We start from the raw sequence: 57,671 nt of genomic DNA, 5'->3' as shown, positions 1-57,671 counted from the left end.
ATCTACTTTTCGGCCGAGGTGAAGAAGGACATTCTGTTGCGCATCCATGGGACGCTAAAGCGGGGCGGTTATCTGTTCCTCGGTGCTTCCGAAGCACTGAACGGTCTGCCGGATCATTACCAGATGGTGCAGTGCAGCCCGGGGATCATTTACCAGGCCAAGTGATGGTTGTTCGCACTCAAAACGGGAGCCCCGTAAAGGGCTCCCGTTTTTTATGGGCGCACGTAATCAGTGTCGCTTCGCCAGCAGTACTCAGGGCTCTTCTGTCATGCTGATGTTATCCAGGTACAGGCTATGAACCCCGTTGGGCACCGCTTCATTGAAAATACCTAAATGTACAGTGCCCGTAATGGGCGCTGTGAACGTCCCTGAGCCCAATAGCAGGAAGTCCGGGGCTACCGGAGAAGTGCGACCAATGGGGTTGCCATTCATCGTCATACGCAGGCGTGAACCGTCTGCAGTGAGCAGGTCTGTACCCGCTAAATAGCCGCAACGATATGTACGCCCTGCAACTACCGGCACTGCGATGCTCATGATGTGTGAGCTGCCGGCCTTGCTGTTGGTCAAGTCCACGACCACGCGCTGGCTGATAACCTTCAGCACCCCGCCGATATAACTTCCCTGGGGTACCCACCCTTGACGGGTGCCATCGTTGAAATCCCATGTAATACCCGGAGGGGGCACAACAATCACGCCCTGATCAATATTGACAATTACGCTCGGCGCCACGGATATCACCTTTTGCCGCGTGATGCGCAGCTGCAATAGCACCGCCTTGCCTGAGTTGGCCTTAACAAACTTTTTTGGAATGAATACCTGGAGTGAAGCGCTATCTGCGTTCACTTCAAAGCTTTGGTTGAACTGGCCACCGATAACGCCAGGCACGGTGCTGCTCATGGTCGCCACCACAAAGTCCTCCTTCTGGAGGGCGACACTGGAAACCAACTCCGTAAATTCGCCGGGCACCAGGCTCGTGTCCAGGTTCGGGGTCGGCACTGCCGAGTCTTGTTGCAGAAATCTGAGGGCTGGGACGGTGATCATGATTAGCCTCTACCTGGCGCATGGGGATGTCTGTCCATTAAGGCATCCGGGCGGGCATTGGCCGCAACTGTCAGAATTGACAGTGCAGACCGACGGTCGCCGACCTGGGCCCCGACATTGCCGCCCATCCGGTAAAGCGGCAATCACCGTTGCCGCTTTACTGGCGCCACGCGGAAGCGCATTGCCGCTTTTCTGGCATTGCCGCCGCTCAACTCCCCCAAAACCCTTGATTTAAGGGCCTCAAGAGACCTGGCATGCGCCTTGCTATGACCTTGTTACGAAAAGCAGGTCAGCCTAAAGGTTTCCGCCATGAGCATCAGCTTCGATAAAGCGCTCGGTATCCATGAACAAGCCCTGGGCTTTCGCGCCCAGCGTGCCGAAGTCCTGGCCAACAACATTGCCAACGCCGATACCCCGAACTACAAGGCTCGGGACCTGGATTTCTCCGCCGTGCTCGCCGCACAGCAGGACAAGACCAAAAACGGCACCTTCGCCTTGAACATGACCAACAGCCGTCATATCGAAGCGCAAGGCCTGAGCAGTGGTGACGAGTCGCTGCTGTATCGCACGCCGATGCAGCCGTCGATCGACCAGAACACCGTCGACGCCCAGCTGGAGCAATCGGCCTACGCCGAGAACTCGGTGAACTTTCAGGCCAGCTTCACCCTGCTCAACAGCAAATTCAAAGGGCTGATGTCAGCCCTGCGTGGAGAGTAAGCCATGTCTTTAGCCAGTGTTTTCAATATTGCCGGCAGTGGCATGAGCGCGCAGACCACGCGCCTGAACACCGTCGCCAGTAACATCGCCAACGCCGAGACCGTGTCGTCGAGCATTGACCAGACCTACCGCGCCCGTCACCCGGTGTTCGCCACCATGTTCCAGGGCGGCCAGAGCGGCGGCAGCGATTCGCTGTTCCAGAACCAGGACGCCGCAGGCCAGGGCGTGCAAGTGCTCGGTGTGGTTGAAGACCAGAGCAACCTCGAAGCGCGCTACGAGCCTAACCACCCGGCGGCGAACGAAAAGGGCTACGTGTACTACCCGAACGTCAACGTGGTCGAGGAAATGGCTGACATGATCTCCGCCAGCCGCTCGTTCCAGACCAACGCGGAAATGATGAATACCGCCAAAACCATGATGCAGAAGGTCCTGACCCTGGGTCAGTGATAAGGGGCGCCAAATAATGGCCATTGTTGATACCACGTCTACCAACACTGCGGTTCAGGACCTTTTCAACGCCAAGGTCAAGGACAGTTCAAACAACGTGTCGAGCATTGCCGATGCCGCCACCGGCAACCAGGCAATGGGCAAGGATGCGTTCCTGCAACTGCTGGTCACCCAGTTGAAGAACCAGGACCCGCTGTCGCCACAGGACAACGGTGCATTCGTCGCCCAGTTGGCCCAGTTCAGTAGCCTTGAGGGCATCAATAACCTCAACGATACCGTCAAGTCCATCTCCACCAACGTGACGTCTTCGCAAGCGCTGCAAGCATCGTCGCTGGTGGGGCGTTCGGTGATCACGCAGACCGACAAGACGGTGGTTGACACCAGCAAGAGCATGACCGGTTCCGTGGCAGTGACATCGGCGGTGGGCAACGTCTCCGTCAAGATCACTGACAAGGATGGCAACACGGTGCGCACGATTGATATGGGCGCGCAGAGTGCGGGTAACGCCAGCTTTATCTGGGACGGCAAGAACAGCAGTGGTGAGGTGGCCCCGGCCGGGACCTACACCTTCACCGCCACTACCAAGAATGATGCGGGTGATTCGGTGGCCCTGGCCACGTCGCTGCCTTCGACGGTCGTCAGTGTCACCCTGAGCCAGACCGGCGGCGAAATGCTGCTCAACCTGTCCGGCGGCACCAGCATCAAGCAGTCGCAAATTCAGACTATCGGTACATAGAGCCGGCTAAATACGGCAGAAGGAGAGAAACATGTCTTTTAACATCGGCCTTAGCGGCCTCTATGCGGCCAACAAACAACTGGACGTGACCGGCAACAACATCGCCAACGTCGCGACCACGGGTTTCAAGTCGTCCCGTGCGGAGTTCTCGGACATCTACGCGGCGTCCAAGCTGGGCACCGGCCAGAACAGTGTCGGCAACGGTGTGAACCTGGCAGCCGTGTCCCAGCAGTTCACCCAAGGTGACGTGAACAACAGCGGCGGCATCCTGGACATGGCGATTCAGGGCGGCGGCTTCTTCGTGCAGAAGGGCTCCGACGGCTCGCTGGAATACACCCGCAGCGGTGCTTTCCGTGCCGACAAAGACGGCTATATCACCAACAATACCGGTACCTCGCGTCTGCAAGGTTATGCGGCGGACGACAACGGCAAGATCAACAAGGGCGGCCTGACCGACCTGCAATTGAACCTGTCGAACCTGCCGCCAAAGGCGTCCACCAAAGTCGACTCCACCAGTAACCTGAACTCTTCGGAGCCGGTGATCGACCAGACGGCCAAGCCGTTCGACCCGAACGACACCAGCACCTTCACCACCCAGTACAGCACCACCTTGTACGACAGCCAGGGCAACGCGCACCCGATGGTGCAGTACTTGGTGAAAACCGATGGCAACAAGTGGAACGCCTACACCCTGATCGACGGCCGCAACCCGGACGGTTCCGCTCCAACGGGTACGCCTTCGACGCCGCCTGTGGCGTCGACGCTGAGCTTTGATGGCTCCGGCAAACTCACCGGTATTGTCACCGGCGGCACCTCGAGCACCACCTTGAACCTGACCGGCTGGGTGCCGGGTACCGTGACCAATGGCGTGTGGAAAGCCAACGGCGCGAACGCCAACCCGACCGGTATCGCCATCAATATGGCCAACATCACCCAGTACAACTCAGCCACCTACCGCAACCCGCCGACCACCGACGGTTACGCCACCGGCCAGATCACCGGCCTGAAAATCGACGGTACCGGTGTACTCTTCGCCACGTTCAGCAACCAGCAGAGCAAGGCTATCGGCCAGATCTCCCTGGCCAGCTTCAACAACGAGCAGGGCCTGCAGCCTGCCGGTGGCACTACGTGGAAGGAAACTTTCGCTTCCGGCCAGCCAGGTTTTGACGCCCCGCAATCCGGTACCCTGGGGTCGATCGTGGCCAACTCCCTGGAGAACTCCAACGTCAACCTGACCAACGAACTCGTGGACCTGATCAAGGCCCAGAGCAACTACCAGGCGAACGCCAAGACCATCTCCACCCAGAGCACCATCATGCAGACCATCATCCAGATGACTTGATGGTTGCGCGCTCTACTAAAAAGCCCCTCGCATGAGGGGCTTTTTTATGGCTGTCAGTAACCGGCCGCCAGAAAGTCGGAAGTATGGAACTGCCTGCATCCACCTTGCCACTGATCGTGTCAGAGCCTTCATGGCTCGCCAATCAACGGTGAGGGCTGGGCATGTGGAATTCCGGGGTGTCAGGGCTGGGAAATGGCGGGGGGCAGTTTGATGCCATTCGAACCGAATCTGCGCCAGTCGCAGCGGTTACCGAGGTAGCTGCGGTCAAAAAGCTGCTCAATGAGTTGTTTGAGGCAGAGCAAGGCTCCAAAGCTCAAGCCATTCAAGGTGCACGAGACAAATTGCATGCCTTGCGCGAGCAGATGGGCGACGAGAAATTCAAGGGCATCCTGAACACGCTGGCCAATGAGTCATTTGAAAAGTTTCTCGATTTTCTCAAACGGCTGATCAAAGAGTGGTTTCCCGACGCAGATGACGCAGCGCCACCCGCTCCGCCGTTCAAGGGCGGTGGTGGTGGCGGCCGGGTTAACCCGAAAAATTTTGGCGGCAGTGAGCCGATGAGCAACAAGCCTTTTTCCGAAGGCGCTCGCCACTTTCACTACAAGCCCGACAACAGCGACCCTGGAAAAAAGCCGGGCATGGGCAGAGAGCCCGGCAATATCTGGAGCGGTTTCAAGCAGGGCCCGGACGGCAATTGCGTGACGGTTTCAGCCATCAAGGCGGCAATGATGCAATTTGGTCAAAAACCTACCGATGTCTTCAAAGAGGTCAAGGAGGCAGGTGATGGCTACGACGTGAAGATGAAGGACGGATTCGAGCTGCATTTATCCAGGGATGAGCTCAAGCAAGCAGCTAGATACGCTGAGTTCAAAGGTGATGATCCGGCCATGATGACCGATGCCAACTTCATGTACGCCGCCAGTGCCAAGCGCGCCCAGATGCTGGGGAATGGGTTTGATGACAATCCCAACGCGGCCAAACAGAGTTTTGCGCATGCCATGCAGAGTTTGAACAATGGCGAGATGGGCTGGGAGGCGTTGGACCGGCTCGGGTTGAAAGGGCTTTACCGTCAATCGTCGAGCGCCGAGCTGGCAAGCGGCAAGCTGGGCGTTGTGGATTATGGCGGCCACTCAATGGCGGTGATGGGCGGTCGTGTGGAGTTGTGGGGCGGGCGGGGTGGCGCGCCTCAGGCAGGCAACGCGTATACATTCACCTGACCGAAAACAAAAAAACCGATAAACCCCATGCATCAGGGTCTATCGGTTTTTTCAATCCCGGGCGTTCAGGCCCGGGACTGGCTCAGCTTATTGGCAAGCTTCGCAATCCGGCTCGTCAATGGCGCAAGCCTTTGGCACTGGCGCCGGGCCGGCAGGTGCCGCGAGAACCGAGTCATCACCGTGGTTGCCGCCGCTGGAAACAGCGTTCAGCTTGCCGGTGTTGATGGTCGACTTCTCGGTGCTGGTCGCGGCCAGGGCACGGAGGTAGTAAGTGGTTTTCAGGCCACGGTACCAAGCCATGCGGTAGGTCACGTCAAGCTTCTTGCCCGAAGCGCCGGCGATGTAGAGGTTCAGCGACTGAGCCTGGTCGATCCACTTCTGACGACGGCTGGCGGCGTCAACGATCCACTTGGTGTCCACTTCGAAGGCAGTCGCGTAGAGCTCTTTGAGTTCTTGCGGGATGCGCTCGATCTGCTGCACGGAACCGTCGTAGTACTTCAGGTCGTTGATCATGACCGAGTCCCACAGGCCGCGGGCTTTCAGGTCGCGAACCAGGTACGGGTTGATCACGGTGAATTCGCCCGACAGGTTCGATTTCACATACAGGTTCTGATAAGTCGGTTCGATCGACTGCGACACGCCAGTGATGTTGGCGATGGTCGCGGTCGGTGCGATGGCCATGATGTTGGAGTTACGAATGCCTTTCTGCACGCGGGCACGTACCGGCGCCCAGTCCAGGGATTCGTTCAGGTCAACGTCGATGTACTTCTGGCCACGTTGCTCGATCAGGATCTGTTGCGAATCCAGCGGCAGGATGCCTTTGGACCACAGCGAACCCTGGAACGTCTCGTAGGCGCCGCGCTCGTCGGCCAGGTCGCAGGAAGCCTGGATCGCGTAGTAGCTGACCGCTTCCATGGACTTGTCGGCGAACTCGACCGCAGCGTCCGAACCGTAAGGAATGTGCTGCAGGTACAAAGCGTCCTGGAAGCCCATGATGCCCAAGCCAACCGGACGGTGCTTGAAGTTGGAGTTCTGCGCCTGTGGCACCGAGTAGTAGTTGATGTCGATCACGTTATCGAGCATGCGCACTGCGGTGTTCACGGTACGTTCCAGCTTGGCGGTGTCCAGCTTGCCGTTGACGATGTGGTTCGGCAGGTTGATCGAGCCCAGGTTGCAAACGGCGATCTCGTCCTTGTTGGTGTTCAAGGTGATCTCGGTGCACAGGTTCGAGCTGTGGACCACGCCCACGTGCTGCTGCGGGCTGCGCAGGTTGCACGGGTCTTTGAAGGTCAGCCATGGGTGGCCGGTTTCAAACAGCATGGAGAGCATTTTGCGCCACAGGTCTTTGGCCTGGATGGTCTTGAACAGCTTGATCTTGCCTGGGTACTGAGCCAGGGCTTCGTAGTACTCGTAACGCTCTTCGAAGGCCTTGCCGGTCAGGTCGTGCAGGTCCGGCACTTCGGAAGGCGAGAACAGGGTCCACTGGCCATCATCGAAGACGCGCTTCATGAACAGGTCAGGGATCCAGTTGGCGGTGTTCATGTCGTGGGTACGACGACGGTCATCACCGGTGTTCTTGCGCAGCTCGATGAACTCTTCGATGTCCATGTGCCAGGTTTCCAGGTAGGCACATACAGCACCTTTGCGCTTGCCACCCTGGTTCACGGCTACAGCGGTGTCGTTCACGACTTTCAGGAACGGAACCACGCCTTGCGACTTGCCGTTGGTGCCCTTGATGTACGAGCCCAGTGCACGCACCGGGGTCCAGTCGTTGCCCAGGCCGCCGGCGAATTTGGACAACATGGCGTTGTCGTGGATCGCGTGGTAGATGCCCGACAGGTCATCCGGCACGGTGGTCAGGTAGCAGCTCGACAGCTGTGGACGCAGGGTGCCGGCGTTGAACAGGGTCGGGGTCGACGACATGTAGTCGAAGGACGACAACAGGTTGTAGAACTCGATGGCACGGTCTTCTTTCTGCTTCTCTTCAATCGCCAGGCCCATGGCCACGCGCATGAAGAACACTTGCGGCAGTTCGAAGCGAATACCGTCCTTGTGGATGAAGTAACGGTCGTACAGGGTTTGCAGGCCCAGGTAGGTGAACTGCTGGTCACGCTCGTGATTGATCGCCTTGCCGAGTTTTTCCAGGTCAAAGGTGGCCAGGATCGGGTTCAGCAATTCAAATTCGATACCCTTGGCGATGTAAGCCGGCAGGGCCTTGGCGTACAGGTCAGCCATTTCGTGGTGGGTGGCGCTGTCAGCGACGCCCAGGAAGCCCAGGCCTTCGGCACGCAGGGTGTCCATCAGCAGACGCGCGGTCACGAACGAGTAGTTCGGCTCACGTTCAACCAGGGTACGGGCGGTCATCACCAGGGCGGTGTTGACGTCGGTAAGGGCCACGCCGTCGTACAGGTTTTTCAGGGTTTCGCGCTGGATCAGGTCACCATCGACTTCTTCCAGGCCTTCGCAGGCCTCGGTGATGATGGTGTTCAGGCGGCCCAGGTCCAGCGGTGCAAACGTACCGTCGGCCAGGGTGATGCGGATCGATGGGTGAGCCTGTACCGCAGCTTCTTCAGCCGGGGAACGTACAGCGCGTTCCTTGGAACGGGCGTCACGGTAGATCACGTAGTCGCGCGCGACTTTCTGCTCGCCGGCACGCATCAGGGCCAGTTCGACCTGGTCCTGGATTTCTTCGATGTGGATGGTGCCGCCCGAAGGCATGCGACGCTTGAAGGTTGCGGTGACCTGTTCGGTCAGGCGGGCAACGGTGTCGTGGATGCGCGACGAGGCAGCAGCGGTGCCGCCTTCAACTGCAAGAAACGCTTTGGTGATGGCGACGGTGATTTTGTCATCGGTGTAAGGAACGACAGTGCCGTTACGCTTGATCACGCGCAATTGGCCAGGTGCGGTGGCGGACAGATCCAGGTTCGAATCGGCGGCCTGCGGCACGGAGCCTTGCGGGTTCTCGCGAGTTGTGTCGGTTTGCATGGGGGGTTGTCTCCACATTCTATATTTATTTGGGCACCATCACGGTGCCCACCGTTCCGTCCTGAAGCACTTACAACAGGCCAAGGGCCTGGCATAACAACTTCGGGACAGGAGGAAGGGAGCTCATCGCGCCGCTTCCATGCCGAAGTCTTCGGTGTGGGGGCATAAAAAGCCCTTCGCCGTATTCCTGGTGGGTGACAGTTGCCTGATGCAGGCACTGCAACACCCGTACCGTTTTGCGCCCTTGAGGCTGGAAAACGGTTGCCATCCGCTTGAGCGGTTTGGGCCTTCAAAAAATGCTGGGGTTAGACCAAACAGGCGCAAGAAATGGCTTGAATTTCTTGTCTGAAATGTGTTGGGTCTTTTCGCTCAAAACCCTACATGTAGGGTTTTTTTAGCGCCGAGGTACAAGATAATGCGTTTTTGGAGGCTTAGCAACGCAAGACCTGTGGATAACGCTGTGGGTAAAATGTGTATGAATCGTGGAACACCCGTGTAGGCCGCAGTGCTGCTGGATTGCGCCGTTTGTCACTGAATATTCCAAGCTGAAAACCGCCGGTTGGAATTTTGAGGGCGCGAACCCTATCACAAAAAAACGCGATCACCGAATCGATTTCCCGGCTTGTGCCAGAGGGCTGGCGCATGGCTACAATCGACCCTTGTTATGCCCTCAACACATGACAAACAGGGTATGGCCAGTGAAGATCAAAAATGTGGGAGCGGGCTTGCCCGCGATGGCGGTTTACCAGGCACCGCATCTATTCCTGGCCCACCGCCATCGCGGGCAAGCCCGCTCCCACAGTTGAAATATCGAAGTCCTGAAGATTTTCTTATAACAACGAGGACCACCCGTGGAGCAAGAAGCCTGGCAAGTATTGATCGTCGAAGACGACGAGCGATTGGCCGAACTGACCCGTGACTACCTGGAGAGCAATGGCTTGCGGGTGGCGGTGGAAGGCGACGGTGCCAAGGCAGCGGCGCGCATCATCGCCGAGCAACCGGACCTGGTCATCCTCGACCTCATGCTGCCCGGCGAAGACGGCCTGAGCATCTGCCGCAAGGTGCGCGAGCGCTACGACGGGGTGATCCTGATGCTCACCGCGCGCACCGATGACATGGATCAGGTGCAGGGCCTCGATATGGGCGCCGACGACTATGTGTGTAAACCGGTGCGCCCGCGCTTGCTGCTGGCGCGTATCCAGGCGCTGTTGCGGCGCAGCGAGCCGGCCGAACCTGCCATCGCCGAAAGCCAGCGCCGCCTGCAATTCGGCCCTTTGGTGGTAGACAACGCCTTGCGTGAGGCCTGGCTGAATGAGAGCGGCATCGAACTGACCAGCGCTGAATTCGACCTGTTATGGCTGCTGGTGGCCAATGCGGGGCGCATCCTGTCCCGCGAAGAAATCTTTATCGCCTTGCGCGGTTTCGGCTACGACGGCCAGGATCGCTCCATCGATGTGCGCATCTCACGTATTCGGCCGAAAATCGGCGACGATCCGATTCACCCGCGTCTGATCAAGACCATTCGCAGCAAAGGTTATCTGTTCGTCCCTGAAGCTGCCGCCGATATGCCGCTGTGAACTCGATTTTCCTGCGCATCTACGGCGGCATGTGCGCGGCGCTGATTCTGGTGGCGCTGCTCGGCGTGCTGGCCCTGCACCTGCTCAATGAAGTGCGCAGCGGCCAGTATCGTGAACGCTTGGCCCACGGCACCTTTGCGTTGATGGGTGACAACCTGCAACCCATGAGTGCCATCGAGCGCCAACGCGCCCTGGCAGTGTGGGAGCGCTTGCTGGGCATTCCGCTGGAATTGCGCACGCTGACCGATGCTAAATTGGATCTCGGCCAGCGCAACCGGCTGCAACGCGGCCAGGTATTGGTCGAGCAAACCGGCCCCCACGCTGCGCGCGTGCTGCGCTTGGTCAGCGAAAAGGAACAGCTCGTACTCACAGGCGAAGTGCAGCAGATCAGCGAACAATTGGCCCGCGCGACGATTTACCTGCTGGCTGACGAACTGGTGCGTTTCCCGGTGGCCGAGCAACCGCAACGGCTGGCCGACATAAAGGAAGCCAAGGGTTTTGGTTTTGAGATGCACCTGATGACCCTTGATCAGGCGGATATGGACGAAGATCAGCGCCGCCGCGTATCGGAAGGCGACACGGTGATGGCGCTGGGTAAGGGCGGCGATTCGATCCGCGTGTTTGCCGGCATGGTCGGCACGCCGTGGGTCCTTGAAATCGGCCCGCTGTACCAAATGAACCCTTACCCGCCGCAATGGTTGATCCTCATCGCATTGATCAGCCTGACCCTGATCGGCTTGATCGTCTATTTATTGGTGCGCCAGCTTGAGCGGCGCCTCAAAGGCCTGGAGGCGGCGGCCACGCGCATCGCCAAGGGCAACCTGGAAGTGCGCGTGCCGGCCCGCGGTGCCGATTCGGTAGGGCGCTTGGCGTCAGCCTTTAATGGCATGGCCGAGCACTTGCAGCAATTGCTGGCGATCCAGCGCGAACTGGTGCGCGCGGTGTCTCACGAGTTGCGCACGCCGGTGGCGCGCCTGCGCTTTGGCCTGGAGATGGTCGGCGATGCCACCACCCCCGAAGCCCGGCGCAAATACTTGGACGGCATGGACAGCGACATTCAGGACCTCGATGGTCTGGTCGACGAAATGCTTACCTACGCACGCCTGGAACAGGGGGCGCCGGAGTTGAGTTTCCAGCGTGTTGACCTCAGCGCGTTGCTCGATCAGGTGATCGGCGAATTATCGCCACTGCGTCCGCAGGTCACGGTGGCGCGCGGCATCTGCCTGTCATCGGCTCACCTGGATGACGCCTGGGTCGACGCTGAACCCCGTTACCTGCACCGCGCCCTGCAAAATCTGGTGAGCAACGCGATGCGTCATGCCCAGGGGCAGGTGCTGATCAGTTATCAGGTAGGGCAGGTGCGTTGCCGCATTGATGTGGAAGACGACGGGCCGGGGGTGCCGGAAAGCGCCTGGGAGCGCATTTTTACGCCGTTCCTGCGCCTGGACGACAGCCGCACGCGTGCCTCGGGCGGGCATGGGTTGGGGCTGTCGATTGTGCGGCGGATCATCTACTGGCACGGCGGGCGCGCGTTGATCGGCAAAAGCAATAACCTCGGTGGGGCGTGCTTCAGCCTGAGTTGGCCGAGGGATCAGGAGAAGGCTTGAGATTGCCATCGCAGGCAAGCCAGCTCCCACATTTGATAGGGTTTGCACATTCAAACTGTGGGAGCTGGCTTGCCTGCGATAGCAATGGATCAGGCGCTGATGGCCACCAGGCTCAACAACTGCTCCCCCTCCACCGCAAACTGCCCCTCCAGCTCCTTGCCATAACACCACTCTGCAGACAAATCGGTGAGCAACCGCAGCCGCACCCGGCCCGACTCGGACCACTCGACCACCTCGGCATGCTCAAAGTAGAAGCGCTTCTGCACGATCGGATAGAGCGCCTTGAACAGGCTCTCCTTGACCGAAAACGTCAGCGTCACCACTAAAGCAATCTGCTCACGCGGCACTAATGCCATACGCTGCAGTTCATCAGCCGTCAGAATCTCCCCGGCCAAGCGTTCCGCCCGCTCCAGCGACAGACTGTTTTCCAGGTCCATTCCCAACCCACGCCATTGCGCCTTGTGCCCGACGATCGCCGCCGCGTGCCCGGTGCTGTGCGTAATCGAACCACTGATATGCCCGGGCCACACCGGCGCACGGTCTTCGCCGATGGCGGGCACACAATCTAGGTGATCAAGCTGCTGCAGCGCTGCACGCGCGCACAAGCGGCCGGCCAGGAACTCGGCCTGACGCTTGGCCACCGAACGCTGGATGCTGGCCGGTGGTAGCACGGCGCTGCGCTGGAAATCACTGGCGTCCAATAAGGCAGGGTCAAACCGCGTGCTGAGAAACACCGTGCCCGGCAAGGGGTCGGGCAGCGGCCAATGGGCATCGAGTGGGGTACAGCAAGCGGGTAGAGGCGTCATGCGCGGTATTTTGCGTCAGTGGCACGCCAGTGAATAGCCCGTAATGGTTCAGGCTTGGTTCAGAGCCTGTTCAGGGGGAGTTCAGGGGCGCGTGCGTAGTCTGGCTCTACAGCCAAAACGCGTAGAGGTAAGCACCATGACTGCGATCAAAAAGCTGATGTTGGCGTTAACCATGCTCAGTGCCACCGCCGGCGTTCAAGCGGCCGATGGCCCTTTTGCAGCATTTGGCAACGAGAAAACCAAGAAAACCAGCACCCTGATCCAGCGTGTCAGCTTCGAAGACGCGGGCAGTCAGCCTGCGCCGTGGGGCCAGTCGCTGGGCTATACCGCGACTCAACCCGACTACCGTACCGGCTATGAACACCTGACGGGCCAATACAATGGCATTAAACTGCGCCCGCAAGACGTGCAGGGCCGCTATGATATCCCCCAGTCGGACAGTTGAATTGCCTTGGAGAGCCTTATGAAATTGCTGGTGGTTGAAGATGAGGCGTTGTTGCGCCATCACCTGCTGACCCGACTGACAGACAGCGGGCACGTGGTCGAATCCGTGGCCAATGCCGAAGAAGCCCTGTACCAGACCGGCCAGTTCAACCATGACCTGGCGATCATCGACCTGGGCCTGCCCGGCATGGGCGGCCTGGACCTGATCCGCCAACTGCGCACTCAGGCCAAGACCTTCCCGATCCTGATCCTGACCGCGCGCGGCAACTGGCAGGACAAGGTCGAAGGCTTGGCCGCCGGCGCCGACGATTACGTGGTCAAACCTTTCCAGTTCGAAGAGCTGGAAGCGCGGATGAACGCCTTGCTGCGCCGCTCCAGCGGGTTTACGCAGTCGACCATTGTTGCCGGGCCCTTGCTGCTGGACCTCAATCGAAAGCAGGCGTCCCTGGACGAGCAACCGCTGGCGCTGACGGCCTACGAGTACCGGATTCTCGAGTACCTGATGCGTCACCATCAGCAAGTGGTCGCCAAGGATCGCTTGATGGAGCAGCTCTACCCGGACGACGACGAGCGTGATCCGAACGTGATCGAAGTGCTGGTCGGGCGCCTGCGCCGCAAGCTGGAAGGCCCGGCCGGGTTCAAGCCGATCGATACCGTGCGTGGCCTGGGTTACCTGTTCAATGAGCGCTGCCGTTGATTCGCTCGTTACGTGTACGCCTGATGCTCGCGGCCACCACCCTGGCCGTGCTGTTTATGCTCGGCTTGTTACCCGCCATGCAAGGCGCGTTCAGCCTGGCGCTGCAGGATTCCATCGAGCAGCGCCTGGCGTCGGATGTCACGACGCTGATCTCTGCCGCACGGGTTGAAAACAATCGACTGTTGATGCCGGCGCAGTTGCCGGACGAGCGTTTCAACCTGACCGACAGCCGGCTGCTTGGCTATATCTATGACCGCGAAGGCCATCTGGTCTGGCGCTCGCGGGCCACTCAGGAAGAAAACATCAACTACAAACCGCGCTATGACGGGCGCGGTAACGAATTTGCGCGCATCCGCGAAGCCAATGGCCAGGAATTTTTCGTTTACGACGTTGAGGTCAAGCTGCTCGGCGGCAAGAGCGCGGCGTTCAGTATTGTCGCCCTGCAACCGGTGCGTGAGTATCAGCTGACTCTCGAAGGCCTGCAGGAAAACCTCTACCTGGGGTTCGGCGCGGCCTTGCTGGTGCTGCTGACCTTGCTGTGGCTGGGCCTGACCTGGGGTTTGAAAGCCTTGCGGCGTTTGAGCCAGGAGCTTGACGAGATTGAAGGCGGCACACGCGAAAGCCTTTCCGAAGAGCATCCGCGGGAGTTGCTGCGCCTCACCGGTTCCCTCAACCGTTTGTTGCACAGCGAACGCGAGCAGCGTGCGCGCTACCGCGATTCCCTCGACGACCTGGCCCACAGCTTGAAAACCCCGCTGGCGGTGTTGCAGGGCGTGAGCGAAGACATGGCGCAGCGCCCGGAAGACCGGGGGCAGGCTTGGGTATTGCAGTCGCAGATCGAGCGCATGAGCCAGCAGATCGGCTATCAGTTACAGCGCGCGAGCCTGCGTAAAAGCGGCCTGGTGCGCCACCAGGTGCGCCTGGAGCCTGTGCTGCAGAGCCTGTGCGACACGCTGGACAAGGTGTACCGCGACAAACGCGTGACGGTGACTTTCGACCTGCCGCCGGAATGTGATGTGCCCATCGAGAAGGGCGCCTTGCTTGAAATGCTCGGCAACCTGCTGGAAAACGCCTACCGCCTGTGTGTGCGTGAAGTACGTATCAGCCTGGTCGAGAGCCTTGAAGGCACCGAGTTGTGCATTGAGGACGACGGCCCGGGTGTTCCACCGGACCAGCGTGCGCGGATTCTGCAAAGGGGCGAGCGGCTGGACCGTCAGCACCCGGGGCAGGGCATCGGGCTGGCGGTGGTCAAGGACATCATTGAAAGCTACAGCGCGCGGCTGACCCTGGGTGATTCGCCTTTGGGCGGGGCGGCGTTCAAGATTCATTTTCCGGCAGTTTGATCTCTATTGCTGGTTCTGGCCTCATCGCAGGCAAGCCAGCTCCCACATTAGAATGTGTGAACCCAATCTACTGTGGGAGCTGGCTTGCCTGCGATGGCGTCGGCACCGACAACACACCTCTAACTCTCCTGCGCCCGATACGCCCCCGGCGTCAGCCCCGTCCACTTCTTGAACGCCCGATGAAACGCCGACGGTTCGGAAAACCCCAACTGCTCGGCAATCTCCTGCAACGACAAATCCGCCCGCCCCAAATGGTAGATGGCGATATCTCGCCGCAACTCATCCTTGAGCGCCTGAAAGCTGGTGCCTTCCTCGCGTAAATGCCGCCGCAGGGTTTGCGGGCTGATGTGCAGCTGCTGCGCGACGGCCTCCAGGTCGGGCCAGGGCGTGCGGTCGCGGCTAAGCAAGCGGCGCAACTGGCTGCTCAGGCTATCGCCTTCGTCCGGTCGGGACAGCAGGTCGGCGGGCGAGCGTTCCAGGAAATGCTTGAGCGTGCGCTCATCCTGCAACAAGTGCAGGCTCAGGTAGCGCGCAGGAAATACCAGGCTGCTGTTCGGCGCGCCGAACGCCAGGGGGCAGGGAAATAACAGGTCATATTCGCCCGCATGGGCCGGCATCGGGTAGCTGAATGTGGCCTGGTGCAGGCGAATCCGCTGGCCAATCAGCCAACTGCCCAGGCGATGCCAGATCACCAACAGGCATTCGCTGAGGAAGTGATCCGGATCCCACAGTTGCGAGTCATCCAGGCTCAAGCGCGCCATGTCGCCTTCTCTTGTCAGCTGCCAGCGCGGACCCTGCGGGAATAGGCTATAAAATAATAAGCCGCGTTCCAGAGCCTTCTCCAGGGTGCGGCAGTGGATCAGCGCGTGGCACATCATGGCGAAGGTGCCGCGCCTGCTCGGCCCTTCGGCAAACCCCAGGTACTCGTCGTCCAGCGCCAGCCAGAGCATTTGCAACAGCCGGGTGAATTGCTCGGGGGCGATGCGGGCGCGGGGTTCGGTCAACAACTCAGGGGGAATGCCGACTTGATGCAGCAGGGCCGAGTAGTCGTAGCCCGCGCGATGCGCACCGCCGAGGGCGGCTCGGGCAAAGTGACTGGCGATGGTACGTTCACGCATGTGAGGGCCTCGTCCATGGAAGGGCGGATGGTAGCCACCACCCGATGGAGCCACAAGGCGGATATCCGCCAAATTGCAGGACGGGATTCAGTGAGTGGGCGGAATTCCGCCACCTGATTCAATGCCCGGGAAGGCAACTGAAATCCTCCAGCCCTGATGTCTAAAGGCCTTCAGGGTTTTTCAGAGAAGTGGCACGGCGTTTGCGATAAGGACTACAGCGCAGGCCTGCTTGCAAGGATCTCGCAAACAACAAATCCCTCCAGTGCAGGAGGGTTCGCAATTCAAGTGTCGTGGGCAATGGCGGATCTTTGCCACACGGGACGATTGAGGAACTTTGCAATGACGACTCGTCAGCCACTGTACAAATCCCTGTATTTCCAGGTGATCGTTGCAATCGTTATCGGTATTTTGCTCGGTCACTTCTACCCGCAGACCGGCGTGGCCCTCAAGCCACTGGGTGACGGCTTTATCAAGCTGATCAAAATGGTCATCGCCCCGATCATCTTCTGCACCGTTGTCAGCGGCATCGCTGGCATGCAAAGCATGAAATCGGTCGGCAAAACCGGCGGCTACGCGCTGCTGTACTTCGAAATCGTTTCCACCATCGCCCTGCTGATCGGCCTGGTTGTGGTTAACGTTGTGCAGCCGGGCGCCGGCATGCACATCGACGTCGCTACCCTGGATGCCTCTAAAGTCGCTGCCTACGTGACTGCCGGTGCAGACCAGAGCATCGTCGGCTTCCTGCTGAACGTGATCCCGAATACCATCGTTGGCGCGTTCGCTACCGGCGATATCCTGCAAGTGCTGATGTTCTCGGTGATCTTCGGTTTCGCCCTGCACCGCCTGGGTGCCTACGGCAAGCCGGTACTGGACTTCATCGATCGCTTCGCCCACGTGATGTTCAACATCATCAACATGATCATGAAGCTCGCGCCGCTCGGTGCCCTGGGCGCCATGGCGTTCACCATCGGCGCCTACGGTGTAGGTTCCCTGGTGCAGCTGGGTCAGTTGATGATCTGCTTCTACATCACCTGCATCCTGTTCGTGGTGGTGGTGCTGGGCGCCATCTGCCGCGCGCACGGTTTCAGCGTGTTGAAGCTGGTTCGCTACATCCGTGAAGAGCTGTTGATCGTTCTGGGTACTTCCTCCTCCGAATCCGCACTGCCACGCATGCTGATCAAGATGGAGCGTCTGGGCGCGAAGAAATCCGTAGTAGGCCTGGTGATTCCAACCGGCTACTCCTTCAACCTCGACGGTACTTCGATTTACCTGACCATGGCTGCCGTGTTCATCGCTCAAGCGACTGACACCCACATGGACATCACCCACCAGATCACCCTGCTGCTGGTGCTGCTGCTGTCCTCCAAAGGCGCTGCAGGCGTGACCGGTTCGGGCTTCATCGTGCTGGCCGCCACTCTGTCGGCCGTTGGCCACCTGCCGGTTGCCGGCCTGGCGCTGATCCTGGGTATCGACCGCTTCATGTCCGAAGCCCGCGCACTGACCAACCTGGTCGGTAACGCCGTTGCCACCATCGTTGTGGCCAAGTGGGTCAACGAACTGGACACCGACAAGCTGCAAAGCGAGCTGGCGTCCGGCGGTACCGGTATCTCCGACACCCGTCAGGAAGATGACCTGGGCGTGGCCGAAGGTCCTGCTCCTGTCGTCAAGTAAATGCCTGAGGTGTAAATAACACCGCAAGCCTGCAAACGCCCCGACCTGTTCGGGGCGTTTGCGTTTCTGGGGTACAGTAACGTTTTGTATTGAAACGCCTGCGGGAGGCCTGATGGACAGTGTGGATCTGAACGTCCTGCGCAGCGTGCTCGAATGGCGCCGCGCCGGTCAGCGCGTGGTGCTGTACAGCGTGGTGCAGACCTGGGGCAGTGCGCCGCGACCTCCTGGCGCGATGCTGGCGCTGCGCGGCGATGGTGTGGTGATCGGCTCGGTCTCCGGCGGTTGCATCGAGGATGACTTGATCGCGCGCCTGCAGGATGGCCGCCTGCCGGAAGATGGCCCACCGGTGCAACTGGTGACCTACGGCGTCACACGTGACGAGGCGGCGCGTTTTGGCCTGCCGTGCGGCGGCACCTTGCGCCTGACCGAAGAGCGTGTGGGCGACTGGGAGTGGGTTGCGCAATTACTCGCGCGTTGCGAAGACCACCAGATTGTCGCGCGCGAGCTGAACCTGGCCACTGGCGAGGTAAACCTCAGCGGCGCGAGCAAAACGGACGTGGTGACCTTCGACGGTGAACGCCTGCGCGCCATCTACGGCCCGCGCTGGCGCCTGCTGCTGATCGGCGCCGGGCAGTTGTCGCGCTATGTGGCGGAAATGGCGCGCTTGCTGGATTTCGAAGTGCTGATCTGCGACCCGCGCGAAGAGTTCGTCTACGGCTGGGAAGATCAGCACGGCCGCTTTGTTCCCGGTATGCCGGACGAGGCAGTGCTGAATATCCAGACTGACGAACGCACCGCCATTGTGTGCCTGACTCACGACCCGCGCCTCGATGACATGGCCTTGCTCACGGCGCTGAACTCTTCGGCGTTCTACATTGGCGCTCTGGGGTCTCGGGTCAACAGCCAGAAGCGGCGGGAAAACCTCGCGCAACTGGGCTTGTCGGCGGAGGCCATTGCCCGTTTGCACGGGCCGATCGGCTTGCATATCGGCAGCCATACGCCAGCGGAAATCGCGTTGTCGCTGATGGCGGAAATTGTCGCGATCAAGAACGGTGTGGCGCCCATGCAGAAGAAACCGTTGCCGGTGGTGGCTGAGTGAGCGTAACGGCGATTGTGCTGGCAGCGGGGCAGGGCAGTCGTTTTCGGGCTGAAGCGGGTGCTGACCAGGATAAGTTGCTGGCGCCTTGCGTAGGCCTGGATGGCGTGACGCGGCCGGTGATTGAGCAGGTGTTGGTGAATTTGCCGGAGCGCGTGCTCAAGCGCGTGCTGGTGACCTCGCCGGATCGGCTTGAAGTGATTCGACTAGGCGCAGCCTATGGCTGTGAAGTTCTTTTGCTGAACTCGGCCGGCATGGGCGATAGCATTGCGGCGGCGGTCGCGGCCAGTGAATCGGCGGACGGCTGGTTGGTGGTGCTGGGGGATATGCCGTTCATCAGGTCTTCCAGCATTGAGCGGGTGATTGACGCGCTGGAGGAGGGTGGCATCAGCGTGCCGGTATCTGCCGGTGAGTATGGGCATCCTGTGGCGTTTGATCGTGCGTTCGGTCCGGGGTTGATGGCGCTGGTTGGTGATCGTGGAGCCAGGCCGTTGTTTGCATGTGCCGCTTTGCGTGAGATACAGGTAGATGACGCAGGCGTTTTGTGGGATGTAGATGTGCCGCAATCGTTGCGTTTTAACGCAGATTAAATGTGGGAGCTTGCTCGCGAAGGCGGTGTGTCAGCCGCTGATGAGCTGAATGATTCACCGCATTCGCGAGCAAGCCCGCTCCCACATTGGATCTCCTGCCTTTTCGAGATGGCATAAAAAAGCCCCGCCTGATCACTCAGGCGGGGCTTTTTAGTCACCGATGGAATCAGGCCAGAGGTTTGCTCTCGTGCTCTGCTTCCAGTGCAGCTGCTGCAGCGGCGGCGGCTTCAGCTTCCTTGCGACGGCGACGCACTTCACGCGGGTCGTTCGGCGCGCGGCCGTTTTCGCTCAGGGCGCTGGCAGGCGCGGCTTCAACCACTGGAGCGGCGACTTCGGCCACCACCGGTGCTTCAACCACTGGCTCAGGCTCAACGACTGGCGCTGGCTCGGCAACCACGGCTTCAGCAACCGGCGCTGGCGCTTCTTCTACCACGGGGGCAGGCGCTGGCGCTGGTGCTTCAACCGGGGCGGCGGGTTCGGCCGTCCACTGGAAGGCGGTCTGTTCTTCGCGAACTTCACGCACTTGCGGAGCGGCTTCGACCACTGGCGCTTCTACGACAGCTTCAACCACTGGCTGAGCTTCAACCACCGGAGCAGGTTCAACTGCAACGGCTTCGGCTTCTGGCTGGACTTCGCGAACCGGTGCTACTTCCACTTCCGGAACCACTGGGGCTTCGATCGGGGTCGTGGCTTCAACAACCGGGGCCTCAAAGGCTGGCGCTTCAACTACCGGCGCTTCAAAGGCTGAGGTTTCAGCGACTGGCGCTTCTACGGCAGCCGTTTCTTCGACGGTGGCGGTGGCGCGTTCAGCCTGCTCGTGAGCCTGGGCTTCGGCAGGTGCGCTGATCACCGAGCTGGCAACGGCAGCGGTCACGGCCAGGCCGGCAGCCAGTTCGGCGCCAGTCGGTTCGTGGGTTTCGCCCTCTGCGTGTTCGCCGGCTTCTTCCGAACCTTCGATCACGTTGCCGTTGGCATCACGCTGACGCTCACGACGGTTGCTGCGACGACGCTGGCCACGGGAGCGGCGGCGTGGACGATCGCCTTCGGCGTTGTCCTGGCCGTCTTCCTGTTGCTCTTCGCCGGTCAGCACTTCTTCTTCTTCGCTGGCGGCAGCGGCTTGCTCGGCGCGAGGTTGACGCTCTTCACGCGGCGGGCGCGGCTGGCGCTCTTCACGTGGGGCGCGTTCTTCACGCGGCTGACGGGCCGGGCGTTCTTCGCTGGCGGCTTCGGCAGCAACGGCCGCAACAGCTGGCACGGCGTCCAGCGGCTCGCGCAGTTCACGCACACGCTCTTCGCGTTCGCCACGTGGCTTGCGGTCTTCGCGTGGAGCGCGCGGGGTACGTGGTGCGCGCTCTTCGCGCGGGGCACGTTCTTCACGGGCTACGGCTGGGGTTTCTTCACGGGCTTCGCGAGGTGCACGCTCTTCACGTGGAGCGCGCTCTTCACGCGGTGCACGTTCTTCGCGAGGCTTGCGCTCTTCGTCACGGCGACCGTTGCGGTTACGGCTTTGCTGACGGCCGTTGCGACGCTCTTCATTGCGCGCAGGGCGCTCGGCAGCAGGCTTTTCAACCACAACCGGAGCAACTGGCTCTTCCTTCGTGGCGAACAGGCTGACCAGCGACTTCACCAGGCCTTTGAACAGGCTTGGCTCAGGCAGGGCGGCCGGTGCGGCAACCGGTGCAGCCACTTCAGTCGGGACCGGTGCATTGGCACGCGCCGGTGCGGTTTTAACGGCGGCTTCCTGGCGAACCAGGGTGCGGGTCGCAGCGGCTGGCTGAACTTCTTCCACTTCAGCTGCAGCAGCAGCGATTTCGTAGCTGGACTGGCCGCTGTGAGCTTCCGGGCTGTCATCACGCAGACGCTGCACTTCGAAGTGCGGCGTTTCGAGGTGATCGTTCGGCAGGATGACGATACGGGCACGGGTGCGCAGTTCGATCTTGGTGATCGAGTTGCGTTTTTCGTTGAGCAGGAAAGCGGCAACCGGGATCGGCACTTGCGCGCGGACTTCGGCGGTGCGGTCTTTCAGGGCTTCTTCTTCGATCAGGCGCAGGATCGCCAGGGACAGCGATTCAACGTCACGGATGATGCCGGTGCCGTTGCAGCGCGGGCAGACGATGCCGCTGCTCTCGCCCAGGGATGGACGCAGGCGCTGACGGGACATTTCCAGCAGGCCGAAGCGCGAGATGCGGCCGACCTGTACGCGGGCACGGTCAGCTTCCAGGCATTCGCGGACTTTCTCTTCCACGGCGCGCTGGTTCTTGGCTGGGGTCATGTCGATGAAGTCGATCACGATCAGGCCGCCGATGTCGCGCAGGCGCAACTGGCGGGCGATTTCTTCAGCCGCTTCCAGGTTGGTCTGCAGGGCGGTTTCTTCGATGTCGCTACCCTTTGTGGCACGCGCCGAGTTGATGTCGATGGACACCAGGGCTTCGGTCGGGTCGATCACAATGGAGCCACCGGAAGGCAGTTCAACGACGCGCTGGAAAGCGGTCTCGATCTGGCTTTCGATCTGGAAACGGTTGAACAGCGGAACGCTGTCTTCGTACAGCTTGATCTTGCTGGCGTACTGCGGCATCACCTGGCGGATGAAGGTCAGGGCTTCGTCCTGGGCTTCAACGCTGTCGATCAGCACTTCGCCGATGTCCTGGCGCAGGTAATCGCGGATGGCGCGGATGATCACGTTGCTTTCCTGGTAGATCAGGAATGGCGCGGAACGATCCAGGGACGCTTCTTTGATGGCGGTCCACAGTTGCAGCAGGTAGTCGAGGTCCCACTGCATTTCTTCGCTGCTGCGGCCAAGGCCGGCAGTGCGAACGATCAGGCCCATGTCGGCAGGTGCGATCAGGCCGTTCAGCGCTTCACGCAGTTCGTTGCGCTCTTCGCCTTCGATGCGACGGGAAATGCCGCCGGCACGTGGGTTGTTCGGCATCAGGACGAGGTAACGGCCCGCCAGGCTGATGAAGGTGGTCAGGGCTGCGCCCTTGTTGCCACGTTCTTCTTTTTCTACCTGAACGATGACTTCCTGGCCTTCGCTCAGGACGTCCTTGATGTTCACGCGGCCTTCAGGGGCTTTCTTGAAGTACTCGCGGGAGATTTCCTTGAGGGGCAGGAAGCCGTGGCGCTCGGAGCCGAAATCGACAAAGGCAGCCTCAAGGCTTGGTTCGATGCGAGTAATACGGCCTTTATAGATATTGGCCTTCTTTTGCTCGCGTGCACCGGATTCGATGTCCAGGTCGTAGAGGCGTTGGCCATCTACCAGTGCAACACGCAACTCTTCGGGTTGAGTTGCGTTAATCAGCATTCTTTTCATGTTGTACCGTCGGTTTCCGGGCTGCCGGAAACGGCGTTCGGCACACACGACTTCTCACGGTCGGTGTCAGGTGCGTCAAGAGTGGTTGGCCACTCCAGTGTCCAGCAATACCCGCCAATGTGGGCCGGTATCGCGACGGACGCGTCCTGCTTGTTAGCGGTGGTGACAAAGGCACCACTTCAACAAAAGCTAAGGTCAGGAGGAGGAATCAACCGGCGACTGTGGACGAGATGAAGCGTCTAAATATAAGCCTAGTGCTACACGGTCCGACGGTTGTGCATCTCCACCCTACACGTATCCCTGATAATTCGGGTGCTGCCGCGCGCAGAATCCGCAGCGGGTTGGCATTTACCGTGTTCTCCAATGGGGAGTCCACGCTCATGGCTAAACAAGACTGGGTGTGGGCGACTGCGCTCTCACTCAGCTCTTAACAGGCGTTGTTTCCGAAGTATTCGCCGTGGTCTGGTTCAAGACTGACTGCACTTTGTGAACTGGCCGTAAATATCGGCGCAGAACGCGAGTATTCACTCTGCTTTCTGCACTCGCTTCAGGCCTCATGTCACCTGCGCTTGTTACAATCTTGAGCCTTCCAGGGTGGCAAAAGCCCCGTAGGACGGCCTCGCGTCCTGATGAATTGCGATGGTCAGGGCCGGCAGTTTGCCGCAAGTCCTCTGTCCAGGCCGCTTTTGGCGGCGTTCGCGACTATAGCAGCAATGATTAAGTGCTTCAATTCCATAAAAAATTGTTATCATCGCCGCCATGACGACTCCCGACCCCCAGACCCCCAGCGTCCAGCTGCTTGAGGTCTCGCCGGAATATGCCGGCCAACGCATCGACAATTTTCTTCTGGCCAGGCTCAAAGGCGTGCCCAAGACCTTGATTTACCGCATTTTGCGTAAAGGCGAAGTGCGCGTGAACAAGGGGCGGATCAAGCCCGAGTACAAGCTGCAGGCAGGCGACATTGTGCGTGTGCCGCCCGTTCGCGTGCCTGAGCGCGACGAACCGGTGCCTTTGGCTCAGGGCCTGCTGCAGCGCCTTGAAGCCTCGATTGTCTTTGAAGACAACAAGCTGATTGTGATCAACAAGCCCTGCGGCATTGCGGTTCACGGCGGCAGTGGCCTGACATTCGGTGTGATCGAAGCCTTTCGTCAGTTGCGCCCGGACGCCAAGGAGCTGGAACTGGTCCATCGCCTGGACCGCGACACTTCGGGCCTGTTGATGATCGCCAAAAAACGCAGCATGTTGCGCCACCTGCACACCGCCCTGCGGGGCGACGGCGTGGATAAACGCTACATGGCGCTGGTGCGTGGCAACTGGGCCAGCTCCATCAAAAGCGTCCGCGCGCCGTTGCAGAAGAGCAACCTGCGCTCCGGCGAGCGCATGGTCGAAGTGGACGAAGAGGGCAAAGAGGCCCTGACCCTGTTCAAGGTGCTGCGCCGCTTCGGCGACTTCGCAACCATGGTCGAGGCCAAGCCGGTGACCGGGCGGACCCACCAGATTCGTGTACACACCCTGCACGCAGGCCACTGCATTGCCGGCGATACCAAGTACGGCGACGAGGATTTCTCCAGGGAAATTCGCGATCTGGGCGGCAAGCGCCTGTTCCTGCACGCTTACATGCTGACGGTGCCATTGCCCGACGGTGGTGAACTCAAGCTGCAGGCGCCCGTCGATGAGATGTGGGCCAAGACCGTGGAGCGTTTGAGTGTCGCACCTTGATTACAAACTGCTGATTTTTGACTGGGACGGGACGCTGTGTGATTCCATTGGCCGGATCGTCGAATCAATGCACGCAGCCTCGACCCGCTCGGGCTTTGAGCTGTGCACTGACCTGGCAGTAAAAGGCATTATCGGCCTGGGTTTGCCTGAGGCGATCCGTACCCTGTACCCGCAGATCAGCGATGCTGAACTGGTAGCTTTTCGTGACCATTACGCAGATCACTATATTGCGTTGGAGGCGACGCCTTCGCCGCTGTTTGACGGTGTGGTGCGGTCGCTGGAAGCCTTTCGCGCCGAGGGTTATCACCTGGCCGTGGCGACCGGCAAGGCGCGCCGTGGGCTTGACCGGGTACTCAAGGCCCACGGCTTTGAAGATTATTTCGACATCACCCGCGCGGCGGATGAAACCGCCAGCAAACCTCACCCTCTGATGCTGGAGCAAATCCTTGCGCATTGCGGCGTAGCGCCGCGCCAGGCATTGATGGTGGGGGATGCCTCCTTCGACCTGATGATGGCGCGCAATGCTGGCATGGACAGTGTGGCTGTCAGCTATGGGGCTCAGGCGGCCGAAGCCTTGCAACACTATGAGCCCAGGTTGACGATTGATCATTTTTCCGAATTGCAGGCCTGGCTGAGCCGGGCCCAATAAGTCTTTGCTGGGGTTGATGGCATGAGTGACGAGTGGAAAGCGCCTGAAAAGGCTGCAAGCAGTGATGACAAAAGCTGGAAACTGTTGGAGAAAACCCTCCTGGCCAGCGTGCAGGAACAGCGTCGTTCGCGGCGTTGGGGGATCTTCTTCAAGCTGCTGACCTTTGTTTACCTGCTCGGCATGCTCGCCCTGTTCAGCCCGCTGATGGATATGGAAAAAAGCGCCACCCGTGGCAGCCACTACACCGCCTTGATCGAAGTGCGTGGGGTGATTGCCGACAAGGAATCCGCCAGCGCCGACAACATCGTCACCAGCCTGCGCGCTGCGTTTGACGACCCCAAGGTCAAGGCCGTGATCCTGCGCATCAACAGCCCGGGCGGCAGCCCTGTGCAGTCGGGTTATGTGTATGACGAAATTCGCCGTCTGCGCGCACTGCATCCGGACACCAAGCTGTACGCGGTGATTTCCGACCTGGGGGCCTCGGGTGCTTATTACATCGCCAGCGCCGCTGATCAGATTTATGCCGACAAGGCCAGTCTGGTCGGCTCCATTGGTGTGACAGCGGCCGGTTATGGCTTTGTCGGCACCATGGAGAAGCTGGGCGTGGAGCGTCGCACCTACACCTCGGGTGAGCACAAGTCGTTCCTTGACCCGTTCCAGCCGCAAAAAGCTGACGAAACCCAGTTCTGGCAGGGCGTGCTCGACACTACCCATCGCCAATTCATTGCCAGCGTGAAGCAGGGGCGTGGCGATCGTTTGAAGGATAAAGATCATCCAGAGCTGTTCTCCGGGCTGGTCTGGTCGGGCGAGCAGGCGTTGCCGCTGGGCTTGATCGACGGCCTGGGCAGTGCCAGTTCCGTGGCGCGGGATGTGGTTGGCGAGAAAGAGCTGGTGGATTTCACGGTTGAGGAATCGCCGTTTGATCGCTTTTCCAAGAAGCTCGGCGCCAGCGTGGCTGAGCATTTGGCGATGTACATGGGCTTCCAGGGCCCAACCCTGCGCTAATTTCAAAGGCGCTGAATGACTACTGTGGGAGCGGGCTTGCCCGCGATAGCGGCGGATCAGTCAACATTTGTAGTGGCTGACCCTCCGCTATCGCAGGCAAGCCAGCTCCCACAGTTGGTTTTGCGGTGTGCTTAAGGGGTTTGCACGCCTTCAGCCAGCAACATATCCACCAGTCGGATCAACGGCAGCCCTATCAAGCTGGTCGCATCCGGCCCTTCAGTGCTCTGAAACAAGCTCACGCCCAGCCCTTCAGCCTTGAAGCTGCCCGCACAATCGTACGGTTGCTCGATCCGCAGATAGCGCTCAATCCGCTCAACATCCAGCACGCGCATCTGCACGCTAAACGTCACGCAATCCACCTGGCAGCGCCCCGTCTCGCTGTTAAGCAGTGCCAGGCCTGTGAGAAAGCTCACGCGTTTGCCACTGGCTGCCAGCAATTGCTCGCGGGCGTTTTCAAACGTATGAGGTTTGCCGATAATGCGTCCCTCAAGCGCCGCCACTTGATCGGAGCCGATGATCAAATGACCTGGATGGCTGCCGGCAAGCGCACGCGCTTTTTCTTCAGCCAGTCGCTTGACCAACTCAATCGCGGATTCATTTTCGCGATGACTTTCGTCGATGTCCGGCGAGCTGCAGATGAACGGTAGGTGCAGGCGGCTCAGCAATTCCCGGCGATAAACCGAGCTGGATGCGAGTAATAAAGGCAGCATGGGCGTCTCCTCAAGGCAGTCGCGGATTCTAACGGGGCGACCCGCTGACGCACAGGGCTGAATTTCCTTTGACATGGCCGGGTGCATCCCTATAATGCTGCGCCTATGTTGAATGACCCGATTCCACCTCACGTTGACCCGCGCAAATTGGCTGATCGTGGCACTTCCCTTCAAGGTGAACTGCTGCTGGCCGATTTGGAGAGACTCTGCGACCCGCTTTCCGACACTGTCGGTACGGTGCAGGCCAAATTCGTTTTTGAACGAGATGAACGTAAGTCTGTGGTAATCCACAGTTTTATCGACACCGAAGTCAAAATGGTTTGCCAGCGTTGTCTTGAGCTGGTCACCCTGCCGATTCACAGCGAATGCAGTTACGCTGTGGTGAAGGAGGGTGCGAATACCCAGTCGTTGCCGAAAGGTTATGACGTGCTGGAACTGGGCGAAGATCCTTTGGATCTGCATGCACTGATCGAGGAGGAGCTTTTGCTCGCCTTGCCCATTGTGCCTGCTCATCATCCGGAAGAATGCCAGCAGCCGGAGGGGCTTGATGACGAGCCCGAGCCGAGCGAGGACGAGGTAACGCGGTCCAACCCGTTCAGTGTATTGGCGCAGTTAAAGCGTGACCCAAACGTTTAGGAGTTAATCAATTATGGCTGTTCAGCAGAACAAAAAATCCCGCTCTGCCCGTGACATGCGTCGTTCGCACGATGCCCTGACGGCAAGCACTCTGTCTGTAGAAAAAACCACCGGTGAAATTCACCTGCGTCACCACGTATCGCCAGAAGGCGTATACCGTGGTCGTAAAGTGATCGACAAGGGCGCTGACGAGTAATCACTTGTCTGCTCTAGTCATCGCGATAGACGCAATGGGCGGGGACTTCGGTCCCCGCAGCATTGTTCAGGCCTGCATTGCCAGCCTGTCTGCAACGCCCTCGCTGCACCTGACCCTTGTCGGTCAACCCTCACTCCTTGAAGAACTGATTGCCAGCCATCCGGCGGTGGATCGCGCGCGCCTGACGATTACGCCAGCCAGCGAAACCATCACCATGGATGACAAGCCAGCGGCAGCGCTGCGCGGCAAGCCCGACTCTTCTATGCGGGTGGCTCTGGAGCTGCTGCGTGATGGCAAGGTGCAAGCCTGTGTCAGCGCCGGCAATACCGGGGCGTTGATGGCGTTGTCGCGGCATGTGCTCAAGACGCTGCCAGGGATTGACCGGCCGGCGATGGTCGCGGCAATTCCAACGCAGAAAGGCTATTGCCAGCTGTTGGACCTGGGCGCGAACGTCGATTGCAGCGCCGTACACCTGCTGCAGTTTGCGGTGATGGGCTCGGTCGCCGCCGAGGCGCTGGGCGTGGCCCGGCCGCGGGTGGCCCTGCTGAATATCGGCACCGAAGACATCAAGGGTAACCAGCAGGTCAAGCTCGCCGCCACGTTGCTGCAAGGCGCGCCGGGCTTGAACTACATCGGTTTTGTCGAAGGTGACGGTGTGTACCGCGGCGAGGCGGATGTGGTGGTGTGTGACGGGTTTGTCGGCAATATCCTGCTCAAGTCCAGTGAAGGCCTGGCGACCATGATTGCCACGCGCATCGAGGCGTTGTTCAAGCGCAACCTGGTTTCACGCATGGTTGGTGCCCTGGCGCTGCCTTTGATGAAGCGCCTGCAGGCTGACCTGGCACCCGCGCGGCATAACGGCGCGAGCTTTCTCGGCTTGCAGGGCATTGTAATTAAAAGCCATGGCTCGGCCGGTGTGCAGGGCTTTCAGAGTGCGATTGCGCGGGCCTTGATCGAGATTCAGGAAAACCTGCCGCAGCGCTTGCACGGCCGTCTTGAGGATCTGTTGCCTTAGGCGAATCGGCCCGGGAGTGCTTAAATGTGACCGGCCAGTTCAATTGACCATCCAATCTGTCAGTTTCGTGCGCTCCCACCGTAGGAGTGCGCATTTTTGACGACCAGATCATTAGGGGCTTGTTACATGTCTACATCCCTCGCATTCGTCTTTCCAGGGCAGGGTTCGCAGTCCCTCGGCATGTTGGCCGAGCTGGGCGCGCAATACCCGCTGATCCTGGAAACCTTCAAAGAAGCTTCCGATGCCCTGGGTTACGACCTGTGGGCGCTGACCCAGCAGGGGCCGGAAGAGCAACTCAATCAAACCGATAAAACCCAGCCGGCCATTCTGACCGCTTCGATCGCCCTGTGGCGCTTGTGGCTGGCCGAAGGCGGCGCGCGCCCGGCATTTGTTGCCGGTCACAGCCTGGGTGAATACAGCGCCCTGGTGGCTGCCGGCAGCCTGACCCTGGCTGAAGCGGTCAAGCTGGTCGAGCGTCGTGGGCAGTTGATGCAGGAAGCCGTTCCGGCCGGGCAGGGCGGTATGGCCGCCATCCTGGGTCTGGACGATGCGGTGGTGATCGAAGCCTGCGCCGAAGCGGCGCAAGGCGAAGTGGTCAGCGCGGTAAACTTCAACTCCCCTGGCCAGGTGGTCATCGCTGGTGCCAAGGCCGCTGTCGAGCGCGCCATAGAAGGCTGCAAGGCCCGTGGCGCCAAGCGTGCGCTGCCGTTGCCGGTGAGCGTGCCGTCCCATTGCGAGCTGATGCGCCCAGCTGCCGAGCGTTTTGCCGAGTCGATTGCCGCCATCAACTGGCAGGCGCCGCAGATCCCGCTGGTGCAGAACGTCAGCGCGGCCGTGGCCGCCGACCTCGACACCCTCAAGCGCGACCTGCTGGAACAACTCTACAAGCCTGTGCGCTGGGTTGAATCGGTCCAGACCCTGGCGGCCAACGGCGCCACCGAGCTGGTCGAGTGCGGCCCGGGCAAAGTCCTGGCCGGCCTGAACAAGCGCTGCGCCGACGGCGTGTCGACTGCCAACCTGAATACCCCTGACGCCTTCGCTGCCGCACGCGCGGCGCAGGCCTGAACCCCTGAACGTAGGAGAAGCCTGCATGAGTCTGCAAGGTAAAGTTGCACTGGTTACCGGCGCCAGCCGTGGCATTGGCCAGGCGATCGCCCTGGAACTGGGCCGTCAGGGCGCCATCGTGATTGGCACCGCCACTTCCGCCTCGGGTGCTGAGCGTATCGCCGCCACCCTGAAGGAAAACGGCGTGCAGGGCACCGGCCTTGAACTGAACGTGACCAGCGATGAGTCGGTTGCTGCCGTGCTGGCTGCAATCACTGCACAGTTCGGCGCACCGGCTATTCTGGTGAACAACGCTGGTATCACTCGCGACAACCTGATGATGCGCATGAAAGACGACGAGTGGTACGACGTGGTCGATACCAACTTGAACAGTCTGTTCCGCCTGTCCAAGGGCGTTCTGCGCGGCATGACCAAGGCGCGTTGGGGCCGAATTATCAATATTGGCTCCGTAGTGGGTGCCATGGGCAACGCAGGCCAAGTAAACTATGCCGCGGCGAAGGCCGGTCTGGAAGGTTTCAGCCGTGCATTGGCCCGTGAAGTCGGTTCGCGTTCGATTACGGTCAACTCGGTGGCCCCAGGGTTCATCGACACCGATATGACCCGTGAACTGCCCGAAGCACAGCGTGAAGCCTTGCTGACACAAATTCCGCTGGGTCGTTTGGGCCAGGCTCAAGAGATCGCGAATGTGGTCACTTTCCTGGCATCCGACGGTGCGGCATACGTGACTGGGGCTACAATCCCGGTGAACGGCGGGATGTACATGAGTTAAATTGTGACGGATCGCTTCAAAAAAATGTCATACGAGCTGTCTAAAATCCGTTATAAAGCTGCAACTTAATTTATAGGCAGGTGGTCTGCCGGGTACAAGGGTGAAGCTTTCAGTTGAAAAGCTGAAAAGCCTTTCTATACACTTACCCACTGGCCAGCTGCCTGAATTTGTCCATTAGGAGTTAAACAAGGTATGAGCACCATCGAAGAGCGCGTCAAGAAAATCGTTGCCGAGCAACTGGGCGTCAAAGAAGAAGAAGTGACCAACTCCGCTTCCTTCGTAGAAGACCTGGGTGCCGATTCCCTTGACACCGTTGAGCTGGTGATGGCTCTGGAAGAGGAATTCGAGACCGAAATCCCGGACGAAGAAGCTGAAAAAATCACTACTGTTCAAGCTGCTATCGACTACGTTACTGCCCACCAGGCGTAATAGTTTGTAGTCGTCGCTTGCTGTTGGGAAAAACCGCACTGCTGTAACGGCGTGCGGTTTTTTCTTTAGCGGTGATCAAAAGTGAGCTCTGAAGCAAAGTGTCGTCATTAGAAAAAGGAGAGTGCTGTGTCGCGTAGACGCGTCGTAGTCACCGGTATGGGTATGTTGTCGCCACTGGGTACGGATGTGCCGAGCAGTTGGCAGGGCATTCTGGCTGGCCACAGTGGTATTGGTCTGATCGAACACACGGACCTTTCTGCCTATTCCACCCGTTTTGGCGGCTCGGTAAAGGGCTTCAATGTCGAGGAATATCTCTCGGTCAAAGAGTCCCGCAAACTCGACCTGTTCATTCAATACGGCCTGGCGGCCGGTTTTCAGGCAGTGCGTAACGCCGGTCTGGAAGTCACTGACGCCAACCGTGAGCGCATCGGCGTGGCCATGGGTTCGGGTATTGGCGGTTTGACCAATATCGAAGAAACCAGCCGCACGCTGCACGATTCCGGCCCCCGTCGAATTTCACCGTTCTTCGTACCGGGCTCGATCATCAATATGATTTCCGGTTTCCTGTCCATCCACTTGGGTGCACAGGGGCCTAACTACGCCATCGCCACGGCGTGCACCACGGGCACTCACTGCATCGGCATGGCGGCGCGCAATATCGCTTATGACGAAGCGGACGTGATGATCGCTGGCGGCGCCGAAATGGCGGCCTGCGGTCTCGGTATGGGCGGCTTCGGCGCGTCCCGTGCACTGTCGACCCGCAATGACGAACCGACCCGTGCCAGCCGTCCGTGGGACAAGGGCCGTGACGGTTTCGTGCTGTCCGACGGCGCCGGTGCGCTGGTCCTGGAAGAGTTGGAGCACGCCAAGGCGCGTGGTGCGACCATTTATGCCGAGCTGATCGGCTTTGGCATGAGCGGCGACGCCTACCACATGACCTCGCCACCGTCCGACGGTGCCGGTGCCGCGCGTTGCATCACCAACGCCCTGCGCGATGCAAAGGTCAACGCCAACCAGGTGCAGTACATCAACGCCCACGGCACCTCGACACCGACTGGCGACTTGGCGGAAGCCGAAGCCATCAAGTCGGTGTTCGGCGAGCACGCCTACAAGCTGGCGGTCAGCTCCACCAAGTCCATGACCGGCCACCTGTTGGGTGCGGCGGGGGCGGTGGAGGCGATCTTCAGCGTCATGGCCATCAAGGATCAGGTCGCTCCGCCGACCATCAACCTCGATGAGCCGGACGAAGGCTGCGACCTGAACTTCGTGCCTCACGAAGCGCAGCCGATGCCGATCGACGTGGTGATCTCCAACTCGTTCGGGTTTGGTGGCACCAACGGTTCCCTGGTGTTCCGCCGGTTCGCCGAGTGATGCACAGCTGGGTCGACGGTCAGCCAGAGGGCAGCGTGCCCCTGAAAGATCGCGGCCTGGCCTACGGCGACGGGTTATTTGAAACAGTCGCCGTCAAGGCCGGGCAGCCCGTGCTGCTCGACCGCCACCTGCAACGCCTCGCCGAGGGTTGCAGGCGCCTCGCTTTCGTGGCGGATCACGCGTTGATCCGCAGCGAAGTGCTGGCCTATGCCGCCGCCCTGGGCGACGGTGTACTCAAGTTGATCCTCACCCGTGGCGACAGCCTGCGCGGTTATGGCATCAACCCTGGCGCCCCTGTGCGCCGTATCTTGCAGGGCAATCCGCCCGCTACCCATCCCCAAGCGCATGGAACCGACGGCATCCGCCTGTTTCCGTGTGTCACCCGTTTGGCCGAGCAGCCATTGCTGGCCGGACTCAAGCACCTGAATCGCCTCGAACAAGTGATCGCCCGCGCCGAGTGGCAGGACGCCGAGCATGCCGAAGGTTTGATGCTGGATATGTCTGGCCGCGTGATCGAAGGCGTGTTCAGTAACCTGTTTCTGGTGCGCAACGGCGTCTTGCTGACCGCTGATCTGAATCGTTGCGGGGTCGCCGGCGTGATGCGCGCCGAGATCCTGGCGCAGGCGCACGCCCTGGGCATCCCGCTGGCCGTGGCCGACATCAGCCTTGAGCAGTTGCAACAGGCCGACGAAGTCTTTGTGTGCAACAGCGTGTATGGCATTTGGCCGGTGCGCGGCTGTGCTGCGATGAGCTGGCCGGTTGGGCCGCTCACCCGTAAACTGCAGGGCATTGTTCGCGCGCTATTGGATATTTGAGTTGATACGAAAACTGGTTTTACTGCTGCAGATCGGTCTGGTCTCGGCAGGCTTGCTGCTGGGCTTCTCGGCCTGGAAGCTCGACTCTGCCCTCAAGCAGCCCCTGAATCTGACCGGGGAACAATTACTCGATGTGCCTGCCGGGGCCACCCCGACGGGCACCTTTAATCGCCTTGAAAACGATGGTGTACTCGACGACGCCTTTTGGCTGCGGCTGTACTGGCGCTTCAACCTCGACGGTCAGCCCCTGCACAGCGGCGAATACCGCATGACCCCGGGCCTTACCGCTGAAGGCCTGATCGGCCTGTGGCAACGCGGTGAAGTGGTGCAATACAGCCTGACGCTGGTGGAAGGCTGGAACTTCCGTCAGGTGCGCGCCGCCCTGGCCAAGCACGAAAAGATCGTGCAGACCCTGTCCGGCCTCACCGACAGCGAAGTGATGGACAAGCTCGGCCACCCCGGCGTGCACCCCGAAGGGCGCTTCTTCCCTGACACCTATCGCTTCGTGCGCGGCATGACCGATGTCGACTTCCTGAAAAAAGCCTACAACCGCCTCGACGATGTGCTCGCCCAGGAATGGAGCAAGCGCGCCGCCGATGCGCCGTACACCGATCCTTATCAGGCGCTGATCATGGCCTCTCTGGTCGAGAAGGAAACCGGCGTGCCCGAAGAACGTGGCCAGATCGCCGGTGTGTTCGTGCGTCGCCTGAAAATCGGCATGCTGTTGCAGACCGACCCCACAGTGATTTACGGCCTGGGCGAACGCTACAACGGCAAATTGACCCGCGCGCACCTCAAGGAAGCCAACCCCTACAACACTTACATGATTGCCGGCCTGCCGCCGACGCCGATCGCCATGGTCGGCCGTGAGGCGATCCATGCCGCGCTGAACCCGGTGGCGGGCAGCAGCCTGTATTTCGTTGCCCGAGGCGATGGCAGTCATATTTTCTCTGACGACCTGGATGCGCATAATGCCGCCGTGCGTGAGTTCCAGCTCAAGCGTCGCGCCGATTACCGCTCCAGCCCGGCGCCGGTGGTGAAACCCGCGGACGATCAGACGCCAAAGGCCGACGTGCCCGCTGATCAACCCGCCGCAACACCGACCGAGCCCGCGCCGGACACCGCCGCGCCGCAAAGCCCGCAATGACTCTGACTAAGGACCGCCTGTGACTGGCTTGTTTATTACCCTGGAAGGCCCGGAAGGCGCCGGCAAAAGCACCAACCGCGATTACCTGGCCGAGCGCCTGCGTGCCGAAGGTATCGAGGTGGTGTTGACTCGTGAACCAGGCGGTACGCCGCTGGCCGAGCGCATCCGTGAAGTGCTGCTGGCCCCGGGCGAAGAACAGATGCATCCGGATGCCGAGCTGCTGCTGGTGTTCGCCGCCCGTGCCCAGCACCTGGCCGAAGTGATCCGTCCGGCGCTGGCACGTGGCGCGGTGGTGATTTGCGACCGGTTTACCGATTCGACCTATGCCTATCAGGGCGGTGGCCGGGGCTTGTCCCTCGAGCGTATCGCAACGCTGGAAACCTTCGTGCAGGGCGACCTGCGTCCGCACCTGACCCTGGTGTTCGACTTGCCGGTGGAAATCGGCATGGCCCGCGCCAGTGCGCGCGGTCGCCTGGACCGCTTCGAGCTGGAAGGCCTGGCCTTCTTCGACGCTGTACGCAGCGCATTCCTCCTGCGCGCCAAGGCCGAGCCTGCGCGTTATCACCTGCTGGATGCGGCCCAGCCGTTGGCCCAGGTACAGCAAGCCATCGATGCACTGCTGCCGACACTTCTGGAGCGCGCCCGTGGCTGAAGCCTATCCGTGGCAGGACAGCCTCTGGCAGCAATTGGCCGGTCGTGCCCAGCACGCCCATGCCTATTTGCTGCACGGGCCGATCGGCATCGGCAAGCGTGCGCTGGCCGAGCGCCTGATGGCCAGCTTGCTGTGCAAGCAACCGGTGAACCTGGAAGCCTGCGGCGAGTGCAAATCCTGCCTGCTGCTCAAGGCCGGCAGCCACCCGGACAACTACCTGCTGGAACCCGAGGAAGCCGACAAGGCAATCAAGGTCGACCAAGTGCGCGACCTGGTCAGCTTTGTGGTGCAGACCGCGCAAATGGGCGGGCGCAAGGTGGTGCTGATCGAGCCGGTTGAGGCGATGAACATTAACGCCGCCAACGCTTTGCTCAAGAGCCTGGAAGAGCCTTCTGGCGATACCGTGCTGCTGCTGGTGAGCCACCAGTCCAGCCGCTTGCTGCCGACCATTCGCAGCCGTTGCGTGCAGCAGGCTTGCCCGCTGCCGAGCGAGGCCATGAGCCTGCAGTGGCTGGCGAAAGCGCTGCCGGAATGTTCTGAAGACGAACGGGTTGAGCTGCTGACGTTGGCCGCAGGCTCCCCCTTGGCAGCCGTGAAACTGCAAGCCCAAGGCGTGCGTGAGCAACGTGCGCTGGTAGTGGACGGCGTGAAGAAGCTGCTTAAACAGGAACAGTCAGCGACGCAATTGGCCGAAGGCGCCTGGAAGGACATTCCCTTGCTGCTGCTGTTCGACTGGTTCTGCGACTGGTCGAGCCTGATCCTGCGCTACCAGCTGACTCAGGACGAAAACGGCCTGGGCCTGCCGGACATGCGCAAAGTCGTGCAGTACCTGGCGCAAAAAAGTGCGCAGGACAAAGTGCTGAATATTCAGGACTGGATCCTCGCCCAGCGCCAGAAGGTGCTCGGCAAAGCCAACCTCAATCGCGTGCTGTTGCTTGAAGCGCTGCTGGTGCAGTGGGTGGGCTTGCTCGGCCGTCGTTAATTTCCTTGGCTGACAGGTGTATCGTCGGCCAGACACTCTCCGTGAACAAAGTTGTCACTCCCTATGCTCGTAGATTCCCATTGCCACCTCGATCGCCTAGACCTCGCCCAGCACGGCGGCTCCCTCGACGCCGCCCTTGAAGCGGCGCGCCAGCGTGGGGTAGGGCACTTTCTGTGCATCGGCGTGAGCGCCGAAAACGCCGCCGACGTTAAAGCCCTGGCTGATCGCTATGCCGACGTGGATTGCTCGGTGGGCATTCATCCACTGGACTTGAAACCCGGCGAAGCGCCTGCGCTGGACTGGTTGCTGGGCGAGCTCAACCACCCGCGCGTGGTCGCCATCGGCGAAACCGGGCTGGATTACCACTACGAGCCTGAAGCCGCCGAGCTGCAACAGGCCTCGTTCCGCCTGCACCTGCAAGCCGCCCAACACACCGGCAAACCGGTGATCGTCCACACCCGTGGCGCCCGCGCTGACACCCTGACCCTGTTGCGTGAAGCCGCGCTGCCCCAAGCGGGCGTGCTGCACTGCTTTACCGAAGACTGGGACATGGCCAAAGCCGCGCTGGACCTGGGTTTCTACATTTCCCTGTCGGGCATCGTCACCTTTCGCAACGCCGAAGCCCTGCGTGACGTGGCGCGCCAGGTGCCGGCCGACCGGCTGCTGGTGGAAACCGACTCGCCGTACCTGGCGCCCATTCCCCATCGCGGCAAGCCGAACCTGCCGGAATACGTGCGTGATGTGGCGGACTATTTGGCGATGCTGCGCGGTGAGTCGTACGAGCGATTTGCCGAGCAGACCACCGAGAACTTCAAGCGCCTGTTCCCGCTGGCTCACGTCGCGGACTGAGAGGGTCAAATCGCAGGCAAAAAAAACCCGGGTTCTGGGGGGTGAATCCGGGTTAAGACCATTAGGAGTAAAACAATGGCACACAGTCCGTCGGTACCCCGGGTCAACGCGTCACTTGGGGGAGATGCCGCGTCGACTACTGAAGTATTGATCAGTATCTGATTCAGTCCAGTCGCGATTGGTCGTTTTTTAAACAGATTTGGAATACGCGCGCTTCGCTTGAGTTCTCATTGCGCAGGTGCACGGGTGTAGTTGTTGCGTATTATTTCTGACTGAGAGCCGTGAAAACGTTGGCGCGCTGAAAGTTAAGTGCATAACGGGTTCACATAGGCGTTGCCCAACGACTGTTCAGTCGGGATAATCCCTCGCACCAGGTAAATCGTATCGCCACGTATCCGTGGCCCTGCGCAACCCTCCCACATTGACCTCTGCAGACCTCTTCCTCATGCAAAAAGAACCCCGTAAGGTCCGTGAGTTTCGCCGCCGTGAGCAGGAAATTCTCGACACCGCACTCAAGTTGTTCCTCGAACAAGGTGAAGACAGCGTCACCGTCGAGATGATTGCGGATGCCGTGGGTATCGGCAAAGGCACGATCTACAAGCACTTCAAGTCCAAGGCCGAGATCTACCTGCGCCTGATGCTCGACTACGAGCGCGACCTGAACGAGTTGCTGCATTCGGCCGATGTCGACAAGGACAAGGAAGCCCTGTCGCGGGCCTACTTCGAGTTCCGCATGCGCGACCCGCAGCGCTACCGCCTGTTTGATCGCCTGGAAGAGAAGGTGGTCAAGGGCCATCAAGTGCCGGAGATGGTCGAAGAACTGCACAAGATCCGCGCGTCGAACTTCGAGCGCCTGACGCTGCTGATCAAAGGTCGCATCAGCGAGGGCAAGCTGGAAGATGTGCCGCCGTACTTCCACTACTGCGCCGCCTGGGCGTTGGTGCACGGCGCCGTGGCGTTGTACCACTCGCCGTTCTGGAGCAATGTGCTGGAAGATCAGGAAGGCTTCTTCCAGTTCTTGATGGACATCGGCGTGCGCATGGGCAACAAGCGCAAGCACAGCACCGAGCTGCCGAGCGCAGAACCAAAGAACAGCGAAACCCCGGCTACGTAAGTCATTCGCCACAGTGATGGCCCAATGATTTACTGCCAGGGGCAGTGCCCCAGGAATATACTCAGGCAAGGATCTTGCTAAAAGTTGAATTATAAGTCAGCTTTTAGCGCGCCCGAATCATCCTCTGCCGGAGTGATCCATGATCGTTGATCGTCAAGGCAGGCGTTTTCGCAATTTGCGGATCAGCCTGACCTCAGCCTGCAATTACGCGTGTACCTACTGCGTGCCTAACGGCAAGCGGCTGGTGGCTGCCCAAGACGAGCTCTCGGCCGAAGCCATGGCGCGTGGCGTGGCCTATCTGATTGAAGCGGCGGGCATCGACCGCCTGCGCATCACCGGCGGCGAGCCGCTGGTGAGCCCCAAACTGGAAGCCTTCATGGGCGCGGTGGGGCAGATGGGCCTGAGTGACATCAGCCTGACCACCAACGGCCAATTGCTGGCACGTAAACTGCCGCTGCTGGTGGGTGCGGGGATCAAGCGCATCAACGTCTCGCTGGATACGCTGGACCCCGACGCCTTCCGCAGCATTGCCCGTGGCGGCGACCTGGCGACCGTGCTCGACGGCATGGACCAGGCCCGCGCTGCCGGGATCAAGATCAAGGTCAACATGGTGCCGTTGCGTGGGCAGAACCTGGATCAGGTGATGCCGCTGCTCGACTACTGCCTTGAACGCGGTTACGAATTGCGTTTTATCGAGCTGATGCGCATGGGCCACTTGGCCAAAGACTCGAATGCCTTCCTGCAACAATTCGTCAGCCTGCAACAACTGCTGAGCCTGATCGGCGAACACCACGAATACCTGCAAGCCAACGCCCCGGTGGACGCCACCGCAGTGCGCTACGAAGTGCCGGGCAAGGGCTTCTTCGGCGTGATCGCCAACGAAAGCGTGCCGTTCTGCCGCACCTGTTCACGCCTGCGCTTGTCCTCGACCGGCTGGCTGCATGGCTGCCTGTCGTCGAGCAACCGCCACTATGTCGGTGATCTGCTCGACAAGCCGCGTCATCAGGCCCTGCCTGCGCTGCAAGGCCTGTTGATGAAGGCGCTGGGTGATAAGCAGGAAGTCGCCTTCTCGGGCGGCGCGACGATCATGAAAATCATCGGCGGCTAGCCGAGTCCCTTGCAGGCACTGGCTTCTGTGGGAGCTGGCTTGCCTGCGATTGCATCAACGCTGTGTGACTGATAGACCGAGGTGCTTGCATCGCAGGCAAGCCAGCTCCCACACAAGCCCGGTTCCCACATTTGATTTGTGTTGCCGTTAAGTGGCGCAGAACCTGCATCTCACGCCCATTCGCCGGTTTTCCGTCACCGGCTTCTGGAGGATTAGGATGCGTAGTCTGGTTTTGTTGCTGGCGTCATTGACGCTGAGTGGTTGCATGACCGTCAGCGATATGGCCGAAGGCACCCGCTATCAGATGAGCGACGCCGGGCTGCTTGACCACAGCGATACCCGTCGCACCGCGTCGATCCGCATACAGCCGGACTCCTTTGTTTTCATCGCCCAAGGCGCCTTCGTGCCGCCGGGCAGCGCCTACCCGCGACCTAACGTGGTGGCTGAAGAGGCCTTCAACGGTTTCGTCGAATACTTCCCGATGGTGCGCCGCGCGCGCAAGCCTGAAGGCCTCGAACAAGCCATGTCCGAAGCCCGCGCGGCCGGCGCTCACTACCTGCTGTATTGCCGCTTTGCGGCAGCCGATGACCGCATCGGTAACGCTGATGAGTGGACCGACCAGCAAGCCCTCGACCGCGTGGGCCTGGACAGCGGCGTGATCCAGATCATGTTGATCGAGACCAGCACCCAGTATTTGATTGATACTGCACGCATTCGCAGTCGTGGCGGTTTACTGACGTTCCACGATAACAAGCCAGAAGACCTGATCGCCCGCCCCCTGGCACAGTACGCTCGCGGCCTGCTGGGGATGAGTGATCAGTAAGCCAGAGGACTACCCGATGACCGATTCCGCCAAGGCCAATGACCTGTTGGCTCAACTGCCCAAGGGCAAGGGACCGGCGCCGGTGCACCTGTGGAACCCGGATTTCTGCGGCAATATCGACATGCGCATCGCCCGCGACGGCACCTGGTTCTACCAGGGCACGCCGATCGGGCGTAAGCCGATGGTCAAGCTGTTCTCCAACATCATCCGCCGCGATGGCGATGACTATTTTCTGATAACGCCCGTGGAAAAAGTCGGCATCACCGTCGATGACGCGCCGTTTGTCGCCGTTACCCTGGAAGTCGAAGGGCAGGGCGAAAGCCAGGTTTTGCGCTTTACCACCAATGTTGACGATCAAATCCAGGCTGGCCTCGAACACCCGCTGCGGGTGGTGATCGATCCCATCACTCAAGAGCCCGCGCCCTATCTGCGAGTTCGCACCAACCTCGAAGCCCTCGTGCATCGCAACGCGTTCTACCAATTGGTCGAGCTGGCGGTGAGCCGTCCGATCAACGGTCAGAACTGGCTGGGCGTCTGGAGCAGCGGGGAGTTTTTCCGCATTGGCCTGGAGCCCTGAGGCCGGTTTTTTCATCTCTCTGAAATAATTCGCTTGCTGCAAATGGCCGCTATCGGTTATCAATTTGTACATGATTAGACATGTCCGATTTGATAAGAAAAAACGCGTCGTCGACGAGCTCATCCGCCGTATCGAGGCTGGAGTGATGGCCGACGGTTACCTGTTGCCGGGCGAGCATCAACTGGCCGAAGAGTTCGCGGTCAGCCGCGGCACCTTGCGTGAGGCGTTGGCCGAGCTTAAGCGCCGTAACTATATCGCCACCCAAAGCGGCGTCGGCTCCATCGTCACCTTTGACGGCATGGTGCTCGACCAACGCAGCGGCTGGGCCCAGGCCCTGGCCGACACCGGTGCGCAGGTCACCACCGATATTCTGCGCCTCGAAGCGGTAACGCGCCCGGACCTGTTCAGCCGTTTTGGCAGCGACAAATTCATCGCCCTCGACCGCCGCCGCTGCGCACCGGATGGCGTCTTCGTGTCCCTGGAACGCTCACTGATGCCAGCCTCCGGCGGCCTGGAAAGCCTGCCGGACGTAGGCCTTATCGACAACTCCCTGACCATCACCTTGGCGGCTTACGGCTATGTCGGCGCCGAAGGTGACCAATGGATCGGCGCCGAGCCCCTCAGCGATGAAGACGCCGAGCTGCTGGGCCGCCCGGCCGGTACGGTATTTCTCAAAGCCTCGCGCACCACCTACGACCGCCGCGAGCGCTTCATGGAGCACGTCGAAAGCTTGCTCGACCCTTTGCACTTTCGCCTGCACCTGCAGTTTGGAGCTTCGAAATGACCCCGATGTCCCGCGCACTCGGCGCGTTCTACGGCCTGGCGTTGGGCGATGCCCTGGGCATGCCTACCCAATCGTTGAGCCGTGAACAGGTGCGCGCGCGTTTCGGTGCCATCACCGGGCTGGAAGATGCCGATGCTGACCAACCCATCGCACCGAACATGCCCGCCGGTTCGATTACCGATGACACTGAACAGGCGATTCTGGTCGGTGAGTTGCTGGTGGAAGGGCAGGGCAAAATCGAACCCACGGTGCTCGCCCAGCGCCTGATCGACTGGGAAGCGGCTATGCGCGCCAAGGGCTCGCAGGACTTGCTCGGCCCATCGACCAAACGCGCGATCGACATGATCCTGGCCGGCCACACCCCGGAAGAATCCGGGCGTTATGGCACCACCAATGGCGCAGCGATGCGTATTACGCCGGTGGGTATTTCGGCCGACGTCAGCGACCCGGCGCAGTTTATCCAGGCGGTGATTCAGGCGTGCCAGGTCACCCATAACACCAGCCTTGGTATTTCCAGTGCAGCCGCTGTTGCTGCGGTGGTGTCGGCGGGCATCAATGGCGTGGACCTGGGTGAAGCGTTGAACATCGGTACTCAGATCGCCCAGCAGGCCGAAGGCCATGGCCACTGGATCGCGGGCGGGCGCATTTCCACGCGTATCAGCTGGGCGCGCACCCTGAGCGTCGGCAGCGGCGACAAAGCCCTGTTTGCCGACCTGCTCTACGAATTGATCGGCACCTCCGTCGCTTCCCAGGAGTCGGTGGTGGTGTCGTTTGCCCTCGCGCAACAAGTGGCGGTGGGTGCGATGAATGCCTTCGAGGCCCTGTGCCTGGCTGCCAGCCTGGGCGGTGACACCGACACCATCGCCGCGATCCTCGGCGCCATGTTGGGTGCTTGCCTGGGAATGCAGTGCTGGCCAGAGGCGATGGTTGAACAGGTCAAGCAGGTCAATGGTTTGGACTTGCAGCCGTTGGTGCTGGGGTTGCTCGAAATTCGCTAAGCACAATCGATCAAAAATGTGGGAGCTGGCTTGCCTGCGATAGCGGCTTTCCAGTCACTGATTTGCTAACTGGCCGACCGCTATCGCAGGCAAGCCAGCTCCCACATTAATTCGTGTTTGAGTCAGGACGACCGGTTAACGCTTTGATTCTCTGCCACAACCACAACAATACAGGCATCAGGAGCACCCCCCATGAGTACCCCTTCTTCCGGCCAAAGCGCCGGGCAACTGGAAACACGCGGCATCGAACCGGTTCCTGAAAGCGAGTGCAATGGCCACCCGCTGCAACTGTTCTGGGTGTGGTTCGCGGCCAACATCAGCATCCTCGGCTTACCCCTTGGCGCCACCCTGGTGGCGTTTCGCGGCCTGGCCATCTGGCAGGCGATCATCGTCGCCATCCTCGGCGCCGCGGGCTCTTTCGCCGTGGTGGGCATCATCTCCATCGCCGGTCGTCGTGGCCGTGCGCCGAGCCTGACGCTGTCCCGCGCCATCTTTGGCGTGCGCGGCAATATCGGCCCGACCATCGTCTCGCTGATGTCACGCCTGGGCTGGGAAACCGTCAACACCACCACCGCCGCGTTCGTGCTGCTGTCGCTGTGTTCGATCCTGTTTCACTCTCCGGTCGAGGCGAAAAGCGCACCGGTGCTGACGCTGATTTTCATCGCCATCTTCGTGCTGCTGACGCTGTCGGTTTCCGGCCTCGGCCACGCCACATTGCTGGTGATTCAGAAATGGGCCACCTACGTGTTCGGCGCCTTGAACATTCTGGTCGGCGGCTTTCTCTGTGCCACCATCGACTGGAGCGCCGTGTTCAATGCCACCCCGGCACCGCTGAGCGCGATGATCATCGGCGTCGGCACCATGGCCGCCGGCACCGGCATCGGTTGGGCCAACGCCGGTGCCGACATGTCGCGCTACCAGCACCGCAGCGTCAAGGCCGTGCGCCTGGTGGCCTCCGCCGCCTTCGGTGCGGGGATTCCACTGGTGCTGCTGATCACCCTCGGCGGCTTGCTGTCGGTGGGCAACAACGACCTCGCTTCGGCGACTGACCCGATCATCGCAATCCGCGACATGCTGCCCACCTGGATGGCGGTACCTTACCTGATCACCGCGTTTGGCGGGCTGCTGCTGTCGAACAACCTCTCGGTGTACTCGGCGGGCCTCACCACCTTGACCCTGGGCCTCAAGGTCAAACGCGTGCACGCGGTGATCGTCGATATCGTGGCGATCTTTGCCGGTTCGATTTACTTCATGCTGATCGCCGACAGTTTCTACGGCCCCTTCATCACCTTCATCTCGCTGCTCGCGGTGCCGATCACCGCGTGGGTCGGGATCTTCGTGGTCGACCTGATTCACCGTCATTACTACAGCCCCAAAGACCTGCTGGACGTCACCCCAAGCAGCGCCTACTGGTACCGCGGCGGCGTCGAATGGCGTGCGTTCGGCGCCTGGGCCGTGGCGATTGTGCTGGGTTTCAGCTTCACCACCATTGGCACCACCGCGCAAAACATCTGGTTCGCCGGACCTTTGTCCGACTCCTGGCTGGGCCACAACGGCCTGGGCTGGATCGTCACCTTCCTGGTGGCCGGCGGGATTTATGCAGTTCTGGGCGGCGCAGCTGACCGTCGCCCGGCTTTGGTAGAGCAACACAATGTCTAGATTGCTGCACACCGGCCAGGTCATCGTCGACCTGGTCATGGCCCTCGATACCCTGCCTGCAACCGGCGGCGACGTGCTGGCGAAATCCGCCAGCTTTGAAGCCGGCGGTGGCTTTAACGTAATGGCCGCCGCACGGCGTAATGGCCTGCCGGTCGTGTACCTCGGTCGTCACGGCAACGGGCGTTTCGGCGACTTGGCCCGCGCGGCGATGCTGGCCGAGGGCGTGGAAATGGCCCAGGCCGCCAGTGCGGACAAGGACACCGGTTTGTGTGTGTCCCTGACCGAGGCGACCACCGAGCGTACGTTCATTTCCCATATCGGCGCTGAAGGGGACTTGAGCGCCGATGACTTGGCGGCTGTGGTGCCGCGTGCCGACGACTACGTCTACGTCAGCGGTTACAGCCTGTTGCTGGAAGGCAAAGCGCAAGCCTTGCTCGACTGGCTGCTGGCGTTGCCACGTGAGATCAGCGTGGTGTTCGACCCGGGCCCGCTGGTTAAAGCGCCGGACTCGGCATTGATGGTCGCGTTGCTGCCACGCATCGATATCTGGACCAGCAATGGCCCCGAAGCCCTGGCGTTTACCGGCGCCAGTACGCTCGCCGAGGCGCTGCTCGAGCTCAATCGCCATCTGCCTGCCGAGACCCTGCTGGTCGTGCGCGATGGCCCGAATGGCTGTTGGGTCAGTCGTCAGGGGCAGGCCGAACATGTGCCGGGCTTCAAGGTTGAGGCAGTGGACAGCAACGGCGCGGGCGATGCCCATGCCGGTGTGTTTCTTGCCGGGTTGGCTGAGGGCTTGAAACCGGCGCACGCCGCTCGGCGGGCGAATGCAGCCGCAGCGTTGGCCGTCACGCGCTGGGGCCCGGCGACGTCACCAGGCACTGCCGAAGTGGACGCATTGTTGGCAGAATAGGCGGCTACTCAGCACGGAGCAGCCCCATGACTCAGAACATCTACGACACGCCGGCCTTCTTCGAGGGCTACAGCAAAATGGGCCGCTCGGTCGAAGGCCTCGCCGGCGCGCCGGAGTGGCCCGCCTTGCAGGCGTTGCTGCCATCGATGCGTGGTTTGAACGTGGTGGATCTGGGCTGTGGTTATGGCTGGTTCAGCCGTTGGGCGCAGGAACAAGGCGCTGCCCAGGTGCTGGGGCTGGATGTGTCACAAAAGATGCTGGCGCGCGCCGCCGAGATGACCTCTGCACCCGGCATCCACTACGCGATTGCAGACCTGGAACACCTCGACTTGCCTGCCGCCGGATACGATCTGGCCTACAGCTCGCTGGCCTTTCATTACATCGTTGACCTCAAGGGGCTGTTTGCGCGCATCCATCAGGCGCTCATGCCCGGCGGTCGCCTGGTGTTTTCCATCGAACACCCGATCTTCATGGCGCCACGTAATCCGGGCTGGTTGATAGACGAACAAGGACGCAAAAGCTGGCCGGTGGATGGCTATCAACTGGAAGGGCCACGGGTGACCAATTGGCTGGCGGACGGCGTGATCAAGCAGCATCGCACCTTGGGTACGTTGCTTAATCTGTTGATTCAGTCGGGGTTCACGTTGAGTCACGTGGAGGAGTGGGGGCCGAGTGAGGCAGACCTGCTTGCCCGGCCGGCGCTGGCAGAAGAGTTGGAGCGGCCAATGATGCTTCTAGTGTCAGCTCATCGCTGATTACTGATCCAAAACAGATCAAAAAATGTGGGAGCGGGCTTGCCCGCGATAGCGGTGTATCAGTCACCCAAAAATATAGACTGATCCACCGCCATCGCGGGCAAGCCCGGCTCCCACAGGGTTTTGCAGTGTATGCGAGGTTTTTAGCTCGCCTCACCTTCCAACTTGCGCGCCTCATCCACCCCGGACGCGGTCAGCTTGATCGGCAAATTCAGCGAGTACTCACCGGCAGCGTCGGTGGTCACATGCCCATCCTTGATAAGCCCGCGGTCCTGAAGAAACGCCAAGACACTGGCCACCTCTTTTTCGCCACGGTAGTTATCCAGCACCTCCTTGCCCAGCCCTGTCGGGTGGGCGTGCAGCAGGCGGGTGAGGACTTCTTTTTCAAGGTTTCGATCGACGTTCATGCATACCTCTTCACTGGGGAATGATCGGGTGTAATTCGTGCAAGCGATGAATCAAGGCGCAGGCTGTTTTGGCGCGCCGGGAATGTTGTTGTCATCGCCTTTGTTGATTTTCGGACCCATTTTCCCGTTACCGACAGCGGCAGGCGCCTGGCGTTGGGTGTCGTTGCCCTGGGTGCGTGGGTCGGCGCCGGCGTTGTTGTCGATGACTGCGCCACCGTTGGTGTCAAGGCCGGTGCCCATCGAATCCTGGGATTCCTGGGTGGCAGGGCTTGGCGGGCTGCCGACGGGGTCGGTCTTGCCGGTCGACGAAGTCGCGGCAAAAGCGCCGAGTGAGGTGGCAGACAGCAGGCCGGTGAGGGCGAGGGCAGCAAACTTGGAATTCTTCATGGGGGTGTCTCCATATGATTAATGTCCTTACCCTTTATTGGTCCGCGCCCATTCGCCGTTCGTGCCTTGATGGCGACGAACGGTATCAGCCCACCTGTAAGATTTTGTGTGCCCTGTTTCGGCGATGGATTAGCCGCATCACCGTGATCAGCCAATTGAAGAGCGCTACCCCCAGCACTACCGCCAACAGCGTTGGCAGGCCGTGGTCAACGATGAGCTTGCCCGCCAGCAGGGGAAAGCCGAACACACCCACAAAGTACGCCAGGCTGAACAGGAGCAAGGCTTGAGACGTGGTGCCCGCGGGGGCTTCATTGGCGACCAGCCCGTTGATCACCGAATACGTCAGGCCATAACCCACCCCAAGCGTCACCGCCGCCAACACATAACTGAAGCCTCCCGACACCCCAAAGGCAAACAGCCCCACCGATATCAGCATCAACCCCGACAACACACACGCCGCGCCATACGCATCACGCCTGACGACAAAGCCCGCGATCAACAGGCGGCTGGTGATCGCCGCACTCAGAAAGCCCAGAAAGAACAACGAATAATCCAGCGAATGCGCCGTCGCATAGCTGGTCTGGAACGATGACAATCCACCGAATACGCAACCGCCCAAGCCGACCATCAAGATCGCGAACGCCGCTTTGGAGGACAGCACCTGACGGGTCGCCGCCCAGGAAATTTTTGCCATCGGTGCATTGGCCTGTGCCTTGAGGTGCGCGCCCAGGCGCCAGAACATCAGCACACCGACCAGGCTGGCGACTGCGGCGATGTAGAAGGCCGTGATCAGCGGTAACCCCAGCGCACTCGACGCCCGCCCCAGCAGAGGACCCGAACCGATGCCGCTCAACATGCTGCCCGACAGCAGCGCGAAGTGTCGGGCCCGGTGCCGGGGTTCGACCAACGCGGCCACGATGATCGGCCCCAGCGTGTAAAACACCCCCCAGCCGAGCCCGAGTGCCAAGCCGAACAGCATCAAGCCTTCGCCAAACCCCGGCGTCAGCGCAAAACCCGAACAGGCCACCGCCAGCATGAGCCCGAGCAAGGCAATCGAACGCGCAGCGCCCAACCAATCTGCCAAATGCCCAGACACCAGCACCGCCACAAAGGTGCTCAGCATGGCCATGGAAATCACGCTGCCGGCGTCGTGTTCATTGCCGCCGCGCGCGTGTATCAGCAGTGACAACAAAAACGTCGAGCCGTAGGACAAGGACAGCAGAAAGCTGGCCAGACAAAACAGCACAAACAGCTTTCTGGAAAACCTCGACGCGGTGGGCATGGTGTGGACCTGGCTGTAATTGGATTTATGGCGTCAATATTTAACACGCTTGAGCCTGAGGTTTGTTGCCCGGTTACCTGCCTCAGCGTTAGCCCACGGCGGAGTAAAGCCCCGCTGTGTTTGGCCTCCAGACGAGCGGTCAAGCCGAGCGCGTTCGTTCAACCGCCGTACAGCTGACGTTTGCGATAGTCCTGATGCGTTGTCCGGGTCATGCGGTATCTGTCGCTTTCAAGTCAGAGCTGAAGGGCCTCGTACGCCTATAAATGTATCGATGGCGATACGAAGTGGACACGCGGCTTTACAAACGGCGCCTTAGCCGGACGACTCCACACAGCGAACACTGCCGCCATGACTACTGTGACCTTGCTGAAAGCCCCCGTCATCACTCGCCCCACCGAGGTGTTATACGGCCCCCTCCAGCCCGAATTGTTGCGTAACGAAGTGCTCGCCGATCTGCTCGAAGCCACGGTGCGGCGTACGCCGCAACAGGTCGCGCTGATCGACGGTGAACGCCAGCTCACCTATGGCGAGCTGGACCGGCAAGCCAACTGTGTCGCCTCACGGTTGATCGAGGCGGGCGTGCGCCCCGGGCAGATTGTCGGCCTGTGGATGCCGCGCGGCCTCGAGCTGTTGATCGCCCAGGCGGGCATCGCCAAGACCGGCGCGGCGTGGCTGCCGCTGGATCAGGACACGCCGCTTGAGCGCCTGCAGATTTGCATGGAGGACGCAGGTGCAGTCGGCGTTGTGTGTGGCGACGACACTGCCATGGCGCTGCGTGAAGCAGGGCTCATTGCGTGGTGCGCAAGCGAACTGCTCGCTGCGCTGGATGGCCCGTTGCAACGCCGCGCCACTGCCAACCCCGAAGACCCGGCGTACGTCATCTACACCTCCGGTTCGACTGGCAAACCCAAGGGCATCCTGATTTCCCAGGGCAGCATCTGCCACTTCCTGCGCAGTGAAAATGCGGTACTGGGCATCCAGGCCAGCGACCGGGTGTATCAAGGGTTCTCGGTGGCCTTCGACATGTCGTTCGAAGAAATCTGGATCGCCTACCTGGTCGGCGCCACGCTGTGGATCGGCCCCAAAGACATCACCGGCGACCCCGAAGCGCTGCCGCGCATGCTCACGCAACAGCGCATCAGCGTGTTGCATGCGGTGCCTACGCTGCTGGCGCTGTTCAGCGAAGATGTGCCAGGCCTGCGGCTGATCAACCTCGGCGGCGAGATGTGCCCCGAGTCGCTGGTCGAGCGCTGGAGCCGCCCCGGCCGGCAGATATTCAACACCTACGGCCCCACCGAAGCCACGGTTTCAGCCAGCCTTGCACGCCTCACGCCGGGCGCGTCGGTAACCATCGGCACGCCGCTGCCCAACTACGGCTTGCTGGTGATCGAGGCCGACCTGGCCCCAGGCGCCTCGCCGACCTTGCTGGCGCGTGGGCAGACCGGCGAGCTGTGCATCATCGGCCCTGGCCTGGCCGAAGGGTATTTGGGGCGACCTGATCTGACCCGCGAAAAATTCATCGAAAACCCGTGGTCCACCGGCTACTACGACGAGCGTCTGTACCGCACTGGCGACCTTGCGCGCATCGATGCCGAGGGCCAAGTGGTGTGCCTGGGACGTGCGGATGACCAAGTAAAGATTCGCGGTTTTCGGGTGGAGCTGGGCGAAATCGAAGCCTTGCTCGCCCAGCAGCCGGGTGTCGGCACCGTGGCGGTGCTGCTGCGCAATGACGGCGGCATGGATCAACTGATCGCGTATCTGGTGCCAGACGGCGGCCAGCCGATTGAAGGGTTGCCCGCACTGTTGCGCAAGGCCTTGCAGGCGCGGTTACCCGCCTACATGGTCCCTGGCCGCTTTGAACTGCTCGACAGTATGCCGCGCCTGACCTCCGGCAAAATCGACCGCAAGGCCCTCAAGGCGCGGCCTTTGGGCGCAGACACCAGCGGCGCAAACCTGGAGTCGGACGCGCCGGAAAACCCGTCTGAAATCGCGCTGTTCGGCGCCCTGGAAAAACTCTTCCCCGGCCAGCCGATTCGACGTGACGCAGATTTTTTCTGCGACCTCGGCGGCCATTCCTTCTTCGCCGCGCGCCTGGCTTCGGCCCTGCGTGCGGATGAACGTTATGCCCACATCACCGTGCGCGATATTTATCAGCAGCGCCGCGTCGGCGCCATCGCCGAGGTGCTAGAGGCCGCGCCGCAACCCGCTGTGCAGGAAGCCGCCTGGACTGCGCCGTCAGCCCTGGCGCGCTGGCGTTGCGGGCTGGCTCAGGCGGCGGTGATGCCGGCCATGGTGTGCCTGCGCATGAGCCAGTGGCTGGCACCGTTTTTCACCTATCACTACCTCACCGGCGGCCCCGGTGATTCGGTGCTGACGGCAACCGTGGCGTCGATTGGCGTGTTCCTGTTGGCGACGCTGTTGCAGTTTGGATTGGCGATCGCCGGCAAATGGCTGATTGCCGGGCGCTTGAAAGCGGGCGTCTATCCGTTGTGGGGCTTCACGTATTTTCGCTGGTGGGCCGCTTCGCGCATGGTTGAGTCGGCGCCGGTCTACCTGTTGAGCGGTTCGTCGTTGTACGGCCTGTGGCTGCGTGCACTGGGTGCCAGGGTCGGGCGCGAAGTGACTATCGGCTCACTGGGCGTGCGCGTGCCGGACCTGCTGCACATCGGCGATGAAGTCAGCATCGGCAACGGCGTGAGCCTGGAAAATGCCCGGGTCGAGCGCGGCCAGTTGCACCTGGGCCGGGTCACGATTGATAACAATGCCTGCCTGGGTTCCTACACGATTCTGGAAGGTAATACCTCCGTCGGCCGCAGCGGTCACCTGCAAGGGCAATCGGCGCTGGCGGACGGACGCAGCGTGCCGGCGGAGCGCATCTGGAGCGGCTCGCCGGCGGTGGATATCGGCGCGTTTGCCCCCGCCAGCTTGCCGCCTCGGCCGGTGGTGGGGCGCGGGCAACTCGCGCTGGAAAATGCGTTTTATGTGGGCGGTATTCTGCTGATCGCCACGCTGTTTTTCATGCCGGTGTTTCCAACGTTTTTCCTGATCGACTGGTTCGACGCGCAGCACGTCCTGCCGTGGTTGCAGGAGCAGCACGTGAGCCTGCAACTGCTGCGTTACTTTGCCCTGGCATTGCCGGCGGCGGCGGTGCTGATCGTGATGATGCTGCTGGTGTCTGCCGGCCTGCGCTGGGCGGTGCTGCCACGTCTGAAACCGGGCAACTACCCGGTGCACAGCCGGGTGTATTGCAGCAAATGGCTGGTCAGCCATATTCAGGAAGCCAGCCTCAATGTGCTCTCGGGCCTGTATGCCACGGTGTACGCGCCGCTCTGGTATCGCCTGCTGGGCGCACGGGTGGGCCGTGATGCGGAAATCTCCACAGCCCAGGGCGTGATTCCCGACATGCTCACGCTGGGCGATGAAACCTTTATCGCCGACGCCGTCATGCTCGGCGATGAGCAGGTGGATGGCGGCTGGATGCGCATTCAGCCGACCGTGGTGTCGCACCGCAGTTTTGTCGGCAATGGCAGCTACATCCCCGACGGCACTACCTTGCCCGAGAACGTGTTGATCGGCGTGCATTCCCGTGCACCGGCAAATGCTGAGATTGCCAGCGGCGACACTTGGCTGGGCTCGCCACCGATCAACTTGCCGGCACGCGAGCAGGTCAGCGGGTACCCCGACCACCTGACCTTCCGCCCTTCGCTGTGGCGCCGCCTGGCCCGTGGCTCAATCGAAGGCCTGCGCATCGTATTGCCCCACGCCACCGTGATCGCCGTGGGCTACACGGTGATGATGGATTTGATGCCGGTGGCCGAAGAAGAGCGTTGGGGCGCGGTGCTGGGGTACCTGGCGCTGATCGGCCTGGCCTACAGCCTGGGCAACTACCTGTTCGTCGCGGCCTTGAAGTGGCTGGTGATGGGCCGTTATCGCAAACGCTCCGAAGCCATGTGGACGCCGTTTGTGTGGTTGTCGGAAGGCATCACCAGCCTCTACGAAGGCATGGCGGCGCCCAACTTCATGAGTTACCTGCGCGGCACACCGTGGCTGCCCCTGGCCTTTCGCGGACTGGGCTGCAAGATCGGGCGCGGGGTCTACATGGACACCACCGACATCACTGAATTTGACTGCGTGAGCATCGGTGACCACAGCGAATTGAACGCCGGTGCTTGCCCGCAGACCCACCTGTTCGAAGACCGCGTGATGAAAATCGACCAGGTGCTGATCGGCGACCATGTCTACATGGGCCCGCGCAGTTCGGTGCTGTACAGCGCCGAAGTCGGCAATGGCGCGCGGCTCGGCCCGCTGACCCTGGTGATGAAGGGCGAGTGCATTCCCGCGTCGAGCAGTTGGGTTGGCTGCCCGGCGGCACCGGCGCGAGGCTGACAGCCATGCACGTATTGATGTGGCCCCAGGCGCGCCCGCGTTTGCAGGACGGCGTATTGCTGATTGGTGTTCAGCACGCCCCAGGCAGTACTCGAGACATGGCCCGCGCGCAAGTGCGGCAGGCACTGAGCCAGGCCTTGCAGCAGATGCTCGACGTGCCGCCGACGCGCATTGGCATTCACTCCGTGCCCGGCCAGGCGCCGCAGATCCGCCTGCCGGGGCATGCGGACGCGGGGCTTTCGATCAGCCACGACGGCGATTTTTCGGTGGCCGCCGTGCATTTGTACGGCCCGGTCGGCATCGACGTGATGGCCGTGCAAGACACGCCTGACTGGCGCGGTGTGGCCAGCGACTACTTGGGCCCAAGGGTGCTGGCGCGCTTGTGCACCGCGACCCAGGCGCAGCGTGCCCGGCTGTTCACTCGCGCGTGGTGTGAGCGCGAGGCGCGGCTCAAGTGTGTGGGGCAGGCGCTGGGCGAATGGTCACCGCGCGTGGCGCGCGGCTGTCGTACCGTTGAGATGGGCTTGCCGGCGGGGCGGGTCGGCGCCTTGGCACTGCGCGCATAAATTGCGCTGCAATCGGTCATGAAAGCCCCTTAGTATGTGTGCTTTGAATTTGCCCAAGGCTCGCCCATGACCATCGAGATTCGCCCCGCCGTGCCCAGCGATGCTGCGCAGATCCTGACCTTCATCACCGAGCTTGCCGAGTACGAAAAGGCCCGGCATGAAGTGATCGCCAGCGTGGTGGATATCGAGCGCAGCCTGTTCAGCGAAGGCGCCACCGCCCATGGCCTGATCTGCTCACGGGACGGTTTGCCGATCGGCTTTGCGGTGTTCTTCTTCAGCTATTCGACCTGGCTTGGCAGTAACTGCCTGTACCTCGAAGACCTCTACATCAACCCCGAACAACGCGGCGGCGGGGCGGGCAAGAAGCTGCTGCGCCACCTGGCCAAGATCGCCTGCGACAACGGTTGCGGGCGTTTCGAGTGGAGCGTGCTGGACTGGAACGAACCGGCGATTGCCTTCTACAAATCCATCGGCGCGCAGCCGCAGGAAGAGTGGGTGCGCTATCGTATGGAAGGCAATGCGCTGCGCGATTTTGCCCAGGGCTGAAAACACTGAATACCCACTGTGGGAACAGGCTTGTGTGGGAGCTGGCTTGCCTGCGATAGCATCACCTCGGTTCAACTGGAATACCGAGGTGATGCTATCGCAGGCAAGCCAGCTCCCACACAGATCGGTTCCCACATTTTTTTGTGAAATGTTCACTATATGGGATGCAAATTTATATATTGAGATATTTCAAACGTTGGGTTTATAGTCGGCAGCATCAGCACTCACTACCAAAAATAAAACAGGTGAAGCGATGCAGCCCCAACCGTTGTCACTACCCGCCGTGCCCGAGCCGACTTACGGCGAGCGGCTGAAAAACAAAGTGGTGATCATCACCGGCGCCGCCCAAGGCATTGGCGAGGCGATCGTCGCCTGCTTCCAGGCCCAGCAGGCGCGGCTGGTCATCGCCGATATCCAGGGCGACAAAGTCGAAAAAGTCGCGGCCCACTGGCGCGAACGTGGCGCCGAGATCTACGCCCAACCTGTCGATATCACCTCCAAAGAGCAATGGCAGGCGCTGGTCAATGTGGCCATCGAACGCTTTGGCCGCGTAGACGTGTTGATCAACTGCGCCGGGGTTAACGTATTCCGCGACCCGCTGGAAATGACCGACGAAGACTGGCGCCGCTGCTTTGCCATTGACCTCGACGGTGCCTGGTTCGGCTGCCGCACGGTGTTGCCGCACATGATCGAGCAGGGTATCGGCAACATCATCAACATCGCCTCCACCCATTCCAGCCACATCATTCCCGGCTGCTTTCCCTATCCCGTCGCCAAGCATGGCTTGCTCGGGCTGACCCGCGCGCTGGGCATCGAGTACGCGCCCAAGGGCATCCGCGTGAATGCCATCGCCCCGGGCTATATCGAAACCCAGCTCAACGTCGATTACTGGAACGGTTTCCCCGACCCCCACGCCGAGCGCCAGCGCGCGTTCAACCTGCACCCGCCCAAGCGCATCGGCCAGCCGGTTGAAGTGGCGATGACTGCGTTGTTTCTGGCGACCGACGAAGCTCCCTTTATCAATGCAACCTGCCTGATGATCGATGGCGGGCGTTCCGTGATGTACCACGACTAATCCAACAACAGAGGTGGTTCATGTTCAAAAAGACTCTAGGCGCTGTGGCACTGGCTGTTGCCTTCAGCGGTTTTGCATCTGCCGAAGAAGTGAAGATCGGCTTTCTGGTCAAACAGGCCGAAGAACCCTGGTTCCAGACCGAATGGGCCTTCGCCGAAAAAGCCGGCAAGGACCAGGGCTTCACCGTGATCAAGATCGCCGTGCCTGACGGCGAGAAAACCCTCTCGGCCATCGACACCCTCGCCGCCAACGGCGCCAAAGGCTTTGTGATTTGCCCGCCGGACGTGTCCCTCGGCCCGGCAATCATGGCCAAGGCCAAGCTGAACGGTTTGAAGGTATTGGCGGTGGACGACCGTTTCGTCGACGCCAAGGGCAAACCCATGGAAGACGTGCCTTACGTCGGCCTGGACGCTTACAAGATCGGCCAGAAACAAGGCGAAGCCATGGCCACCGAGGCGAAAAATCGCAAGTGGGACTGGAAGGAAACCTACGCCGTCATCAACACCTTTGACGAGCTGGAAACCGGCAAGAAACGCACCGACGGTTCGGTAGAAGGCCTCAAGGCCGCCGGCCTGCCGGCTGACCACATTCTGTTCAGCGCGCAGAAAACCCTCGACGTACCGGGCAGCATGGATTCGACCAACTCGGCGCTGGTGAAACTGCCAGGCACCGCGAAAAACCTGATCATTGGCGGCATGAATGACAGCACCGTGCTCGGCGGCGTACGCGCCACCGAAAGCGCCGGCTTCAAAGCGGCCAATGTGATCGGCGTCGGCATCAACGGCACCGATGCGATTGAAGAACTGAAAAAATCCGACACCGGCTTCTACGGCTCGATGCTGCTGAGCCCGGATGCTTCCGGCTACAAAACCGCCACCGCGATGTTTGAGTGGGTGACCAAAGGCACCGAGCCTGCCAAGTTCACCGCGCTGGACAACGTGACCCTGATCACCCGCGCCAACTTCAAGGAAGAGTTGAGCAAAATCGGTCTGTGGAAATGACTGGCGCGGCCCTGCGTTTCAACGGCATCGGCAAGGAATTTCCCGGTGTGAAAGCCCTGGCGCAGATCAGCTTTGAAGCGCGGCCGCACGAGGTTCACGCGCTGATGGGCGAGAACGGCGCGGGCAAGTCGACGCTGCTGAAAATCCTCGGCGGCGCCTACATCCCGAGCAGCGGTTCACTGCAGATCGGCGAACAGACCATGGACTTCAAAAACGCCGCCGACAGCATTGCCAGCGGCGTGGCGGTGATCCACCAGGAGCTGCATCTGGTGCCGGAAATGACCGTGGCCGAGAACCTGTTCCTGGGGCATTTGCCGTCGCGCTTCGGCGTGGTCAATCGCAGCCGGCTGCGCGAGCAGGCGTTGGCGTGCCTCAAAGGCCTGGCCGACGAAATCGACCCTGAGGAAAAGCTTGGGCGCTTGTCCCTGGGCCAGCGCCAACTGGTGGAAATCGCCAAGGCGCTGTCGCGTGGCGCGCATGTGATTGCTTTTGATGAGCCTACCAGCAGCCTGTCGGCACGGGAAATCGACCGGCTGATGGCGATCATCACGCGCCTGCGCGATGAGGGCAAAGTGGTGCTCTACGTGTCGCACCGCATGGAAGAAGTGTTCCGCATCTGCAATGCGGTCACGGTGTTCAAGGACGGCCGCTTTGTGCGTACGTTTGACGACATGGCCGCGTTGACCCACGACCAGTTGGTGACGTGCATGGTCGGCCGCGACATTCAGGACATCTACGACTATCGCCCGCGCGAGCATGCTGAAGTCGCGCTCAAAGTCGACGGCCTGCTCGGCCCGGGCTTGCGTGAGCCGGTGAGCTTTCAGGTGCGCAAGGGCGAAATTCTCGGGTTGTTTGGCTTGGTCGGGGCAGGGCGTACCGAGCTGTTCCGCTTGCTCAGCGGCTTGGAGCGTTCCACCGCCGGGCACCTGGAACTCTGCGGCGAAACTCTGCCACTGCGTTCGCCACGTGATGCCATCGCCGCCGGTGTGCTGCTATGCCCTGAGGATCGCAAAAAGGAAGGCATCATTCCCCTGTCCAGCGTCGCCGAAAACATCAACATCAGTGCACGCGGCGCCCATTCCACGTTTGGCTGGCTGTTGCGTGACGGCTGGGAGAAGGGCAACGCCGACCAGCAGATCAAGGCGATGAAGGTCAAAACGCCGAACGCTGAACAGAAAATCATGTACCTCTCCGGCGGTAATCAGCAGAAGGCAATTCTGGGCCGCTGGCTGTCGATGCCGATGAAGGTTTTGCTGCTGGATGAACCGACCCGCGGCATCGATATCGGCGCCAAGTCGGAGATCTACCAGATCATCCACAACCTGGCGGCGAGTGGCATCGCGGTGATTGTGGTGTCCAGCGACCTGATGGAAGTGATGGGCATTTCCGACCGCATTCTGGTGATGAGCGAAGGCGCCCTGACCGGCGAATTGAACCGCGACCAGGCGGATGAAGCACGGCTGTTGCAACTGGCTCTCCCGCGTTCGCGGGCTTGAAGAATTCGAGGGTATGGGTATGTCACAGGTAAAAACTGCAAAGGGCTTCTGGCCGGCGTTCAACCAGCGCAAGTTCCTCGATGACTGGGTGATGCTGCTCGCCGCGTTGACCATTTTTGTGCTCAGCGCGCTGTTCATCGACAACTTCCTCTCGCCGCTGAACATGCGTGGCCTGGGCCTGGCGATTTCCACCGTCGGCATTGCTGCGTGCACCATGCTGTTCTGCCTGGCGTCGGGGCATTTCGACTTGTCGGTGGGCTCGGTCATCGCTTGCGCCGGGGTGGTGGCGGGGATTGTGATCCGCGATACCGACAGCATGCTGCTCGGCGTGTCGGCGGCGTTGGCCATGGGCCTGGTGGTGGGGCTGATTAACGGCATCGTGATTGCCAAGCTGCGCATCAATGCGTTGATTGCGACGCTGGCGACCATGCAGATTGTGCGCGGGCTGGCCTATATCTTCTCCAACGGCAAGGCGGTCGGGGTGATGGATGAACGCTTCTTCGTGTTCGGCAACGGCCAACTGATGGGCGTGCCGGTGCCAATCATCATCACCGTGCTGTGCTTTGTGTTCTTCGGCTGGCTGCTCAATTACACCACCTACGGGCGCAACACCATGGCCATCGGCGGCAACCAGGAGGCGGCGTTGCTGGCCGGGGTGAACGTCGATCGCACCAAGATCATCATCTTTGCTGTGCACGGTCTGATCGGTGCGCTGGCCGGGGTGATCCTCGCCTCGCGCATGACCTCGGGCCAGCCGATGATCGGGCAGGGGTTTGAGCTGACGGTGATTTCCGCTTGCGTGTTGGGCGGGGTGTCGTTGAGTGGCGGCATTGGCATGATTCGGCATGTGATTGCCGGGGTGCTGATTCTGGCGATCATCGAGAACGCGATGAACCTGAAGAACATCGACACGTTTTATCAGTACGTGATTCGCGGTTCGATCCTGTTGCTGGCGGTGATCATCGACCGGATGAAACAGCGCTAGAAACCCGATCCAAACAACACTGCAGGTCAAATGTGGGAGCTGGCTTGCCTGCGATAGCA

54 protein-coding genes (1 of these 54 running past the window's edge) are annotated in these 57,671 nt (G+C 60.8%); 45 read left to right on the top strand and 9 right to left on the bottom strand.

The genetic code is table 11. From position 1 onward, the window contains the following. Positions 1–165, top strand: the 3' portion of a protein-coding gene (cheR, locus tag BFW87_RS04025; protein ID WP_078738684.1) for a protein-glutamate O-methyltransferase CheR. Its footprint begins 663 nt before the window's first position; the window shows 165 of its 828 coding nt (coding positions 664–828); its start codon lies off the left edge, out of view; it ends in the stop codon at positions 163–165. A gap of 87 nt (positions 166–252) precedes the next feature. Here the strand turns inward: cheR and BFW87_RS04020 are convergent, their stop codons facing one another. Beyond that, entirely contained in the window at positions 253–1,041 is a 789-nt protein-coding gene (locus BFW87_RS04020; protein ID WP_078738683.1) for a hypothetical protein, read from the bottom strand. Between the two features lie 309 nt (positions 1,042–1,350). Here BFW87_RS04020 and flgB point away from each other — a divergent pair, with 309 nt between their 5' ends. From flgB to BFW87_RS03995, 5 genes are all read left to right on the top strand, one after another. Next, entirely contained in the window at positions 1,351–1,758 is a 408-nt protein-coding gene (gene flgB, locus BFW87_RS04015; protein ID WP_003175633.1) for a flagellar basal body rod protein FlgB, read from the top strand. 3 nt (positions 1,759–1,761) lie between these two features. Further along, complete coding sequence (gene flgC / locus BFW87_RS04010) at positions 1,762–2,205, top strand: flagellar basal body rod protein FlgC (protein ID WP_016973698.1); 444 nt, start codon at positions 1,762–1,764, stop codon at positions 2,203–2,205. Positions 2,206–2,221: 16 nt separating this feature from the next. Beyond that, positions 2,222–2,941, top strand: coding sequence for a flagellar hook assembly protein FlgD (gene flgD, locus BFW87_RS04005; protein WP_078738682.1), 720 nt, complete (start codon positions 2,222–2,224; stop codon positions 2,939–2,941). A gap of 31 nt (positions 2,942–2,972) precedes the next feature. Beyond that, positions 2,973–4,283 (top strand): flagellar hook protein FlgE, encoded by a 1,311-nt coding sequence (gene flgE / locus BFW87_RS04000; protein WP_078738681.1) that lies wholly within the window; start codon positions 2,973–2,975, stop codon positions 4,281–4,283. 161 nt (positions 4,284–4,444) lie between these two features. Beyond that, positions 4,445–5,500 carry a hypothetical protein gene (locus BFW87_RS03995; protein WP_254865849.1) on the top strand — a complete coding sequence of 352 codons (1,056 nt, stop codon included), beginning with the start codon at positions 4,445–4,447 and terminating at the stop codon, positions 5,498–5,500. A gap of 87 nt (positions 5,501–5,587) precedes the next feature. On the opposite strand, the gene BFW87_RS03990 is transcribed toward BFW87_RS03995, so the two are convergent. Beyond that, a complete protein-coding gene (locus BFW87_RS03990) occupies positions 5,588–8,485 on the bottom strand; it encodes a ribonucleoside-diphosphate reductase subunit alpha (protein WP_078738680.1) in 2,898 nt (965 codons plus the stop codon). 851 nt (positions 8,486–9,336) lie between these two features. Here BFW87_RS03990 and BFW87_RS03985 point away from each other — a divergent pair. Together BFW87_RS03985 and BFW87_RS03980 are read left to right on the top strand one after the other, a co-directional pair. Continuing rightward, positions 9,337–10,062 (top strand): response regulator, encoded by a 726-nt coding sequence (locus BFW87_RS03985; protein WP_078738679.1) that lies wholly within the window; start codon positions 9,337–9,339, stop codon positions 10,060–10,062. Then, the gene (locus BFW87_RS03980) at positions 10,059–11,669 is read left to right on the top strand and encodes an ATP-binding protein (protein WP_078738678.1); all 1,611 of its coding nucleotides are present in this window, start codon (positions 10,059–10,061) and stop codon (positions 11,667–11,669) included. Before BFW87_RS03985 ends, BFW87_RS03980 begins: the two co-directional genes overlap by 4 nt. A gap of 89 nt (positions 11,670–11,758) precedes the next feature. On the opposite strand, the gene BFW87_RS03975 is transcribed toward BFW87_RS03980, so the two are convergent. Further along, positions 11,759–12,475, bottom strand: coding sequence for a 4'-phosphopantetheinyl transferase family protein (locus tag BFW87_RS03975; RefSeq protein WP_078738677.1), 717 nt, complete (start codon positions 12,473–12,475; stop codon positions 11,759–11,761). A 136-nt stretch (positions 12,476–12,611) separates the two neighbouring features. On the opposite strand from BFW87_RS03975, the gene BFW87_RS03970 reads away from it, so the two are divergent. The 3 genes from BFW87_RS03970 to BFW87_RS03960 are packed head-to-tail and all read left to right on the top strand — an operon-like array spanning position 12,612 to position 14,959. Further along, positions 12,612–12,920, top strand: a complete 309-nt coding sequence (locus BFW87_RS03970) for a hypothetical protein (protein WP_078738676.1) — start codon at positions 12,612–12,614, stop codon at positions 12,918–12,920. Positions 12,921–12,938: 18 nt separating this feature from the next. After that, entirely contained in the window at positions 12,939–13,616 is a 678-nt protein-coding gene (locus BFW87_RS03965) for a response regulator transcription factor (protein ID WP_078738675.1), read from the top strand. Next, positions 13,613–14,959, top strand: a complete 1,347-nt coding sequence (locus tag BFW87_RS03960) for an ATP-binding protein (RefSeq protein ID WP_078738674.1) — start codon at positions 13,613–13,615, stop codon at positions 14,957–14,959. Before BFW87_RS03965 ends, BFW87_RS03960 begins: the two co-directional genes overlap by 4 nt. A 119-nt stretch (positions 14,960–15,078) precedes the next feature. Here the strand turns inward: BFW87_RS03960 and BFW87_RS03955 are convergent, their stop codons facing one another. Next, positions 15,079–16,077 (bottom strand): AraC family transcriptional regulator, encoded by a 999-nt coding sequence (locus tag BFW87_RS03955; RefSeq protein ID WP_078738673.1) that lies wholly within the window; start codon positions 16,075–16,077, stop codon positions 15,079–15,081. A 339-nt stretch (positions 16,078–16,416) separates the two neighbouring features. Between BFW87_RS03955 and BFW87_RS03950 the strand changes: the two genes are divergently transcribed. The 3 genes from BFW87_RS03950 (at position 16,417) to BFW87_RS03940 (ending at position 19,434) form a co-directional block, all read left to right on the top strand. Beyond that, complete coding sequence (locus BFW87_RS03950) at positions 16,417–17,748, top strand: dicarboxylate/amino acid:cation symporter (protein ID WP_078738672.1); 1,332 nt, start codon at positions 16,417–16,419, stop codon at positions 17,746–17,748. Between the two features lie 112 nt (positions 17,749–17,860). Then, positions 17,861–18,847, top strand: a complete 987-nt coding sequence (locus tag BFW87_RS03945; RefSeq protein WP_078738671.1) for an XdhC family protein — start codon at positions 17,861–17,863, stop codon at positions 18,845–18,847. Further along, positions 18,844–19,434 (top strand): nucleotidyltransferase family protein, encoded by a 591-nt coding sequence (locus tag BFW87_RS03940; RefSeq protein WP_078738670.1) that lies wholly within the window; start codon positions 18,844–18,846, stop codon positions 19,432–19,434. The genes BFW87_RS03945 and BFW87_RS03940 overlap by 4 nt, the downstream gene beginning before the upstream one ends. Positions 19,435–19,600: 166 nt before the next feature. Here BFW87_RS03940 and rne read toward each other — a convergent pair whose 3' ends face one another. Then, entirely contained in the window at positions 19,601–22,744 is a 3,144-nt protein-coding gene (rne, locus tag BFW87_RS03935) for a ribonuclease E (RefSeq protein WP_176159705.1), read from the bottom strand. Between the two features lie 759 nt (positions 22,745–23,503). On the opposite strand from rne, the gene rluC reads away from it, so the two are divergent. The 3 genes from rluC to BFW87_RS03915 are packed head-to-tail and all read left to right on the top strand — an operon-like array spanning position 23,504 to position 26,117. Further along, a complete protein-coding gene (gene rluC, locus BFW87_RS03925) occupies positions 23,504–24,463 on the top strand; it encodes a 23S rRNA pseudouridine(955/2504/2580) synthase RluC (protein WP_078738667.1) in 960 nt (319 codons plus the stop codon). Next, positions 24,450–25,112 (top strand): HAD-IA family hydrolase, encoded by a 663-nt coding sequence (locus tag BFW87_RS03920; RefSeq protein ID WP_078738666.1) that lies wholly within the window; start codon positions 24,450–24,452, stop codon positions 25,110–25,112. Before rluC ends, BFW87_RS03920 begins: the two co-directional genes overlap by 14 nt. Before the next feature lie 21 nt (positions 25,113–25,133). Beyond that, positions 25,134–26,117 (top strand): S49 family peptidase, encoded by a 984-nt coding sequence (locus tag BFW87_RS03915; RefSeq protein WP_078738665.1) that lies wholly within the window; start codon positions 25,134–25,136, stop codon positions 26,115–26,117. A gap of 131 nt (positions 26,118–26,248) precedes the next feature. Here the strand turns inward: BFW87_RS03915 and BFW87_RS03910 are convergent, their stop codons facing one another. After that, on the bottom strand, positions 26,249–26,827 hold the full coding sequence (locus tag BFW87_RS03910) for a Maf family protein (RefSeq protein WP_078738664.1): 579 nt from the start codon (positions 26,825–26,827) through the stop codon (positions 26,249–26,251). A gap of 105 nt (positions 26,828–26,932) precedes the next feature. Between BFW87_RS03910 and BFW87_RS03905 the strand changes: the two genes are divergently transcribed. The 21 genes from BFW87_RS03905 (at position 26,933) to BFW87_RS03805 (ending at position 45,481) form a co-directional block, all read left to right on the top strand. Continuing rightward, positions 26,933–27,463, top strand: a complete 531-nt coding sequence (locus tag BFW87_RS03905) for a YceD family protein (protein ID WP_017737760.1) — start codon at positions 26,933–26,935, stop codon at positions 27,461–27,463. 13 nt (positions 27,464–27,476) lie between these two features. Next, complete coding sequence (gene rpmF, locus BFW87_RS03900; protein ID WP_008152339.1) at positions 27,477–27,659, top strand: 50S ribosomal protein L32; 183 nt, start codon at positions 27,477–27,479, stop codon at positions 27,657–27,659. A gap of 4 nt (positions 27,660–27,663) precedes the next feature. Continuing rightward, positions 27,664–28,674 carry a phosphate acyltransferase PlsX gene (plsX, locus tag BFW87_RS03895; RefSeq protein ID WP_078738663.1) on the top strand — a complete coding sequence of 337 codons (1,011 nt, stop codon included), beginning with the start codon at positions 27,664–27,666 and terminating at the stop codon, positions 28,672–28,674. A 126-nt stretch (positions 28,675–28,800) separates the two neighbouring features. After that, positions 28,801–29,739 (top strand): ACP S-malonyltransferase, encoded by a 939-nt coding sequence (gene fabD / locus BFW87_RS03890; RefSeq protein WP_078738662.1) that lies wholly within the window; start codon positions 28,801–28,803, stop codon positions 29,737–29,739. A 25-nt stretch (positions 29,740–29,764) separates the two neighbouring features. Continuing rightward, on the top strand, positions 29,765–30,508 hold the full coding sequence (gene fabG, locus BFW87_RS03885) for a 3-oxoacyl-ACP reductase FabG (RefSeq protein WP_078738661.1): 744 nt from the start codon (positions 29,765–29,767) through the stop codon (positions 30,506–30,508). A gap of 192 nt (positions 30,509–30,700) precedes the next feature. Continuing rightward, positions 30,701–30,937 carry an acyl carrier protein gene (acpP, locus tag BFW87_RS03880; RefSeq protein WP_016973676.1) on the top strand — a complete coding sequence of 79 codons (237 nt, stop codon included), beginning with the start codon at positions 30,701–30,703 and terminating at the stop codon, positions 30,935–30,937. Between the two features lie 126 nt (positions 30,938–31,063). Then, positions 31,064–32,308: a beta-ketoacyl-ACP synthase II gene (gene fabF / locus BFW87_RS03875; protein ID WP_078738660.1), complete on the top strand. Its 1,245-nt coding sequence runs from the start codon at positions 31,064–31,066 to the stop codon at positions 32,306–32,308. After that, on the top strand, positions 32,308–33,123 hold the full coding sequence (gene pabC, locus BFW87_RS03870; RefSeq protein WP_078738659.1) for an aminodeoxychorismate lyase: 816 nt from the start codon (positions 32,308–32,310) through the stop codon (positions 33,121–33,123). The genes fabF and pabC overlap by 1 nt, the downstream gene beginning before the upstream one ends. 1 nt (position 33,124) lies before the next feature. After that, on the top strand, positions 33,125–34,270 hold the full coding sequence (gene mltG, locus BFW87_RS03865) for an endolytic transglycosylase MltG (RefSeq protein ID WP_078738658.1): 1,146 nt from the start codon (positions 33,125–33,127) through the stop codon (positions 34,268–34,270). Between the two features lie 19 nt (positions 34,271–34,289). Then, positions 34,290–34,922 (top strand): dTMP kinase, encoded by a 633-nt coding sequence (gene tmk, locus BFW87_RS03860; RefSeq protein ID WP_078738657.1) that lies wholly within the window; start codon positions 34,290–34,292, stop codon positions 34,920–34,922. Beyond that, a complete protein-coding gene (locus BFW87_RS03855) occupies positions 34,915–35,904 on the top strand; it encodes a DNA polymerase III subunit delta' (protein WP_078738656.1) in 990 nt (329 codons plus the stop codon). Before tmk ends, BFW87_RS03855 begins: the two co-directional genes overlap by 8 nt. Before the next feature lie 63 nt (positions 35,905–35,967). Beyond that, positions 35,968–36,753: a TatD family hydrolase gene (locus BFW87_RS03850; protein WP_078738655.1), complete on the top strand. Its 786-nt coding sequence runs from the start codon at positions 35,968–35,970 to the stop codon at positions 36,751–36,753. A 445-nt stretch (positions 36,754–37,198) separates the two neighbouring features. Beyond that, positions 37,199–37,867, top strand: a complete 669-nt coding sequence (locus tag BFW87_RS03845) for a TetR/AcrR family transcriptional regulator (protein ID WP_078738654.1) — start codon at positions 37,199–37,201, stop codon at positions 37,865–37,867. Positions 37,868–38,006: 139 nt separating this feature from the next. Continuing rightward, entirely contained in the window at positions 38,007–38,975 is a 969-nt protein-coding gene (locus BFW87_RS03840; protein ID WP_078738653.1) for a GTP 3',8-cyclase MoaA, read from the top strand. 217 nt (positions 38,976–39,192) lie between these two features. Beyond that, the gene (locus BFW87_RS03835) at positions 39,193–39,798 is read left to right on the top strand and encodes a DUF4823 domain-containing protein (RefSeq protein ID WP_078738652.1); all 606 of its coding nucleotides are present in this window, start codon (positions 39,193–39,195) and stop codon (positions 39,796–39,798) included. 16 nt (positions 39,799–39,814) lie between these two features. Beyond that, entirely contained in the window at positions 39,815–40,375 is a 561-nt protein-coding gene (locus tag BFW87_RS03830) for a DUF1285 domain-containing protein (RefSeq protein WP_078738651.1), read from the top strand. A gap of 70 nt (positions 40,376–40,445) precedes the next feature. Further along, complete coding sequence (locus BFW87_RS03825; RefSeq protein ID WP_078738650.1) at positions 40,446–41,159, top strand: GntR family transcriptional regulator; 714 nt, start codon at positions 40,446–40,448, stop codon at positions 41,157–41,159. Beyond that, on the top strand, positions 41,156–42,157 hold the full coding sequence (locus BFW87_RS03820; RefSeq protein WP_078738649.1) for an ADP-ribosylglycohydrolase family protein: 1,002 nt from the start codon (positions 41,156–41,158) through the stop codon (positions 42,155–42,157). Before BFW87_RS03825 ends, BFW87_RS03820 begins: the two co-directional genes overlap by 4 nt. Positions 42,158–42,349: 192 nt before the next feature. Further along, entirely contained in the window at positions 42,350–43,816 is a 1,467-nt protein-coding gene (locus BFW87_RS03815; protein ID WP_078738648.1) for a purine-cytosine permease family protein, read from the top strand. Continuing rightward, on the top strand, positions 43,809–44,726 hold the full coding sequence (locus BFW87_RS03810) for a PfkB family carbohydrate kinase (RefSeq protein WP_078738647.1): 918 nt from the start codon (positions 43,809–43,811) through the stop codon (positions 44,724–44,726). Before BFW87_RS03815 ends, BFW87_RS03810 begins: the two co-directional genes overlap by 8 nt. Before the next feature lie 26 nt (positions 44,727–44,752). After that, positions 44,753–45,481, top strand: a complete 729-nt coding sequence (locus tag BFW87_RS03805) for a class I SAM-dependent methyltransferase (RefSeq protein WP_078738646.1) — start codon at positions 44,753–44,755, stop codon at positions 45,479–45,481. Positions 45,482–45,624: 143 nt separating this feature from the next. Here the strand turns inward: BFW87_RS03805 and BFW87_RS03800 are convergent, their stop codons facing one another. The 3 genes from BFW87_RS03800 to BFW87_RS03790 form a co-directional block, all read right to left on the bottom strand. Further along, positions 45,625–45,888 (bottom strand): hypothetical protein, encoded by a 264-nt coding sequence (locus BFW87_RS03800; protein ID WP_078738645.1) that lies wholly within the window; start codon positions 45,886–45,888, stop codon positions 45,625–45,627. A gap of 51 nt (positions 45,889–45,939) precedes the next feature. Beyond that, on the bottom strand, positions 45,940–46,275 hold the full coding sequence (locus tag BFW87_RS03795) for a hypothetical protein (RefSeq protein WP_078738644.1): 336 nt from the start codon (positions 46,273–46,275) through the stop codon (positions 45,940–45,942). An 85-nt stretch (positions 46,276–46,360) separates the two neighbouring features. Further along, positions 46,361–47,557: an MFS transporter gene (locus tag BFW87_RS03790; RefSeq protein WP_078738643.1), complete on the bottom strand. Its 1,197-nt coding sequence runs from the start codon at positions 47,555–47,557 to the stop codon at positions 46,361–46,363. Between the two features lie 348 nt (positions 47,558–47,905). On the opposite strand from BFW87_RS03790, the gene BFW87_RS03785 reads away from it, so the two are divergent. The 7 genes from BFW87_RS03785 (at position 47,906) to araH (ending at position 57,612) form a co-directional block, all read left to right on the top strand. After that, positions 47,906–51,943, top strand: coding sequence for a Pls/PosA family non-ribosomal peptide synthetase (locus tag BFW87_RS03785; protein WP_078738642.1), 4,038 nt, complete (start codon positions 47,906–47,908; stop codon positions 51,941–51,943). Continuing rightward, a complete protein-coding gene (locus BFW87_RS03780; RefSeq protein WP_078738641.1) occupies positions 51,886–52,509 on the top strand; it encodes a 4'-phosphopantetheinyl transferase family protein in 624 nt (207 codons plus the stop codon). The genes BFW87_RS03785 and BFW87_RS03780 overlap by 58 nt, the downstream gene beginning before the upstream one ends. A gap of 66 nt (positions 52,510–52,575) precedes the next feature. After that, the gene (locus BFW87_RS03775; protein WP_026013792.1) at positions 52,576–53,055 is read left to right on the top strand and encodes a GNAT family N-acetyltransferase; all 480 of its coding nucleotides are present in this window, start codon (positions 52,576–52,578) and stop codon (positions 53,053–53,055) included. A gap of 253 nt (positions 53,056–53,308) precedes the next feature. Then, positions 53,309–54,130: an SDR family oxidoreductase gene (locus BFW87_RS03770; protein ID WP_078738640.1), complete on the top strand. Its 822-nt coding sequence runs from the start codon at positions 53,309–53,311 to the stop codon at positions 54,128–54,130. A gap of 20 nt (positions 54,131–54,150) precedes the next feature. Further along, complete coding sequence (locus BFW87_RS03765) at positions 54,151–55,131, top strand: substrate-binding domain-containing protein (protein WP_078738639.1); 981 nt, start codon at positions 54,151–54,153, stop codon at positions 55,129–55,131. Further along, positions 55,128–56,627, top strand: a complete 1,500-nt coding sequence (araG, locus tag BFW87_RS03760; protein ID WP_078738638.1) for an L-arabinose ABC transporter ATP-binding protein AraG — start codon at positions 55,128–55,130, stop codon at positions 56,625–56,627. Before BFW87_RS03765 ends, araG begins: the two co-directional genes overlap by 4 nt. Before the next feature lie 19 nt (positions 56,628–56,646). After that, a complete protein-coding gene (gene araH / locus BFW87_RS03755; protein WP_078738717.1) occupies positions 56,647–57,612 on the top strand; it encodes an L-arabinose ABC transporter permease AraH in 966 nt (321 codons plus the stop codon). Positions 57,613–57,671 lie beyond the last annotated feature (59 nt).

Source organism: Pseudomonas fluorescens (genome assembly GCF_002022275.1).
GTDB lineage: Bacteria > Pseudomonadota > Gammaproteobacteria > Pseudomonadales > Pseudomonadaceae > Aquipseudomonas > Aquipseudomonas fluorescens_AJ.
The sequence above is the reverse complement of the archived record's forward strand: the minus strand, read 5'-3'. Positions and strand labels throughout refer to the sequence as shown.

Bases quoted from the DNA above. Each gene is read 5' to 3' on its own strand.
- rluC (WP_078738667.1), top strand. From the start codon at position 23,504: ATGACGACTCCCGACCCCCAGACCCCCAGCGTCCAGCTGCTTGAGGTC.
- BFW87_RS03785 (WP_078738642.1), top strand. From the start codon at position 47,906: ATGACTACTGTGACCTTGCTGAAAGCCCCCGTCATCACTCGCCCCACC.
- BFW87_RS03815 (WP_078738648.1), top strand. From the start codon at position 42,350: ATGAGTACCCCTTCTTCCGGCCAAAGCGCCGGGCAACTGGAAACACGC.
- BFW87_RS03995 (WP_254865849.1), top strand. From the start codon at position 4,445: ATGTGGAATTCCGGGGTGTCAGGGCTGGGAAATGGCGGGGGGCAGTTT.
- pabC (WP_078738659.1), top strand. From the start codon at position 32,308: ATGCACAGCTGGGTCGACGGTCAGCCAGAGGGCAGCGTGCCCCTGAAA.
- BFW87_RS03835 (WP_078738652.1), top strand. From the start codon at position 39,193: ATGCGTAGTCTGGTTTTGTTGCTGGCGTCATTGACGCTGAGTGGTTGC.
- BFW87_RS03830 (WP_078738651.1), top strand. From the start codon at position 39,815: ATGACCGATTCCGCCAAGGCCAATGACCTGTTGGCTCAACTGCCCAAG.
- BFW87_RS03845 (WP_078738654.1), top strand. From the start codon at position 37,199: ATGCAAAAAGAACCCCGTAAGGTCCGTGAGTTTCGCCGCCGTGAGCAG.
- BFW87_RS03775 (WP_026013792.1), top strand. From the start codon at position 52,576: ATGACCATCGAGATTCGCCCCGCCGTGCCCAGCGATGCTGCGCAGATC.
- flgE (WP_078738681.1), top strand. From the start codon at position 2,973: ATGTCTTTTAACATCGGCCTTAGCGGCCTCTATGCGGCCAACAAACAA.
- fabG (WP_078738661.1), top strand. From the start codon at position 29,765: ATGAGTCTGCAAGGTAAAGTTGCACTGGTTACCGGCGCCAGCCGTGGC.
- acpP (WP_016973676.1), top strand. From the start codon at position 30,701: ATGAGCACCATCGAAGAGCGCGTCAAGAAAATCGTTGCCGAGCAACTG.
- BFW87_RS03790 (WP_078738643.1), bottom strand. From the start codon at position 47,557: ATGCCCACCGCGTCGAGGTTTTCCAGAAAGCTGTTTGTGCTGTTTTGT.
- araH (WP_078738717.1), top strand. From the start codon at position 56,647: ATGTCACAGGTAAAAACTGCAAAGGGCTTCTGGCCGGCGTTCAACCAG.
- BFW87_RS03965 (WP_078738675.1), top strand. From the start codon at position 12,939: ATGAAATTGCTGGTGGTTGAAGATGAGGCGTTGTTGCGCCATCACCTG.
- BFW87_RS03950 (WP_078738672.1), top strand. From the start codon at position 16,417: ATGACGACTCGTCAGCCACTGTACAAATCCCTGTATTTCCAGGTGATC.
- BFW87_RS03975 (WP_078738677.1), bottom strand. From the start codon at position 12,475: ATGACGCCTCTACCCGCTTGCTGTACCCCACTCGATGCCCATTGGCCG.
- BFW87_RS03810 (WP_078738647.1), top strand. From the start codon at position 43,809: ATGTCTAGATTGCTGCACACCGGCCAGGTCATCGTCGACCTGGTCATG.
- araG (WP_078738638.1), top strand. From the start codon at position 55,128: ATGACTGGCGCGGCCCTGCGTTTCAACGGCATCGGCAAGGAATTTCCC.
- BFW87_RS03840 (WP_078738653.1), top strand. From the start codon at position 38,007: ATGATCGTTGATCGTCAAGGCAGGCGTTTTCGCAATTTGCGGATCAGC.
- rpmF (WP_008152339.1), top strand. From the start codon at position 27,477: ATGGCTGTTCAGCAGAACAAAAAATCCCGCTCTGCCCGTGACATGCGT.
- fabD (WP_078738662.1), top strand. From the start codon at position 28,801: ATGTCTACATCCCTCGCATTCGTCTTTCCAGGGCAGGGTTCGCAGTCC.
- BFW87_RS03970 (WP_078738676.1), top strand. From the start codon at position 12,612: ATGACTGCGATCAAAAAGCTGATGTTGGCGTTAACCATGCTCAGTGCC.
- BFW87_RS03765 (WP_078738639.1), top strand. From the start codon at position 54,151: ATGTTCAAAAAGACTCTAGGCGCTGTGGCACTGGCTGTTGCCTTCAGC.
- BFW87_RS03805 (WP_078738646.1), top strand. From the start codon at position 44,753: ATGACTCAGAACATCTACGACACGCCGGCCTTCTTCGAGGGCTACAGC.
- BFW87_RS03850 (WP_078738655.1), top strand. From the start codon at position 35,968: ATGCTCGTAGATTCCCATTGCCACCTCGATCGCCTAGACCTCGCCCAG.
- BFW87_RS03945 (WP_078738671.1), top strand. From the start codon at position 17,861: ATGGACAGTGTGGATCTGAACGTCCTGCGCAGCGTGCTCGAATGGCGC.
- BFW87_RS03820 (WP_078738649.1), top strand. From the start codon at position 41,156: ATGACCCCGATGTCCCGCGCACTCGGCGCGTTCTACGGCCTGGCGTTG.
- flgB (WP_003175633.1), top strand. From the start codon at position 1,351: ATGAGCATCAGCTTCGATAAAGCGCTCGGTATCCATGAACAAGCCCTG.
- BFW87_RS03905 (WP_017737760.1), top strand. From the start codon at position 26,933: ATGTTGAATGACCCGATTCCACCTCACGTTGACCCGCGCAAATTGGCT.
- BFW87_RS04020 (WP_078738683.1), bottom strand. From the start codon at position 1,041: ATGATCACCGTCCCAGCCCTCAGATTTCTGCAACAAGACTCGGCAGTG.
- rne (WP_176159705.1), bottom strand. From the start codon at position 22,744: ATGAAAAGAATGCTGATTAACGCAACTCAACCCGAAGAGTTGCGTGTT.
- BFW87_RS03990 (WP_078738680.1), bottom strand. From the start codon at position 8,485: ATGCAAACCGACACAACTCGCGAGAACCCGCAAGGCTCCGTGCCGCAG.
- BFW87_RS03910 (WP_078738664.1), bottom strand. From the start codon at position 26,827: ATGCTGCCTTTATTACTCGCATCCAGCTCGGTTTATCGCCGGGAATTG.
- flgC (WP_016973698.1), top strand. From the start codon at position 1,762: ATGTCTTTAGCCAGTGTTTTCAATATTGCCGGCAGTGGCATGAGCGCG.
- flgD (WP_078738682.1), top strand. From the start codon at position 2,222: ATGGCCATTGTTGATACCACGTCTACCAACACTGCGGTTCAGGACCTT.
- BFW87_RS03915 (WP_078738665.1), top strand. From the start codon at position 25,134: ATGAGTGACGAGTGGAAAGCGCCTGAAAAGGCTGCAAGCAGTGATGAC.
- BFW87_RS03825 (WP_078738650.1), top strand. From the start codon at position 40,446: ATGATTAGACATGTCCGATTTGATAAGAAAAAACGCGTCGTCGACGAG.
- BFW87_RS03770 (WP_078738640.1), top strand. From the start codon at position 53,309: ATGCAGCCCCAACCGTTGTCACTACCCGCCGTGCCCGAGCCGACTTAC.
- BFW87_RS03795 (WP_078738644.1), bottom strand. From the start codon at position 46,275: ATGAAGAATTCCAAGTTTGCTGCCCTCGCCCTCACCGGCCTGCTGTCT.
- BFW87_RS03800 (WP_078738645.1), bottom strand. From the start codon at position 45,888: ATGAACGTCGATCGAAACCTTGAAAAAGAAGTCCTCACCCGCCTGCTG.
- BFW87_RS03955 (WP_078738673.1), bottom strand. From the start codon at position 16,077: ATGCGTGAACGTACCATCGCCAGTCACTTTGCCCGAGCCGCCCTCGGC.